43 protein-coding genes and 1 pseudogene (1 of these 44 running past the window's edge) are annotated in these 57,671 nt (G+C 60.4%); 23 read left to right on the top strand and 21 right to left on the bottom strand.

Annotation, left to right across the window (positions count from 1 at the left end; all coding sequences use genetic code 11):
- Window positions 1-104 precede the first annotated feature (104 nt).
- The 10 genes from Enr13x_RS37325 (at window position 105) to Enr13x_RS37280 (ending at window position 15,252) form a co-directional block, all read left to right on the top strand.
- On the top strand, window positions 105-437 hold the full coding sequence (locus Enr13x_RS37325; protein ID WP_145391984.1) for a putative quinol monooxygenase: 333 nt from the start codon (window positions 105-107) through the stop codon (window positions 435-437).
- A gap of 63 nt (window positions 438-500) precedes the next feature.
- Window positions 501-1,385: a YybH family protein gene (locus Enr13x_RS37320; protein ID WP_145391983.1), complete on the top strand. Its 885-nt coding sequence runs from the start codon at window positions 501-503 to the stop codon at window positions 1,383-1,385.
- A 113-nt stretch (window positions 1,386-1,498) separates the two neighbouring features.
- Window positions 1,499-2,899: a hypothetical protein gene (locus Enr13x_RS37315; RefSeq protein ID WP_145391982.1), complete on the top strand. Its 1,401-nt coding sequence runs from the start codon at window positions 1,499-1,501 to the stop codon at window positions 2,897-2,899.
- Between the two features lie 15 nt (window positions 2,900-2,914).
- Window positions 2,915-4,174 (top strand): efflux RND transporter periplasmic adaptor subunit, encoded by a 1,260-nt coding sequence (locus Enr13x_RS37310; RefSeq protein ID WP_145391981.1) that lies wholly within the window; start codon window positions 2,915-2,917, stop codon window positions 4,172-4,174.
- Complete coding sequence (locus tag Enr13x_RS37305; protein WP_145391980.1) at window positions 4,171-7,275, top strand: efflux RND transporter permease subunit; 3,105 nt, start codon at window positions 4,171-4,173, stop codon at window positions 7,273-7,275. The genes Enr13x_RS37310 and Enr13x_RS37305 overlap by 4 nt, the downstream gene beginning before the upstream one ends.
- A 651-nt stretch (window positions 7,276-7,926) precedes the next feature.
- Entirely contained in the window at window positions 7,927-8,361 is a 435-nt protein-coding gene (locus tag Enr13x_RS39285) for a transposase (RefSeq protein ID WP_231744013.1), read from the top strand.
- A 114-nt stretch (window positions 8,362-8,475) separates the two neighbouring features.
- On the top strand, window positions 8,476-10,806 hold the full coding sequence (locus tag Enr13x_RS37295; protein WP_145391978.1) for a transporter substrate-binding protein: 2,331 nt from the start codon (window positions 8,476-8,478) through the stop codon (window positions 10,804-10,806).
- Between the two features lie 542 nt (window positions 10,807-11,348).
- Entirely contained in the window at window positions 11,349-11,636 is a 288-nt protein-coding gene (locus tag Enr13x_RS37290; protein WP_197455660.1) for a hypothetical protein, read from the top strand.
- A gap of 49 nt (window positions 11,637-11,685) precedes the next feature.
- Window positions 11,686-14,166, top strand: coding sequence for a glycogen/starch/alpha-glucan phosphorylase (locus Enr13x_RS37285; protein WP_145391976.1), 2,481 nt, complete (start codon window positions 11,686-11,688; stop codon window positions 14,164-14,166).
- A gap of 72 nt (window positions 14,167-14,238) precedes the next feature.
- A complete protein-coding gene (locus Enr13x_RS37280) occupies window positions 14,239-15,252 on the top strand; it encodes a hypothetical protein (RefSeq protein WP_145391975.1) in 1,014 nt (337 codons plus the stop codon).
- 271 nt (window positions 15,253-15,523) lie between these two features.
- On the opposite strand, the gene Enr13x_RS39280 is transcribed toward Enr13x_RS37280, so the two are convergent.
- Together Enr13x_RS39280 and Enr13x_RS40025 are read right to left on the bottom strand one after the other, a co-directional pair.
- Window positions 15,524-16,087, bottom strand: a complete 564-nt coding sequence (locus tag Enr13x_RS39280) for a patatin-like phospholipase family protein (protein ID WP_231744012.1) — start codon at window positions 16,085-16,087, stop codon at window positions 15,524-15,526.
- 40 nt (window positions 16,088-16,127) lie between these two features.
- Window positions 16,128-16,481: pseudogene (locus tag Enr13x_RS40025) on the bottom strand (cyclic nucleotide-binding domain-containing protein); the annotation flags it as partial.
- A 761-nt stretch (window positions 16,482-17,242) separates the two neighbouring features.
- On the opposite strand from Enr13x_RS40025, the gene Enr13x_RS37265 reads away from it, so the two are divergent.
- Entirely contained in the window at window positions 17,243-18,220 is a 978-nt protein-coding gene (locus tag Enr13x_RS37265; RefSeq protein WP_145391972.1) for a hypothetical protein, read from the top strand.
- A 230-nt stretch (window positions 18,221-18,450) separates the two neighbouring features.
- Here the strand turns inward: Enr13x_RS37265 and clpX are convergent, their stop codons facing one another.
- The 5 genes from clpX to Enr13x_RS37240 form a co-directional block, all read right to left on the bottom strand.
- Window positions 18,451-19,731 carry an ATP-dependent Clp protease ATP-binding subunit ClpX gene (gene clpX, locus Enr13x_RS37260; protein WP_145391971.1) on the bottom strand — a complete coding sequence of 427 codons (1,281 nt, stop codon included), beginning with the start codon at window positions 19,729-19,731 and terminating at the stop codon, window positions 18,451-18,453.
- A 429-nt stretch (window positions 19,732-20,160) separates the two neighbouring features.
- Window positions 20,161-20,439: a hypothetical protein gene (locus tag Enr13x_RS37255; protein WP_145391970.1), complete on the bottom strand. Its 279-nt coding sequence runs from the start codon at window positions 20,437-20,439 to the stop codon at window positions 20,161-20,163.
- A 228-nt stretch (window positions 20,440-20,667) separates the two neighbouring features.
- Entirely contained in the window at window positions 20,668-21,519 is an 852-nt protein-coding gene (locus Enr13x_RS37250) for a sugar phosphate isomerase/epimerase family protein (protein ID WP_145391969.1), read from the bottom strand.
- 1 nt (window position 21,520) lies between these two features.
- Window positions 21,521-22,486, bottom strand: a complete 966-nt coding sequence (locus tag Enr13x_RS37245; protein WP_197455658.1) for a UbiA family prenyltransferase — start codon at window positions 22,484-22,486, stop codon at window positions 21,521-21,523.
- A 4-nt stretch (window positions 22,487-22,490) separates the two neighbouring features.
- Window positions 22,491-23,651 (bottom strand): TlpA disulfide reductase family protein, encoded by a 1,161-nt coding sequence (locus Enr13x_RS37240; protein WP_197455657.1) that lies wholly within the window; start codon window positions 23,649-23,651, stop codon window positions 22,491-22,493.
- A gap of 640 nt (window positions 23,652-24,291) precedes the next feature.
- Here Enr13x_RS37240 and Enr13x_RS37235 point away from each other — a divergent pair.
- The 6 genes from Enr13x_RS37235 to Enr13x_RS37210 all read left to right on the top strand — a co-directional run bounded on the left by Enr13x_RS37235 (window position 24,292) and on the right by Enr13x_RS37210 (window position 32,604).
- Window positions 24,292-25,803, top strand: coding sequence for an outer membrane protein assembly factor BamB family protein (locus tag Enr13x_RS37235; protein WP_145391966.1), 1,512 nt, complete (start codon window positions 24,292-24,294; stop codon window positions 25,801-25,803).
- 163 nt (window positions 25,804-25,966) lie between these two features.
- A complete protein-coding gene (locus Enr13x_RS37230) occupies window positions 25,967-26,581 on the top strand; it encodes a phosphatidylglycerophosphatase and protein-tyrosine phosphatase 1 family protein (RefSeq protein WP_231744011.1) in 615 nt (204 codons plus the stop codon).
- Between the two features lie 275 nt (window positions 26,582-26,856).
- Window positions 26,857-27,999 (top strand): DNA-processing protein DprA, encoded by a 1,143-nt coding sequence (dprA, locus tag Enr13x_RS37225; RefSeq protein WP_145391965.1) that lies wholly within the window; start codon window positions 26,857-26,859, stop codon window positions 27,997-27,999.
- Window positions 28,000-28,178: 179 nt separating this feature from the next.
- Complete coding sequence (locus Enr13x_RS37220; RefSeq protein ID WP_145391964.1) at window positions 28,179-29,885, top strand: DNA-methyltransferase; 1,707 nt, start codon at window positions 28,179-28,181, stop codon at window positions 29,883-29,885.
- Window positions 29,886-29,933: 48 nt separating this feature from the next.
- Entirely contained in the window at window positions 29,934-30,614 is a 681-nt protein-coding gene (locus Enr13x_RS37215; protein WP_145391963.1) for a hypothetical protein, read from the top strand.
- Window positions 30,615-30,750: 136 nt separating this feature from the next.
- Complete coding sequence (locus Enr13x_RS37210) at window positions 30,751-32,604, top strand: hypothetical protein (RefSeq protein WP_145391962.1); 1,854 nt, start codon at window positions 30,751-30,753, stop codon at window positions 32,602-32,604.
- A 338-nt stretch (window positions 32,605-32,942) separates the two neighbouring features.
- On the opposite strand, the gene Enr13x_RS37205 is transcribed toward Enr13x_RS37210, so the two are convergent.
- The 5 genes from Enr13x_RS37205 to smpB all read right to left on the bottom strand — a co-directional run bounded on the left by Enr13x_RS37205 (window position 32,943) and on the right by smpB (window position 38,578).
- Complete coding sequence (locus Enr13x_RS37205) at window positions 32,943-34,160, bottom strand: hypothetical protein (protein ID WP_145391961.1); 1,218 nt, start codon at window positions 34,158-34,160, stop codon at window positions 32,943-32,945.
- Window positions 34,161-34,246: 86 nt separating this feature from the next.
- A complete protein-coding gene (locus tag Enr13x_RS37200; RefSeq protein WP_145391960.1) occupies window positions 34,247-35,608 on the bottom strand; it encodes a TCR/Tet family MFS transporter in 1,362 nt (453 codons plus the stop codon).
- Between the two features lie 110 nt (window positions 35,609-35,718).
- On the bottom strand, window positions 35,719-37,083 hold the full coding sequence (locus Enr13x_RS37195) for an ABC transporter permease (protein ID WP_145391959.1): 1,365 nt from the start codon (window positions 37,081-37,083) through the stop codon (window positions 35,719-35,721).
- A gap of 106 nt (window positions 37,084-37,189) precedes the next feature.
- Window positions 37,190-37,894, bottom strand: a complete 705-nt coding sequence (locus tag Enr13x_RS37190) for an ABC transporter ATP-binding protein (protein ID WP_390621054.1) — start codon at window positions 37,892-37,894, stop codon at window positions 37,190-37,192.
- A gap of 174 nt (window positions 37,895-38,068) precedes the next feature.
- Window positions 38,069-38,578: an SsrA-binding protein SmpB gene (gene smpB, locus Enr13x_RS37185; RefSeq protein WP_145391957.1), complete on the bottom strand. Its 510-nt coding sequence runs from the start codon at window positions 38,576-38,578 to the stop codon at window positions 38,069-38,071.
- Window positions 38,579-38,694: 116 nt separating this feature from the next.
- On the opposite strand from smpB, the gene lipA reads away from it, so the two are divergent.
- The gene (gene lipA, locus Enr13x_RS37180) at window positions 38,695-39,615 is read left to right on the top strand and encodes a lipoyl synthase (RefSeq protein ID WP_145391956.1); all 921 of its coding nucleotides are present in this window, start codon (window positions 38,695-38,697) and stop codon (window positions 39,613-39,615) included.
- Here lipA and Enr13x_RS38720 read toward each other — a convergent pair.
- From Enr13x_RS38720 to Enr13x_RS37145, 7 genes are all read right to left on the bottom strand, one after another.
- Complete coding sequence (locus Enr13x_RS38720) at window positions 39,582-40,043, bottom strand: hypothetical protein (RefSeq protein ID WP_197455656.1); 462 nt, start codon at window positions 40,041-40,043, stop codon at window positions 39,582-39,584. The genes lipA and Enr13x_RS38720 overlap by 34 nt on opposite strands.
- A gap of 32 nt (window positions 40,044-40,075) precedes the next feature.
- Complete coding sequence (locus tag Enr13x_RS37170) at window positions 40,076-41,386, bottom strand: ABC transporter permease (RefSeq protein ID WP_145391955.1); 1,311 nt, start codon at window positions 41,384-41,386, stop codon at window positions 40,076-40,078.
- A complete protein-coding gene (locus tag Enr13x_RS37165) occupies window positions 41,383-42,753 on the bottom strand; it encodes an efflux RND transporter periplasmic adaptor subunit (protein WP_145391954.1) in 1,371 nt (456 codons plus the stop codon). The genes Enr13x_RS37170 and Enr13x_RS37165 overlap by 4 nt, the downstream gene beginning before the upstream one ends.
- A complete protein-coding gene (locus Enr13x_RS37160) occupies window positions 42,746-44,260 on the bottom strand; it encodes an efflux RND transporter periplasmic adaptor subunit (protein WP_145391953.1) in 1,515 nt (504 codons plus the stop codon). The genes Enr13x_RS37165 and Enr13x_RS37160 overlap by 8 nt, the downstream gene beginning before the upstream one ends.
- A gap of 382 nt (window positions 44,261-44,642) precedes the next feature.
- Window positions 44,643-47,321 carry a TolC family protein gene (locus tag Enr13x_RS37155; RefSeq protein ID WP_145391952.1) on the bottom strand — a complete coding sequence of 893 codons (2,679 nt, stop codon included), beginning with the start codon at window positions 47,319-47,321 and terminating at the stop codon, window positions 44,643-44,645.
- A gap of 225 nt (window positions 47,322-47,546) precedes the next feature.
- On the bottom strand, window positions 47,547-48,305 hold the full coding sequence (locus Enr13x_RS38715; RefSeq protein WP_197455655.1) for an NIPSNAP family protein: 759 nt from the start codon (window positions 48,303-48,305) through the stop codon (window positions 47,547-47,549).
- A gap of 764 nt (window positions 48,306-49,069) precedes the next feature.
- On the bottom strand, window positions 49,070-50,422 hold the full coding sequence (locus tag Enr13x_RS37145) for a putative sugar nucleotidyl transferase (protein WP_145391951.1): 1,353 nt from the start codon (window positions 50,420-50,422) through the stop codon (window positions 49,070-49,072).
- Between the two features lie 189 nt (window positions 50,423-50,611).
- Here Enr13x_RS37145 and Enr13x_RS37140 point away from each other — a divergent pair, with 189 nt between their 5' ends.
- From Enr13x_RS37140 to Enr13x_RS37130, 3 genes are all read left to right on the top strand, one after another.
- Window positions 50,612-51,745, top strand: coding sequence for a hypothetical protein (locus Enr13x_RS37140; protein WP_145391950.1), 1,134 nt, complete (start codon window positions 50,612-50,614; stop codon window positions 51,743-51,745).
- Window positions 51,746-52,058: 313 nt separating this feature from the next.
- Window positions 52,059-53,255, top strand: a complete 1,197-nt coding sequence (locus tag Enr13x_RS37135) for an amino acid aminotransferase (RefSeq protein WP_145391949.1) — start codon at window positions 52,059-52,061, stop codon at window positions 53,253-53,255.
- Window positions 53,252-54,055, top strand: a complete 804-nt coding sequence (locus Enr13x_RS37130) for a hydroxypyruvate isomerase family protein (protein WP_145391948.1) — start codon at window positions 53,252-53,254, stop codon at window positions 54,053-54,055. Before Enr13x_RS37135 ends, Enr13x_RS37130 begins: the two co-directional genes overlap by 4 nt.
- A 151-nt stretch (window positions 54,056-54,206) precedes the next feature.
- Here Enr13x_RS37130 and Enr13x_RS37125 read toward each other — a convergent pair whose 3' ends face one another.
- On the bottom strand, window positions 54,207-54,434 hold the full coding sequence (locus Enr13x_RS37125; protein WP_145391947.1) for a hypothetical protein: 228 nt from the start codon (window positions 54,432-54,434) through the stop codon (window positions 54,207-54,209).
- Between the two features lie 251 nt (window positions 54,435-54,685).
- Here Enr13x_RS37125 and Enr13x_RS37120 point away from each other — a divergent pair, with 251 nt between their 5' ends.
- Both Enr13x_RS37120 and Enr13x_RS37115 read left to right on the top strand, forming a co-directional pair.
- Window positions 54,686-55,726 carry a ferrochelatase gene (locus Enr13x_RS37120; RefSeq protein ID WP_145391946.1) on the top strand — a complete coding sequence of 347 codons (1,041 nt, stop codon included), beginning with the start codon at window positions 54,686-54,688 and terminating at the stop codon, window positions 55,724-55,726.
- 232 nt (window positions 55,727-55,958) lie between these two features.
- Entirely contained in the window at window positions 55,959-56,867 is a 909-nt protein-coding gene (locus tag Enr13x_RS37115; RefSeq protein WP_145391945.1) for a tetratricopeptide repeat protein, read from the top strand.
- Between the two features lie 21 nt (window positions 56,868-56,888).
- On the opposite strand, the gene Enr13x_RS37110 is transcribed toward Enr13x_RS37115, so the two are convergent.
- Window positions 56,889-57,671, bottom strand: the end of a protein-coding gene (locus tag Enr13x_RS37110; RefSeq protein ID WP_145391944.1) for a protein kinase domain-containing protein. It continues 4,602 nt past the right edge of the window; 783 of the gene's 5,385 nt are visible here — the last part of the coding sequence; the start codon falls outside the window, past its right edge; it ends in the stop codon at window positions 56,889-56,891.

Below are 57,671 nucleotides of genomic sequence, written 5' to 3'. Positions count from 1 at the left end.
CCCGCAGGGTGCTTCGCATTTTTGGTACCTGACCCCTTTTCCGCGGTACCCTATGAATAGAAGTTGACGAAGCACTAGGGGAATGACGAGGTGAGGTAGATCGCATGATCCAAGCCGTGTTGCGAGTCGTGGCACCACCGAACAAGCGCGCGGAGATCCTGCAGGTCTTCTGCAGCTTGGCCGGTCCGACGGAGGTGGCAAAAGGATGCCGTCTCTGCCGCGTGCTTTGCGATGCGAATGACGAGAATGCGATTCTCTATTGGGCGCAGTGGGAGACACGTGACGACCAGGACGACCACTTGCGGTCCGAACGGTTCCAGCGGCTGTTGCCTTACATTGACATGTCTCGGGAACCGCCCGAAGTCGACGTCAGCACCATGGACGCGATCGGCGGAATTGAGTTGGTTTTGTCTGTGATCCGTGCGCAGCAGCACTAATCGAATCACAGATGTTCATTACCGAAGGTGAGGCGACACGTGAAAAAAATGACTCTTGCACTCATGACAGTGGCCTGGGTTGCCCTGTGCGTGAGACCGGTGGCGGCAGATCAGGCGGCCGACGAAGCGACGATTCGCAAAGAGGTCGCGGCCTACGTCGCGGCCTTCAATCAAGGCGATGCCAAAGCGTTGGCGGCGATGTGGTCGCCCGAGGCGGTGTACACCAATCCGCTTTCGGGAGACCAGGTTGTCGGTCGCGAAGCGATCGCGGAGCAATTCGCCGCGATCTTTAACGAAAACAAAGACATCAAGCTGTCCGCGGTGACGGAATCGATTCAGTTCATCTCGCCCGGCGTTGCGTTGGAAGTGGGCACGGCAACGGTGATGCAACCCGATCAAGAGCCCGAGGAATCAGCCTACACCGCCGTGTACGTCAAGCGTGACGGTTCCTGGCTACTCGACCGCGTGACCGAGGAAGATGTCCCCGTCGTGATCTCGCACCAAGATCGTTTGAAGGACTTGGAGTGGATGATCGGCAGCTGGGTCGATCAAGACGATCAGGCGACCGTCGTCACGACGTGTCAATGGACCAAGAATCGAAACTTCATGGTTCGGATGTTCGCGATGGCGATCGGTGATCGGTTCGAGCATTCGGGGATGCAAATCATCGGTTGGGACCCCGCCGCCGGGCAAATCAAGTCTTGGGTGTTCGATTCCGATGGTGGATTCGGTGAAGGGATTTGGAAACAGAAGGAGAAGACTTGGCACATTCAATCCACCGGCACCCTGCCCGACGGAAGCAAGATGTCCTCTACCAACATCATGACCTACGTGGATGACCATACCTTCACTTGGCAATCGATCAATCGAATTGTCGACGGCGAGCTCTTGCCCAACGTGGATGAAGTCGTGGTGGCCCGAGAAGGAGCGGTAGGAGGATCTAAGTGAGCAGCAACACACAGCACGGACGTCGACAACGGCATGGACGGAAATTCATCGTCAACCGCAAGGGGTTCACGGTGAGATGCAATCGAACAATCGTATCCGGCAAGGGGAATCTAATGAAACATGCATTTCTGTTATTGGCCGTCACCAGTCTGAGCCTGTGGATGACATCCGATGCGCTCGCTCGGGGAGGACGCGGGGGTGGCGGTCGCGGAGGTTTTAGCGGTGGCGGTGGCGCGCGAGGTGGCTTCAGCGGTGGCGGTGGTTTTTCCCGCCCGTCGCCTTCGATCAGCCGGCCGTCTCCCTCGATGAGTCGTCCCGCTTCGCGGCCCTCGATGCCCAGCGTTTCGCGTCCGAGTGTTTCTCGGCCCAGCGTCGGCAGTCGTCCCAGCGTCGGCACACGCCCCAGTACCGGCACACGCCCCGGCGTCGGCACACGCCCCAGTACCGGCACACGACCCGGCGTCGGTACGCGGCCCAGCCAGGGCGATCTCCAAAACTTCTTGAATCTCGGCAGTGCCTCCGGCGCGCGGCCCAGTACGCTGCCGAGCACCCGACCGGGGACACGGCCCGGCGGCTTGCCGTCGAACCGTCCGAGCAACATCGCCAGCGGCATTGCCGGTGGTGTGGCCGGCGGCATTGCCGGCAGCGCGGCGGCCGATTTCCTGCGCGATTCGGGACCGCGACCGAGCACGCTGCCCGCCGACCGCCCCGGGGTTGGCAACCGCCCCGGAGTCGGCGATCGCCCGGGAGTTGGCAACCGGCCGGGAATTGCGGAACGACCCCGGATCGACAATCGCCCCATCGATCGACCGTTGGCAGGCAATCGCCCCGAACGGATTGAAAACCGCGGGGACCGACAGCAGATTCGTTCCGACCGCCGCGACGAGATCCGCGATCAAATGAAAGACACCCCGATTCGCGATTTCTGGTCGGACCATCCGGCGTGGGGCGCCTGGGCGATTACGCGTCCGTACCGCTGGGCGGCTTGGGGTGGGGTGACCGGCTGGGTGAGTTACGGATGGAGCGAACCGATTGAATACAGCTATGGCGAGAACGTCTACTACCAAGAAGGTTCGGTCTACTACGGTGATGAAGTCGTCGCGACCGAGGAAGAGTACGCGGCACAAGCCGAAGCGATCGCGGCCAGCGCGCCGGAGGTTCCGGCCGAAAAGAGTGAGTGGATGCCACTGGGCGTGTTTGCGTTGACACCCGATGGACAGGAATCGGGACCCGAACCCACGCTGTTCCTGCAGATGGTGATCAGCAAAGAAGGGATCATCTCCGGCACGCTGAACAACACCGCCGACAACACCACGCAGACCATCGAAGGTATGGTAGACAAGGAATCCCAGCGATCGGCTTGGAACGTGGTCGACAAGACCCGTCCGATCATGGAAACGGGAATCGTCAACTTGACCAAAGATTCCGCGCCGGCTCTGGTACACTTTGCCGACGGAACGACACAGCAATGGCTGATGGTGCGGATGGATGATCCCCAAGGCCAACAGGAATAGAAGGAGAGCGACCGGATGATCTGGACGAAATCAACACTCCGTGCGGCGATCACCGTCACGGTCATCGCCGCACTTGTGTCCGGGTGTGGCGGTCCGCCGGAGGAGCCTCCGCCGGTTCGTCCGGTGCGGACGGTCAAAGTGGGTGACCTGACCGCGATCGCCGGACGCGAATTTCCGGGTCGCGCGGCGGCGAAAGCGGAGGTGGAGTTGTCATTCCAGGTGTCTGGTCCGCTGATTTCACTGCCCGTCGACGTGGGGACCGAGGTCACCAAAGGCGGTGTGATCGCCGCCATCGATCCTCGGGATTATGAAACGGCACTGGCCAGCAACCAAGCCAACCTGGATCGCGCCAAGGCGAATCTGTTGGCGATGGAGCGTGGTGCCCGTCCGGAAGAGATTGAGCAATTGAAAGCGAGTCTCGCCCAGGCCGAGGCTTCCGCCGAACAAGCCGCCGCCGAGCACGAACGCAATTCCCGATTGATCAAAGACCGGGCGGTGTCACAAACTGATTTTGACATTTCGTTGGCGCGAAAGAAACGAACGATCGCGGAGGTCGAAAGTGCCAAAGAGGCGCTGAACATCGGCATGACCGGGGCTCGGCCGGAAGACATCCAAGCCAAACGCGCGGAGATTCGGGCGTTGGAATCTGCCGTCGCCGCCGCCAAAAATCAGCTCGATGATGCGACATTGACGGCACCGTTTGACGGTGAAATCTCTGTTCGATACGTCGACAATTTCCAGCGAGTCCAAGCCAAGCAACCGATCGTCCGCTTGTTTGACCTGTCGGAAATCGAAGTCACGATTCAGATCCCGGAATCGCTGATCGGTTTGGTGCCGGAAGTGAAGCAGGTCGCTTGCCGATTCGACGCCCATCCCGAGCGTGACTTTTTCGGGACCGTCACGAAGATCGGCCGGGAAGCCTCGCAGATCACGCGGACCTATCCGGTCACGGTTCAGATCGAACAACCCGATGACGTCAAGATTCTGCCCGGGATGGCTGCGATGGTTCGCAATCACAGGGAAGAGGGAGACGAGACGGTGACGGCTGAATTGATCGTGCCGCCCAGTTCGGTGTTCACGGTGGCCGACGATGACAGTCAATCCTATGTCTGGGTCTACGACGAAGGAACCAACAAGGTCACGCGTCGAGCGGTGACCACCGGTGAACTGACCCCCGTGGGTCTCAAGGTGATCGAAGGCATTCAAGTGGGCGAACGAGTCGTCACCTCGGGCGTCAACTCCTTGACCGAAGGTCAGGAGGTCAAGCTGCTGTGAGTTTGGCTGCGATATCGATTGAAAAGCGCGCGATCACCTACTTCGGCATCCTGCTGATTGTCGTCGGCGGCGTCTTCTGTTATTTCCAACTCGGTCAGTTGGAAGACCCCGAGTTCTCCGTCAAGACGGCGGCCATCACGACGACCTATCCTGGCGCCAGCGCCGAACAGGTCGAACTGGAGGTCACCGACCGGATCGAAACGAAGTTGCAGGAGATGGCCGAGGTCAAGGCCGTCTATTCCAACTCACGGCCTGGACTGTCCATCATCAAGGTGGATATCAAGAGCAACTATTGGTCCGAACGCCTGCCACAGGTCTGGGATGTGCTGCGCAAGAAGGTCGCGGACATCGAACCGACACTGCCGCCGGGGGCCGGCAAGCCGAAGGTCGGTGACGACTTCGGATACGTGTTCGGGTTCTTGTTGGCCGTCAGCAGCGACGGTTACAGCTACGCCGAGCTGGAACGCTACGTCAAGGACATGCGAAAGGAGCTGAGCGTCGTCAAAGGGGTCGCGCGCGTCGATTTTTGGGGCGTCCAGCAAAAGCGAATCTACCTCGACGTCTCGTCATCGCAACTTGCCGAATTGAACATCACGCCGGCGCAGTTCATTCAAACCCTGCAATCGCAGAACATGGTCGTCGACGCCGGCAACGTCGATTACCAGACACAGCGGATGCGTGTCACACCGACGGGCGAGTTCGGCACGCCCGAGGAAATCGGCGAACTGGCGATCACGAGCGTAGTCAACGGACAAGATGAGATCATCCGCATCCGCGATTTGGCGACGATCAACGTCGGTTACATCGACCCCCCGACACAGTTGCTGCGGCATAACGGTCGCGAGGCGATCGCGTTGGCGATTGCCCCGGCTGCCGGTGAAAACGTTGTCGAGGTGGGCACGCGCATCGACACTCGGATCAACGAGTTGTTGGCCGAGTTGCCGGTCGGCATCAACATCGAACGCATCTCCTGGCAATCCGATCAGGTCAGCGAATCGATCCGCGCGTTCATGGTCAGCCTGCTCGAAGCGGTGGCGATCGTGCTCGCGCTGCTGGCGTTCACGATGGGGATTCGGCCCGGCATCATCATCGGGATCAGCGGGCTGGTGTTCCCGATTCTGGGCACCTTCATCGTGATGGCGATCATGGGGATCGACCTGCACCGTATTTCACTCGGCGCGATGATCATCGCGATGGGGATGATGGTCGACAACGCAATCGTGGTGACCGACGGCATCATGGTGCGGATCGCCAAAGGCATGGACCGCAAGCAAGCGGCGATCGAAGCGGCCGACGCACCGGCGATCCCGCTGCTGGGCGCGACGATCGTGGCCTGCATGGCGTTTTATCCGATCTTTGCCTCCAGCTACGACACCGGCGAGTATGCCGGCAGCCTGTTCACGGTCGTGGCCATCTCGTTGCTATTGAGCTGGGTGTTTTGCCAGACGATCGGGCCATTGTTGTGCATGGCGATGTTGCCGGACCCCAAGCAGGGACAAGAAACGACCGCCCCGTACCAGGGGACGCTGTATCAGAAATTTCGCAAACTGTTGTCACTGACCATCCGCCATCGCTTTCTGTTCCTGGCCAGCATGGTCGGGTTGTTGGCGGTCAGCGTGTTCGGCTTCCGCTGGGTGCCCCAGCTGTATTTCCCAGACTCCAGTCGATTGCAAGTGATGATCGACTACTGGGCTCCCGAGGGAACGCGGATCCAGCAGACGAGTGCGGATTTGCAGCGGATCGAAGCGTACGTCCAGCAGCACGAGGCGACCACCTCGGTCAGTGCCTTTGTCGGCAAAGGCCCGCCCCGCTTCTACTTGCCGGTCAGTGCCGAAGACCCCTACACCTCCTACGCCCAGATCATCGTCAACACGAAGTCGCTCGACGGCGTCAATGAACTTCTCGCCGATACCGATGCCTGGGTGAAAGAGAACGTCCCCGAGGCGATGGTGCGGGTTCGCAAATACGCGGTCGGCGCGTTTGATGACTGGAAGATCGAAGCACGCTTCAGCGGACCGGCCAACGCCGACCCGGAGACGTTGCGCAGGCTGGCTGAAGAGGGCGCGCAGATCTTGCGAGATACCCCGCTGGCCAAGGAAGTGCGCGTCAATTGGCGTGAGCGTGTCCAGGCATTGTCACCGCAATACAACCAGGAACGGGCGCGTTGGGCAGGCGTGTCGCGCGACGATTTGGCTCGGGTGATGAAGCGCGCCTCCGACGGCGTCGTCGTCGGACAATACCGGCAGGACGACGATTTGATTCCGATCGTGGCGCGGAGTGTCGAATCCGAACGCCAGCGGGCGGCCACTTCGCTGGAAGAACTTCAAGTCACACCGAAGTTGTCGACCCATTCCGTACCCGTTTCACAGGTCATCGACGGCATCGAGGTGCCCTGGGAAGACCCGATCATCTGGCGTTGGGATCGTCGCCGAGCCATTACCGTTCAGTGCTCACCCAACAGCACCACGGCACCGACCCTGCGCAACGCGATCGTCGACAAGTTCGACGCCATTGAGCTTCCGCCGGGCTATCGATTGGACTGGGACGGCGAGTACTGGAGTGCGAAGCAGTCGCAGGAAGCGTTGGCGCCGGGGATCGTCCCTGCCGTCGTCATCATGTTGTTTATTCTGGTCGCATTGTTCAACGGATTTCGCCCCATGCTGATCTGCATCGGAGTGATTCCCTTTGTGATGATCGGCATCACCGGGGGCATGTTGTTGACGCAGACACCATTCGGATTCATCGCATTGTTGGGAGCGATGAGTCTATCGGGCATGATGATCAAGAACGCCGTCGTGCTGCTGGATGAAGTCAACGCCAATCTCGGTAAAGGTCTGACGCCGTACAACGCCGTGGTCGAAGCGGGGGTCTCGCGCTTGAGCCCCGTGGTCAATGCGGCGGGAACCACCGTGCTCGGCGTGTTACCAATGCTGCAAGACGTGTTTTGGGTTGCCTTGGCCGTGACGATTTTTTTCGGTCTGATCGTCGGCACGGGGCTGACGATGGTGATGGTGCCCACGCTCTACGCGACGCTCTACCGGATTCCGTACGACGGCCCTTCCGGGCGGTCGCCAGAACCGCCCGGTTCAGCCGAAGGCTGAACGTAGGACAACCCAGAAGGGATGTCCTACGGAATTGAATGTACGACGGCCCTTCCGGGCGGTCGCCAGAACCGACCGGTTCAGCCGGTGGCTGAATCGGAGGACAACCCGGAAGGGATGTCCTACAGAATGGAACGTACGACGGCCCTTCCGGGCGGTCGCCAGAACCGACCGGTTCAGCCGGAGGCTGAACGGAGGACAACCCGGAAGGGATGTTCTACAGAATTGAACGTACGACGGCCCTTCCGGGCCGTCGCTTGAACCGACCGGTTCAGCCCCCGAGCTATACAGAGCCGACGGCCCAGAAGGGCCGTCGTACAACAATGAAGATCCCGACGGCCTAAAAGCGCTGTCCTACACCGTCGTGCAGCTGAACCGCAGATGACAACGTTCAACCTGTCCGCTCCGTCGCACTTTCGTGGGCTCGATCCCGATCTGCCCATTCGGTTTTATCAACGACACCTTCCACACTGGCGGCAAGACGGGGCGACGTATTTTGTAACCTTCCGACTGGCCGACTCCATCCCCCGGAAGCAACGCGACGACCTTCAAAGATGGCGCGAAATTTGGGAGCAAACAAATCCACAACCACGATCCGAAGCACAGTGGCATGAATTCGCTCGTGAGATTACATGCCGAACCGAGCGTTGGATGGACGAAGGCTATGGTGAGTGCTACCTCCGCGATGCATCCACCGTACAAATGATGTCCGACGCCTTGATGCATTTTCAACAACAACGGTATTTCACCGCATGCTATTGCGTCATGCCCAACCACTGTCATGTGGTCGTCAAGCCGTTGGATGAGTTTGAACTGGAGGACATTCTCCAAAGCTGGAAGGGTTATGTCGGGTTTAAAATCAACAAGCAGCTCGAACGACACGGAGCAATCTGGGCCGAAGAGAGCTACGACCGCATCATTCGCGATGAAGAACATTTGTTTCGCGTTGTCCAATACATCGGAAACAATCCTCGGAAAGCCGGCTTGCCATCAAGCCGATGGCATCGTTGGATCCATCCCGACTGGCAGGCCGAAGGCTGGCGTTTCCAAGAGGTGAGCGCAGGCCCTTCCGGATCAACACACTAAACGTACGTCGCTGCGACGTACGCGACGGCCCGGAAGGGCCGTCGTACTGCACGTCTTGGTACGACGGTCCTGCCGGGCCGTCGCACAACACAGGGCAACCGAATTTAGATCCACATGCCGTCAGACAAGAAACCTCCGCCTGAGACGCCTGAACGGCGCGACGATGTCACGCGAATGCAATTCGGCGAAACCGAAAGCATGTCCGCGATTCCAGGTGATACCGCACCGATCTCACAAGGGAGTCTGCCCGCGGAGAACTGGATCGGCAAGTCGCTGGGCAAATATGAAATCACCGGGATGCTCGGACAGGGAGGCATGGGCGTTGTGCTGCGGGCCCACGACCCGACGCTCGAACGCGACGTGGCGATCAAAATCCTGACCGGGAACTTGGCCGCCAACGCGACCGCCCTGAGCCGCTTTCAGTCGGAAGCCAAGGCCGCGGGAAAACTCAGCCATGCCAACGTCGCGGCAATCTACGAGATCGCCCAAGAAGGTGAATGGAACTATCTGGTCATGGAACTGCTGACCGGCGGCAGCATCGCGGCGGAATTGCAAACCCGCGGCGCCTGCTCTCCGCTCGAAGCGACTCGGATCCTGATCGACGCCTGCCACGGCATCGCGGCCGCTCACGCCGAAGAGTTGATCCACCGCGACATCAAGCCGGCGAATTTGGTGCGAGCGGCCAACGGAGCCGTCAAGTTGACCGACTTCGGACTGGCGAAGTTTTCTTCAACAGGCGGGGCAATGCAACTGACGCAGTCGGGAACGATCCTCGGTACGCCGTACTTCATGAGCCCCGAACAATGTCAGGCGCAACCCGTCGACACCCGCACGGACATCTATTCGCTCGGCGCAACCTACTTCTGCCTGTTGACCGGACGACAACCGTACGATGAATCCGACAGTGTCGTGCAGGTCATGTACGCCCACTGCAACAAGAGCATTCCCGATCCACGTGAGGTTCGTCCGTCGGTCCCACCGGCATGCTCGGCGATTGTCTCCCACGCGATGGCGAAAGATCCGGACGATCGCTATCCGTCCGCCGAGGCGATGCTGCGAGATTTGGAAGCCGTGGCTGCAGCCTTGTCGGGCGAAGCCCGAATCGACCTGCCCAGCCAGTCGGGCATGAGGCGCGCCCCAATCGGACCGTCCAAGCCGTTGCAAACCGATCGCCGGTTGATAGGCGGCATCGTCGCTTTGACCTTGTTCCTCGTGATTGCACTTTCCGTCTGGAGTTTTCTCCCATCCGTTCCCACCCCGATCGCCCCGCAAGGCGAGCCGATCAAGGTGGGTTTGCTGCAGTCCATCAGCGGCACGATGTCCGCCAGCGGAACCAGCGTCATCGATGCCACGCTGCTGGCGATCGACGAAATCAACGAGTCGGGCGGCTTGTTGGGCCGTCCCATCAAAGCGGTTGTCGCCGACGGTCGATCGGACACGCAGAGCTATGCCCGCGAGGCGGAAAGGCTGATTGTCCAGGAGCACGTCTGTACGGTGTTCGGTTGCTGGACCTCGGCGAGTCGCAAGACCGTCAGGCCGATCATCGAAGCGCACGACCACCTGCTGGTCTACCCACTTCAGTACGAAGGGATGGAAGAGTCTCCCAACATCATTTATCTGGGTGCCGCCCCCAACCAGCAGATCATTCCTGCCGTCGCCTGGGCCAGCGAGAGTCTGAACCGAAGACGGTTTTTTCTGGTGGGGTCCGACTACGTTTTCCCACGCACCGCCAGCGAAGTGATCAAAGACCAACTCGAGCAATTGGACGCGGAAGTGGTCGGCGAAAGGTATCTGCCGCTGGGCGGTTCGGAATTCGAACCGGTCGTGCAAGCGATCTTGCAATCCAAGCCGGATCTGATCGTCAATACGCTCAACGGTGATTCCAACGTGGCCTTTTTCCGTGCCATCCGTGCAGCCGGTATCAAGCGAGACGACACGCCCTGTTTGTCGTTCAGCATTGGTGAGCAGGAACTCCGCGGCCTGGACATCGCCTCGGTTGAAGGTGACTACGTCGCTTCGACGTATTTTCAATCCTTGGATACCCCCGCCAACCAGGCCTTTCTAGCGCGGTTCAAGGCCAAACACCCCCATCGCGTGGTTTCCGGCGCGATGGAGAATGGTTACGCGGGCGTCCATTTGTGGGCACAGGCCGTACGTGACGCGGAGAGCATTGAACCCAAGAAAATTCGCCGGGCGATCCGCGGCCAGCACCTCGTCGCTCCGGAAGGCGAAGTCCGCATCGATCCCGAAACGCAACACTGTTTTCAAATTCCAAGAATCGGCCAGATTCAAGACGATGGGCAGATCCGAGTTGTCTGGAGCGCCGACGAACCGATTCGGCCAGACCCCTATCCGCCCAGCCGTACCGCCGAAGATTGGAAAGCCTTTCTTCACGACCTTTACGTCGGTTGGGGCAACGAATGGACGTCGCGGCTAAACGAGTAGACGCCCCGGTATGGCGAGAAAGCTATCGAGAATACCGTACGACGGCCCTTCCGGGCGGTCGCTTGAACCGCACGGTTCAGCCGGAGGCTGAACGGAGGACAACCCGGAAGGGATGTCCTACGGAATTGAATGTACGACGACCCTTCCGGGCGGTCGCCTGAACCGCACGGTTCAGCCGGCGGCTGAACGGAGGACAACCCAGAAGGGATGTCCTACAGAATTGAATGTACGACGGCCCTTCCGGGCGGTCGCCTGAACCGCACGGTTCAGCCGGCGGCTGAACGGAGGACAACCCGGAAGGGATGTCCTACGGAATTGAATGTACGACGGCCCTTCCGGGCGGTCGCTTGAACCGCACGGTTCAGCCGGTGGCTGAACGGGGGACAACCCAGAAGGGATGTCCTACAGAATTGAATGTACGACGGCCCTTCCGGGCGGTCGAGAGCGAAACGCGACGGCCCGGAAGGGCCGTCGTACCATCGACACTAAATGGGAGAAGACGTGACATGACACAAGCCAACATCGTGAGTCGACCTTCACCCTTGGGCGCCACCGTCGTTGACAGGGGTGTCAATTTCAGTCTTTTCTCGCGCACCGCAACCAACGTCAAATTGTTGCTGTTTGATCAGGAACGCCAGCGCATCAGGGTCAACAGAATGTTAGGTGAAGCGAACAATGCGTGTCACGGCGTCAAGTTGAATCAGCCCGACTGGAGCGAATCCTCACACTGCATCGTCTTTGGCGGCGATTCGTATCGCGTGGTCGAACGGTCCGTCGGGATGCTCTATGCCCTGACCGATCATGGGGCCAACGTTCAGACGCCAACTTGATACGCACCTCTCCTTTGTCCCGTTAGTCTCTCTCCAACAAGGCTTTGTCATGTCAAAAACAGTAGACCAACAGATACTCCAACAGTACGAGTGCGGCGCAGCTCGCTTCAGCGACAAAACGGGGCACGAGCATTACCAGCGGCACCTTCTCTTCGACCACGTCGTTTGGCCTGACGAAGCCAGCCAGCGCGAACGCTTCGAAGCGGTGGCCCGCTCCTTGCGTGACCTGCTGGCGCAACGCTGGTTGCTGACCGATCAAACCTATGATCGAGAGAATCCGAAGCGCGTGTATTATCTATCGATGGAGTTCCTGATCGGTCGTGCGCTGACCAACAACATTGTCAACCTGGGCGTCGAGCCGTATGTCCGCGAGGAGCTGCAATCCGACCCGCATCAGGACTGGAAAGAAGTCGTCGAAACGGAACCCGATGCCGGCCTGGGAAACGGCGGTCTGGGGAGGCTGGCAGCCTGTTTCATTGAATCACTGGCCACGCTGCAAATCCCGGCCGTCGGCTACGGTTTACGATATGAATATGGAATCTTTCGTCAGGCGATCGAAAACGGGTATCAAATGGAGCAGCCCGATCATTGGCTGGCACAACCGGATCCTTGGGAAGTCACTCACCCGCGCCAGACCGTTCAGATCCCGATCGCTTGCCGATTCGAATTGCAGGACGGCATGCTCCGAGCAGTCCCCGGTCACGCAACTCATCTGCTGGGCGTTCCCTACGATCGGCCGGTCGTCGGTTACGGCGGCCAGACCATCAACACGCTGCGACTGTGGGGGGCGGCGTCACCGGACCATTTCAACTTTGGCGAATTCAGTTCGGGCGACTTTGTGGGTGCGATCGTGGATCGCGTGCTGGCCGAAACGGTGACGCGTGTCCTGTACCCGGACGACTCGACACAAGCCGGCCAGGCCCTGAGGTTTGTTCAGGAGTACTTCATGGTTTGTTGTTCGCTGGCCGACATCGTGGCGCGGTTCCGACGCACCAACGATGATTGGCGATTGCTACCGGACAAGGTTGCGATCCAGCTGAACGACACGCACCCGGCGATGGCCGTGGCCGAGTTGATGCGGCTTCTGTTGGACGAGGCAAAACTGGGCTGGGACGAGGCCTGGGACCTGACCGTCGGCACGTTGGCCTACACCAATCACACGCTGTTGCCCGAAGCACTGGAAAAATGGCCGGTGCAGTTCTTTGAGCTGGTGTGTCCGCGGCTGCTGGAAATTGTGTACGAAATCAACCGCCGATTCATGACCGACGTGCAGCAACGCTACCCCGGCGATCACCCAAGAGCGTCTCGAATGAGTCTGATCGAGGAATCCGGTGGGCGGCAGATTCGGATGGCCAACCTCGCGATTGTGGGCTCCCACAGCACCAATGGTGTCGCTCAAATTCATTCCGATCTGCTCCGCACACGCGTGGTCGCCGATTTTGCCGAAATGTTCCCCGAGCGGTTCAACAACAAGACCAACGGTGTGACCCCGCGGCGCTGGCTGCTGGCAGCCAACCGCGACCTGGCAGGCTTGATCAGCGAGTCGATCGGCGACACCTGGATCACCGATCTCGGTGAATTGCGGCGTTTGCTCCCGTTGACCGATGACGAGTCGTTCCGAAGCCGATTCCGTCAAACGAAACGGGCCGCCAAAGAACGATTCGCCGATTGGCTGAAATCGACCACCGGACAGATCGTTGACCCGGACACGATCTTCGATAGTCAGATCAAGCGGATCCACGAATACAAGCGGCAACTCCTGAATATTCTGCACGTGATCGTGCTGTACGATCGGCTGCGCACCGACCCATCGATCACACTGCCGCCACGGACGTTTTTCTTTGCCGGGAAAGCAGCTCCGGCGTATCGGTTGGCGAAATTGATCATCAAGTTGATCAACAATGTCGGTCGGGTGATCGATGAAGATCCGGTTTCGAGGGGACGCATCAAGGTCGTGTTCGTGCCGAATTACAACGTTTCCGTCGCCGAGCGGCTGATCCCCGCCACCGACGTTTCCGAACAAATCTCGACGGCCGGCTATGAAGCCAGTGGCACCGGGAACATGAAGTTTATGATGAACGGCGCGCTGACCATCGGCACACGCGATGGAGCGACGATCGAAATGGCCGAAGAGGCGGGCGAGGAGCACTTCTTCCTGTTCGGATTGAATGCCGAACAAGTCGCCAGCAGCCGCCGGTGGTACAGCCCCCGCTGGCACTACGAGAATGAGCCGGAAACGCGCGCCGCACTCGACCTGATCTTCAACGATTACTTCAGTCGCGATGAACCGGGAATCTTCAACCCGATTCGCGAGTCGCTGCTCGATCATGGAGACTACTTCATGCACCTGGCCGACCTGACGTCCTATGCAGACACCCAACAGAAACTGGGGACACTTTACGCTGATTCAGACGCCTGGGTGCGCAAGGCAGTCGTCAACGTGGCGTGCGCCGGAAAGTTTTCCAGCGACCGAACGATTGCCGAGTACGCGGCTGAAATCTGGAATGCCCTGCCGTGTCCGATACGATAGGATGAGTCTGGGGCGTGACCGGCCTGATTGCGACGTTGCGGATTCGATTGACCCTTCTCCTTGAGTGATCCCATGTGCCCTGAAATCGTGCTCCACGTCGAACCCGGGGTCGTGAAAGACTGGAGTGCTTTCTGTCGCGAGAATCCGCCCCATTCGATTGCATTGGATGGCTACGTACACGGTCCGCCCGCGTATGATCCCAACGGGCCCCATGCGAACTTTGATCACCATTGCGGCGTGAACCGCTTGGCGACCCGAAGCACAACCGGTCAGGTGTTGGTCGCCATCCTGGTGGGCCTGTTGGACAAATTCTCGGCACGCGGCACCACACCGACGCATGTCTTTGTCAACGATTGCGACCAGGACGTCTGCATGGCCTACTGGATGCTGACCCATTCCGATCAGGTGAGAAATCTACGCATCGAAATGGAGCTCTCGCAACTGATCCTGATCGAAGACCTGATGGACGCGACGGCCGGCGCCATTCCCGTCGATCCGGATCGATCGATCATTCGAAAACTGACCTGGGCGTTCGAATTGTATGATCAGGCTCGATTGTCGAACGCGTTGGGACAGATGAACGGCGATGAAATGCGCTGCCTGATCGAAGAGACGTCGGCGAGGATCTCGCGGATCGCGCTTTCCCAAGGCCAGGAAAGCGAACTGTGCGGAAGCTACGACGTGTTGGGAGGCGGACAGGGATGGCAAATGATTCGCGAGTACGGTCAATACGCGCGGACCAAATTATTTGCCAAAGGTGTGCGCGCCTTTGTGGCGCTGCAGGAGTTGCCGACGGGGCGCTACGCCTACACGGTGGGCCGGATGTCGCCCTTTGTACGATTCCCGCTCGATCGCATCTTCTCGACGCTCAATGGACTGGAAGGCAGCACCGCCGATCACGAGCAATGGGGAGGTAGCGATACGATCGGGGGTTCACCCAGACGATGCGGCAGCCGACTAACCCCTCGAGAAGTCGAACAGGCGATCGAGCAAATCATGTGCGACCGCCCAGAAGGGCCGTTGAGCAAAACGTACGACGGCCCTTCCGGGCCGTCGCCTGAACCGCACGGTTCAGCCGGTGGCTGAATGGAGGACAACCCAGAAGGGATGTCCTACAGAAATGAACGTACGACGGCCCTTCCGGGCCGTCGGAACCAAACAACCCAACCCAGAAAGCGAGTTAGAAGAACGAGCCCGACGTGCGTGGGAGGCCGTCGTACCGACGGCGACGACCGCCCAGAAGGGCCGTCGTACATTTGAAGGCACGTACCGACGGCGACGACCGCCCAGAAGGGCCGTCGTACAGGTTATGACCGTACGATGGCCCTTCCGGGCCGTCGCGCAGCGTTGCGGGTGATCACTGAAACAACTGTGGATCGAGTTTGGCGAGCATCGCTTTGAGCCGATGAATCGATTCCTTGATGGCGGATTCGCCGATCACGGACATTTCGTCGGCACGCGTGAATTCGGAGAGATCGAACGAAGTGACGTCGGGGGCGATGACGAGATCAGCCGGCTGGACCCCGACGTCATTCATGCTGTGACCTTGAATCATGTATTGCCGCATCAGGACCTTCAACGAGGGGAACAATCCGCCCACCGCCAACGAGCGTTTGTCGCGAATCGACATGAAGTCTTTTTCCAAACTGGCAGTCACGGTCGATGCGATGACAAAATTACAGCCTTGGTCGAAGAGTGCATTGGCCGGAACATTGTTGAGCAATCCGCCATCGACCACCGCTTGTCCCTGTTTCACGATCGGCAAGGCCAAGGGAGGCAGATTGATACTCTCCAAGATATTGTGCGTCGCATCGCCCGACTTCCGCTCCAGCATCGAACCTTCGACCAAATCCACGGCGATCGTCGTCATGGGAATGACCAGTTGCTCCATGCGGAGATGATTCAGGTACCTGCGCAGCATCGAATCGAACTGATTGAAGCGTATGATGCTGTGTGGTCAGACGCAGCAATTCTTCCAGCGTAAAGTGAAGGACCGTCGTCGGCTCGATCGCAGAGACCTGCAAGTGTGAGCATTCCGGCAAGACGACCGAAAAGAGCCCCAGCACCGAACCGCGACCAAACCGTTCGCAATGAATCTGTTTGTCGAGACGGTCAAACAGCAACCCTTCCAGGCTGCCTTCGATGACGAAGTAGACGTTCGTGATTTCAGCGTCGACCGCGATCACCTCGTCGCCCGGCTTGAATCGCGTTGTTTCAGCGGCTGCCGCGATGTCCTCAATCACGTCGTGCGAGAGTTGCCGGGCCCAGTCGAGTCGCTGCAGCTCAATACAAAGCCGATGCCGGTCGAGAGTCATGGCAGTCCCTTCGGGAGCAGGTTACATAAGAGTCGCAAAATACCGTCGGTAGCCCGGAGATGATTCCGGCGACGCAACGCACCAACACGACGTGAAGACTCGAATGGAAGACAAGAAACGAGAGCTACCTGCAAACAGCTTGGATACAGGAATCTCCCGCAAGGTGCAAGTCGCTTCTGATCAGCGACAGATCGTCCACGAAAAGGGGGGCATTAGTAAAACGGTATTCAGCCACCGTTGGTGTTTAGCCTTTGGGCGATTCCCTTTCCCTGCTACGCAGCGAAAGGGGCGGCTAAAGAGACCGTCCAGCTTAGGAGCGATGCAAAACGCGACGAATCCTCATGATTTCTTCGATTGAGTGTGAGGTGTTCAGCGGACCGATGTACGACGTCCTTTCTAGGTCGTCGTCGGGAGTCCAGCGGACGACGGTCCGGAAGGGCCATCGTACTCGAGAAACCGGTCGTCCTAAGCTGGACGGTCTCTAAAGCCTGCACACCAACGCTTATGCCCGTTCCATTCGTACCTGACCCCTCTCCAAGTTTAAGAGCTGACGATGCTAGGAAAGAATCTGGGAATTGCCGCCGAACGCGCACACGTCCTACATTCGTTGGCGTTGAAGAAAAACTCGATGACGAGCGACACCGCTTCCGATAACGCTTCGTGTGGGAACGTTGTGTTGGACCGCATGCCCACGTCTTCTTCGACATCTCCCATTGGACCGGCACGGATGCCGCCACGCTTCATCAAGCGGGTCACCCGTTTTGCCACCCTCTCGAGTCTACCTGTTCATCCTGGCTTTGACGCAACTGATCTGCGCGTCGGGATGCATGGTCACGCGGGTCAAGTGGTTCGAGCCGAATTACGTCGATCCCGTTCCCGCACGATGGTTCTCCGCGGGGCAACAGCGCGATGCCGCCAAGCACCTGTACGCCGAGCACCTGTACGCCAAGGCCGTGGAGCATGAACAACATGGTCACGCTTCTTGCGTTGATTGGTTTTTCCAAGTCGCATTGGCCACCTGTGCCCATGATCGCCAATCATGCCAATCCTGTTTCCAACGTGATCTGCACAAGTCGGCACTGATGAAGCTGGTGGTCACGGGCCAACGGTTCAACCGATTGGACCCCCAGAGCGGATTGCAGATCGTTCGCGACGGTCATGCGGAACGGATACCGATCTCGTATCACGGATTTGTATGGAAAGCTGCTGATTTTCAGTTTTTGACCCCCGTCGGTGAATACCGAACCAATGCGGTTCGGAATTTGCACCGAAGATCGGGGGTGGGAGTCCCCTTGGTCGTCTCGAGGTGCGGCCGAATCGACGGATCCTTTCTGCCGGACCGATCCGTCTTTGCCGCAACCTTGCGGATGGGCTGTGCCGGCAATTCAGTTGGCGGGCAGCGGGATTGCCCGACGCCCTGCCGTCTTGAAATGTACGATCCGCTGCGGGTGGATCAGGCGGCGACGACCGACGGCCCGCAGATCATCGCGAAAGACCTTTCGGCGCCGATGGCTTACCGGCTTCGCGACCAGCGACGAACCATTCTGAACGACTTTATCGATCCCGACGCGGCCCGTGGCGAGAACCGGTTGTATCTGACCGAGCCTTATCAGCCCGGCAAGATACCGATCGTCTTCATTCACGGACTGTTGTCGGACCCTTTCACCTGGGTCGAAATGGTGAACGAACCCGTCATTGCAGCCTCACACCGAAGCGGCTCCGGCGGTCGTAACGGCTGAATTAGCGCTGCCACTTTAAGCGACGTGCAGCGATGTGCAGCGATGTGCAGCAACGTGCCCCTGACTCGTCGTCGTTGTCATCCATTGCGGGGCGAGGTTCATGGTTGTTGGTGGATCGGACGCATCGCCGCCAACGTCGCCAACGAAAAAACGCCGATGGCGGGGGGAGGCCATCGGCGTTTTGAAACGGAAGTGATTCGCGATCAGGACGTCGCTCTGGAGGGTCGCCGTTAGGCGCTTTTGGTGGTCGGCATCTGGAACAGCTTTTGCTTTCCGGCCACCACTTCCTCGTCGATCGTGTACACCTTGCCTTCTTCCTGCTCGGGCAATTCGTACATGATGTCCAACATCACTTCCTCCAGAATCCCTCGCAACCCTCGGGCTCCGACGCCTTTGTTGAGGGCCTTGCGGGCGATCTGGTGCAGCGCTCCATCGGTAAAGTTGAGTTCACAGTTTTCCATTTTGAACAGGGCTTCGAACTGTTTGGTCAGCGCGTTCTTGGGTTCACGCAAGACCTGGACCAAGCCTTCTTCATCCAGCTCTTGCAGGTAACTGACGACGGGCAACCGGCCGACCAATTCGGGGATCAGCCCGAACTGCATCACGTCTTCGACTTGAATCTCGGCGACCAATTCGCTGTGCGTCTGTTCGTTCAGTCGTCCGGCGCCTTCGCCGAAGCCGAGGGTTTTGTGCCCCAATCGGTCTCGAATGATGTCTTCGATCCCGACGAAGGTCCCGCCGACGATGAACAGGATGTTGCTGGTGTCCAGCTGGATGTACTGCTGTTCGGGGTGCTTGCGTCCGCCTTGGGGCGGCACGTTGGCGACGGTGCCTTCGAGCATCTTGAGCAGACTTTGCTGGACGCCTTCGCCGGACACGTCGCGGGTGATCGAGACGTTGCCGCCGGTTTTGCCGATCTTGTCGACCTCGTCGATGTACAAGATGCCTCGCTGCGCCGCTTCGACGTCAAAGTCGGCCGCGTGCAGCAGTTTCAGCAACAGGTTTTCGACGTCTTCACCGACGTAACCGGCTTCGGTCAACGTCGTCGCATCGCCGATGGCGAAGGGGACATCCAACATCCGAGCCAGCGAGCGGGCCAGCAGCGTTTTACCGCTGCCGGTCGGTCCGACCAACAGAATGTTGCTCTTTTCGATTTCGACATCGCTGGACCCTTCCCAATCACTGGTCAAGCGTTTGTAGTGATTGTGAACGGCGACGGCCAACACGCGTTTGGCGGACCCTTGTCCGATGACATATTCGTCGAGGTGTTCGACGATCTTGCGCGGCGACGGGATATCGCTGAACAACTGCTTGCTCGGACCACGACGACGCTCTTCCTGTTCCAAAATCGATTGGCACAGGTCAATGCATTCGGCGCAGATGTACACGTCGCCTGGCCCTTCGACCAATGGACCGACGTCACGATAGCTCTTTCGACAGAACGAACAGAAGGCGTTCTTCTTGTTCGACGAGCTACTGCGCGTGGTGCTGTTGTTATCCTTGACGGGCATAAACGACTCCTTATTTGCTCTAACCGACTCGTCCGAAGATCGACCACGCAGGGAGTGTTGCGGCAGCCGGCCGAAGCCGGGGCACCGCAACGCTACGTATCCAGTCGACCCGTCGGGACGCGCCGATTGAAAGCTTCAAACGGTTCGGCCCACAGCCCAGGCATTTCTTTTGCGTCATTGCTGGGAAGACGATGAGTGATCGAGCGATCGGTCATCGACTTCCGAGCGGGAGGTGAGTTAAAAGAGTCGTCCGTAACGAATGCCTGAACCCTGGTTGGTAAACTTAGTGGGTAAATGGTTTCCGAAGCCGATTGCCCAGGGAAAGATGGGAGGGCCAACTGCGGAAAAGGTGGCATCCTGCACGTCAGAACAAATTGATTCGTCAATGAATCAATGGAAGGTTCACTCCGACGAAGGTGATCTCAATCGTTACGATCGGGCGCCGTCGTCGGCGCCCGGTCGTTTCTCTGGAGCGTCCCCTTCGTCGGTTCGGTGGGATGCTGCCTGTATTGTTCGGAATTCCTCCTCGCTGATGTCACCTTTCAAACGCATTTCTTCGAAGTTTAAAAGGCCACTGGAGGTCGTATCCCGGTCTCCATTGGTGTAGTCGCGCAACCTTGCCACGAGGAAAAATGCGGCGGCAGACACGATGATCAAAATCAGCAGTGCAAGACCAGCCTTCACGGCCGGATCACTCAATACGTCCATCACCATCGTCTCGTCTCTACCTGACCGCCCGCTCGCCCCGGCGTCGCCAGCCGCTATCGGCTGGCGGCATCCGCCTTCAGGGGGCAATTTCATGATACGACTGTCCAACCAACGTGGTCCAGCAGATTCGCCCTCGTGAAACACTTTTTTCGTGTTTCACGGGGTTTAAGTCAATATCGATCGTTGAAATCCAGTGGGGCGATTCGTGGAAGCCTTTCCCACTTGGTTCTACGGCAGATTCAACAGCGCGAGCGCCTCCCGCGCCGCCAGCAACCCCAACCGCCCGTGGCCGCAACAGCGAAAAATCGCCGGGCCGCCGTAGCCGCTCTCGGTCATCACCTCCCAGACCCGCCCCAAATCGATGTCGCCGTGGCCGAACCGCTGGTCACAGCCGCGTTCCAAGTCCGGTTCGCACAAGTACACACAGCTGAGCCGATGCTGTAGCCGTGCCAATCGCGCCCCGATCGGAAACTCTCCGCCCAACAACATCTCGCCGACATCGGCCGCCAGCCCCAACGGCGCCTCGGTTCCGATCCATTGCCCGAAACGCTCGAAATGGGCCACCGTCGCGATTGCATGCTCGGACACCGGCCGCAACGCCAGGTTCACCCCCAGGGACGCGGCCAGCTGGACCAAGGGGGCGATCGCACCGGCCAACCGCTCCAGAATCTGTTCGCCATGGTCCTCCGCCACCGACGGACTGCCGCCGCGCGGGCACACGCGGCCTGTGGAAAACGTGATCGCGACCGCACCCATGTCCGACGTCCCTTCGATCCAGCGGCGGATGGCCGCAGCGGCCGAATCTCGGATCGCCGCATCCTGACTGGCCAACGAAAACGAATCGATGCACTCCGGGTCATCGTAAAACGGCGCATCAAGATCAATCACGATCGAAACGCCGTGCTCCTTGGCCGTCGCAGCCAGCTCCGCCGATGCCGAGTCAAACCACGGCGTGTCCAAATCCCAGCCGCCTCGGCGGGGCCGGATCGCCACGGCACCGAACCCCAGTTCCGCCAGCTTCGCAATCAACGTCACCGGATGGTGAAACTGCAAACTGCTGCAATGGAACCCCGGCGTCATCTCAGGTCACCCGCAAACGTGTCGCGAGCAACAGCGCCGGCACCACGAGCGCAAACACGGTCACACCCCAGACGGGGCCGGCCCCCAAAAATGCGAAGGCCGCCGACAGCGGAATGATCGTCAGGATGCTGATGCGGATCAGATTTCCGATCACCGCCGGTTCGGGTTGCAACTGAGCACGCAACCCGCGCAGCGCGATCGGCAGGAAGATCAGCCCGATCAACATCCCGAACTGGCTGGTTGATGGAATCGCCCAGCCGATCCGCGTCTGGGCCGTGGCGAAACCTGGCGCGACTGCCAACATCACCCCGCCGATCATCATCACGACGAATCCGGTCCTCAGGTTGACCCGATGCCCACCGATCGCCTCGTCGCGGGCCACCGTGGTGATTCCCATCACGTAGACGCCGAATCCCAACGCGATGGCCAGCACGTAGCGCGGCACCACGGGGACTCCCTCGGTGATCTCCAACAGCGGAGAAGCACCCAAGAGAAAACTGAGCACGCGGCAGCCACCCATCGCCGCCGGCGCGATCGGCGTCGGTTTCAAGGGCCCGTCATACGCCACGATCAAACCGGCCAGGGCCACCGCGATCGCCGCCGGCAACCAGGTCGTGGCATGACCGGCCGCTGGGACAAACCCCGACGCCGCGGCCAACAATACGCCCAGGATCAAACATCCCCAACCGGCGGACTTGGCGGCAGAGACCGAAATCGCGCCGCTGGCGATCGGACGCGACTTCCGCTCCGCCTTGTCTTTCTCTAGATCAAACACATCGTTGAGGATCATCCCCGCCCAATACAGCGCGACCCCGGCGGCGAGCACCAGGGCGAACCGGGCGGCCGGTAACGGACCGCCACCGACGAGCAGAAACGCAGCCCCGACGTCGGCCAAGACCGTGAACACGTTGGGCAGACGAACGAGCTGCATCCAGGCGACGAGCGGACGAGGTGAATCAACAGTCAACGATTCACTCTTCCGTTGCCGGTTGGGCCGCATCCTCTGCACCGCCTGCGGACTTCTCTTCGGCGTTCGACTTCAAATCGTCCAACAACAGGGTCATGCGTTGTTTTTGGCTTCTGGAAACGCCATCGGCAAGCTCGACTCCCTGCTCGGCAGCCTTGATCGCTTCGTCCCACCGCTGATCGACCGCATGCAGGCGTGCGATCAATTCCAGGATCGCGACCTTGCCGTCGTCTTCGACGTTTTCCATCTCTGTGGCCAGCGCTGCAACGACTTCCTCGCCCAGCGGCCCAATTTTGCCACCGTTCTGAACGATGTTGTAAAGCGTCATCGCGTGGCGGAACAACGCTTGCGGGTTGCCTTGGGTCGCCTTTCGCTCTTCACGATAGAACGCATAGTCGGCTTCGGTGGCTTTGCCGGCCATGAAGTTGAACTGCGGCTGCACGACGCGTTGCACGGTGGTCAAGCGTTCTTTCAGTTCCGCGTCGCTGGCCTGGGCGATTTGATCGGCCAGCATGGTGCTGGCGTCTTCAAAGCGTCCACGACCGGCCAGCTGGTCCAAGCCTTGCAGGATTTCTTGGAACTTTTGCTCACGCTCCATGTCCGCTTTGAACGCCTCGCGATCCCAGCTGTCATCCAGAACCGCGGTCAACGGCTCGTCGAGTTCTCCCGGGTGACCGATCCACTCGACGACGCCTTGCTTGCCGACGATGAAGGACGTGGGGATGCCGTTCTGGCCGGCCGCTTCCATGTAATCGCGTTGGGTGGATCCGTCGGGATCGGTCGTCAGCGTGTAGGCGGCGGTGACCTCGGCAAAGGATGCTTTTTGGCCCGGATAGGGTTTTGCCAGCAAAGCTTCGACTTCATCGACCGTCTCATCCGAGACGCTGATGATCTGGACGCCGTCGTTGCGATGCTTGGTTTGCAATTCGGACAAGTGCGGCATGCTGGCGATACAGGGACCACACCACGTCGCCCAAAACTCAACCACGTAGACCTTGCCGTCTTCGAATTGAGTGACACGGGTGTCGTCTTCGTGGAAATAATGCTCGATATCCAATGCGGGAGCCTTCGACCCGATCCCCAGCGAGGGCTCGGCTTCGGCAGGTCGCAGCGTCAAAGCGGCGACGACTGCACAGCAAACGGCAAACAGGGCAATACGTTTCATCAGTGATTTCTTGATGGAGGTGGGGGGAGTTCGGGTGGGGGACGCCGCTTCGACGCCGCGGATCGGGGGTTGGGATTCCGTCTTGTTCATGGCCCCAACATTCTACGAACCGCAGCATCAGCGGCGGAGTCCAATTCACGATCCTTTCAATGGTTTTTGATCGCCGACGGCCGACGCAACGGAGTCCGCGACCCACCGGGGTCTGTCCCCGGAGGTTTGGCCGGCTGTCCCCGGACGGGGTGGGGTCTGTCCCCGGGGTTTGCTGTCCGCGGGGTTTGCTGGGGTTTGACCGGCAGAGAGAAAACCCACGGATGGCAGGGCGAACCCACGGATTTCTTGCTGCTCCCCATCCGCGGGTTCGCACTGCTATCGGTGGGCTTGTTTAGACAGCATTCCCCCCTGGGGTCTGTCCCCGGACGCATTCCCACCGGGGTCTGTCCCTGGGGTTGGTTTCCCCCTGGGGTCTGTCCCCGGAGGCTGGGGAGGTTGACGTGGGACGAACGTCGTCAGATGGCACGCCGGCCCGAAACGGCCCCTCCGACGAAAATGCGAAACTCCATCAGCTTGCCGGGGTTAGAAGCGCAACCGCGCGCTGCGGCCTTCTCGTTTTCAGCCCTTGTCCCCCTGGAGTTTTCTCGTGATGACCGATCAACCCTGCCACCAACGTGGGTGGACATTACGGCAGCATTTCCTTTCGGCCGCCGTTGTGACGGGAAGCCTGGTTGCCGCCGCTGCGGGGACGACCGCCGCGGATTGGACCCGATTTTTGGGTCCGGGGGGCAATTCCATCAGTTCCGATTCGGCACAGATCCCCGAAACCTGGAGCGACACCGAGAACGTCAAATGGAAAGTCAGCCTGCCCGGCCAAGGGGTGTCCAGCCCAATCGTCGTTGCCGGAAAAGTCTTTGCGACCAGCTACTCGGGATACGGAACCGGCGGTGAAGACGAACAGATCCAGGACTTGAAGCGACATTTGTCGTGCTACGACGCGGTGACCGGCGAGGCGTTGTGGAGCAAGGCGATTGACGCGGTGCAGCCCGAGGATCCGTACAGCGGGATGGGGGTGCCGGCTCACGGCTACGCCAGCCATACGCCGACCAGCGATGGCAAACGCGTGTTCGCGTTCTTCGGAAAAAGCGGGGTGATCGCGTTTGACCTGGACGGCAACGAGATCTGGCGAAAGAGCGTCGGGACGGGCAGCGGTCAACAGCGTTGGGGTTCGGCATCGAGCCCGATCGTCTATCGGTCCGATTCACAGAGCTTGGTGATCGTCAACGCATCGGACGAAAGCGAAACCCTGTTCGCCTTCGACGCCGCGACGGGAGACGAGGTTTGGAAAACACCGGCGGGCGATTTGGCCAGCACCTGGAGCACCCCGAATCTGGTCCAAGCCGGCGACCGAACCGATCTGGTGATCACCGTCCCGGGTGAAGTCTGGGGGCTGAATCCGGAAACCGGCAAACTGCGCTGGTACTCGCGTGGCACGACCGACAACACCGCCTCGGCCAGCCCGATCGTGGTCGACGACGTCGTGATCGCGGTGGGAGGTCGCAGCGGCGATGCGGTCGCCGTCAAAGCGGGCGGCAAGGGCGACGTCAACGGCTCCCATGTCGTCTGGGATGCGAACATCCCCGGACGTTTCGCCACGCCCATCGCCCACGACGGCCACCTCTACGTTTTCAATAGCGGCGTGCTGTCCTGTTACGACGCAACGACGGGCGAGCGGGTCAACCAGCGACGACTGTCGGCCAGCCGCGGCGGTGGTGGTGGCGGCGGTGGACGCCCCGGCGGCCCGGGTGGTGATCGCGGCCCGGGTGGTGATCGCGGCCCAGGTGGTGATCGCGGTCCAGGCGCCGATCGTGGGCAGGGTGATCGAGGCCGCGGCGGATTCGGCGGACGGCCCGGTGGCGGTGGCCGCGGCGGGTTCGGCGATCGACGCGGCCAGGAGTACGCGACGCCGGTGTTGGCCGACGGCAAGATTTACGTCGTCGCACCCGGCGGGGAAGTCTATGTCGTCAACGCCACGCCAGAGATGGAATTGCGGCACACCAACACGCTGAGCGACGACTCGGGCTTTTCCGGTTCCCCGGCGGTCAGCGAGGGCCGGCTTTATCTGCGTAGCGGGTCGGCGCTGTACTGCATCGCCGAGTGATTGGTTCAAGAAGGATCGAGCGGAAAATCAGTGTCGGATCGGCGTGGTGGCGGCCATGAAAGCGTCAAAACGCGGTGCTGGCGATTATCGTTTTCCGTTTGATGCGGTAGGATAGACGCTCGGGCTGCTCCATTGCATCATACCACCACCCTGCATCGTCACCTTGTTTGCTCGACTCTACGCTCGCACCGTGTTTTGGCCGACACTCGCCTGGAATTTCCTTCTCGCGCGGGTGTTGCGTCGTCGTCATTGGTGGAGCCGAATCGATAGCCACGTGATCGTCGGCGCCTACCCGTTCGCCGCCGACGTGGCGTCGTTGCGAGGCGAAGGCGTCCGCGCGGTGGTCAACACGTGCGAAGAGTACAAGGGGCCGATCCTCCAGTATGAGCAACACGGCATTGAGCAGTTGCACATCCCCACGACCGACTTCACCCACCCTCGCCTGGCCGACGTCGAAGCCGCCGTGGAGTTTATCCAGAAGTACAAACTGCAACACGACACCGTTTACATTCACTGCAAGGCGGGCCGCGCCCGCAGCGCGACGATCGCCCTGTGCTGGTTGATCAAGTACCGCGGCATGACGGCCGAGCAGGCCCAAGCGCACCTGTTGGCCGCGCGCCCCCACATCAATCCCAGACTGACCAGCCGCCCGGTCGTCCAACAGTTCCAGGCCTCACTCAAGGCCGCGGAAAGCGAAGCAGGTCTTTTCCCCGCAATTGAAGAGCCCCTGGGTGCCGGCAGCCCCCCGGACATCGAAAAACCCGATATCCTGTTGTAGAGACCATCCAGCTTAGGAAAGACGCGAAACGCAACAGAGACCAACGATCTCGTCGATTGAGTGTAATGCGGTCAGCGGATCGCTGTACGACGTCCTTTCTAGGTCGTCGAGAAGAGTTCTCCCCGCGACGGCCCGGAAGGGCCATCGTACGTGCGAGAAGCGGTCGCCTAAAGCCGGACGGTCCCTGTCGACGCATCTGAATCTTGCGACGGACGCGGCTGACCCGCCCCGCCCGCTACCCGCTTCTCCACTCTCTCGACTGAGTCCACGCTGCCATGGACGGACCCGACACCACCTCGGCGGAGCATCGCGGGCTCGATGACGAAACGGTCAGCACGCTGCGACTGGCGATGCTGCCGGGAATCGGACCGCGAACGCTGACCGCACTGATCGACTGCTTCGGCTCGCCGGGGCGCGTGTTGGCCGCCGAAGCGAGCCGACTGGCGGCGGTCCCGGGGGTGGGCCCCAAGTTGATTCACACGATCCGCACCGCGTCGGACCATGTGGACACGGACTCGATCCTGCGGTGGTGCCAGACCCACGACTGCGATTTACTTTGCCAGGGTCGCGACGGTTACCCGCGGCCGCTGGAAGACCTGCACGACGCGCCACCGATTTTGTTTGCCCACGGAACGATGACCCGGGCAGACGAACTGGCCGTCGCGATCGTGGGCACCCGCCACGCCACGGCCTACGGCACCCGCCAAGCCGATCGCCTCGCCTATGGGCTCGCCAAAGCGGGGGTGACGGTGGTCAGCGGACTGGCCCGTGGGATCGATGCGGCGGCACACGAAGGGGCGTTGTCGGCGGGCGGCAGAACGATCGCGGTCCTGGGTGGGGGCCTGGGACAGATTTACCCGCCCGAGCACGTTGGTTTGGCTGACGCAATCGCCGCCGACGGTGCCGTGATCAGCGAATACCCGCCGTACGCCAAACCTCGCGGCGGCATGTTCCCCCAGCGGAATCGAATCATCGCCGCCCTGGCCCTGGCGACGCTGGTCATCGAGGCCCCCGATCGCAGCGGGTCGTTGATCACCGCGCGACAGGCCGGCGAATTAGGGCGGGACGTCTTGGCGCTGCCCGGCCCGGTCACCAGTCGCGCCTCCCGCGGGACCAACCAGCTGATCCGCGACGGCGCGACGCTGGTCCAAACCGTCGACGACATCCTGGAATCACTCGGCCCGATGGCTCGCAGCGTCAGCACCGAGGACGGGCATGAAGTGCGAAATCCGGCCGAATTGAAGCTCAACGAGGTGGAACGCACGGTGCTCGAATCGATCGACGCCTCCAGCACCCTGATCGACCAGGTGATCGCCCGCAGCGGATTGCCGGCCCACCAGGTGATGGCGACGATCAGCGTGCTGGAAATCCGCCATCTGATCCGCCGCCAAAGCGGACACTACGTCTGCCGGATTTAACGTGGCGTAAGCTTCCAGCTTGCGACGTGGCAGTGGTGAGACTCCGCGGCGTGGCCGCGTGGGTCGCAAGCTGGAAGCTTACGCCACTTGGAGGCTTAGGTCACTGGCGCGATCGGCTCTGAAATCGTAGACTTGGCGTGGCGCTGTCCGTGACCGATTGCCACCATCCTTGGAAACTCATGCCCGAGACCACCACCGCAACGCTCTCCGCCAATCAAATCCATCAAGGCGATTGCATCGAAAAACTGGCCCAGATCCGACAGGGCACGATCGATCTTGTCTTCGCCGACCCGCCCTTCAACATCGGCTACAGCTACGACGTCTACGACGACCAGCAGTCGCACACCGATTACTTGAACTTTTGCCGCGACTGGATCAGCGGTGTTCACCAGGCGCTCAAACCGGACGGATCGTTCTGGTTGGCGATCGGTGACGAATACGCCGCGGAACTGAAATTGCTGTCCCAGGAAATCGGGTTCTCGTGCCGGTCCTGGATCGTCTGGTACTACACCTTTGGCGTGAATTGTGTCCGCGGGTTTAGTCGCTCGCACACCCATCTGTTCCACTTCGTCAAAGACCCCGAACAGTTCACGTTCAACGGCGACAACCCGACGGTGCGAGTTCCCTCGGCCCGGCAACTGGTGTATGCCGACGCGCGGGCCAACACCCGGGGACGGCTGCCCGACAACACCTGGATCTTGCGTCCCCAAGATGCGCCCCAGTTAGGATTCAGTCCCTCGCACGACACCTGGTACTTCGCCCGCGTTGCCGGGACCTTCAAAGAGCGCGAGGGTTTTCATGGGTGTCAAATGCCCGAACAGTTGCTCGGTCGAATCATCCGGGTTTCCAGCAACCCCGGCGACCTCGTGCTGGACCCCTTCGGCGGCAGCGGCACGACGCTGGTGGTCGCCAAAAAGCTGGGGCGTCAATTCATGGGAATTGAACTCTCCGAAGACTACGCCACTCGGATCAAAGAACGATTGTCGGCATGCGGCGCGGGCGATCCACTGGACGGGCCGGCCGATCCGATCAACAGTGCGCCGACGACGTCCAAGGGAAAACAACGCACGAAGTTTCGCAACGGACGTCCGGTGATTCCACTGGACGAAAAAAACGAACGCGTCATCCAAGCCGCCTTCGAGGACGTTTCGAAAGCGCATAGCGCCGAGGAACTGCTGTTCGATCCGATCCGCAATGCACTGTTCGTTCGCTACTGCAAAGACGCCAAACTGCTCGGTGACGCGCGGACCTGGAACGAGTTTCTGTTGCAGCTCTCGCGCGAAGAACGACTGGTCGGTGAAGGCAAACACAAGAAGGTTTCGCTCAAGACCCTCCTGCCGTGCTGCGACGCCGCCGAAATCGCGTTTCAAATGCTTTCGGTCGACTACGCCATGAACTTGGAACAGATCCTTTGCACGCCCGATGCGGCCGCCGAGTTCGATCAAATCGCCCAAGCGTTCGGCGACGGCCATTCCTTGATCGACGCCCGCGCGGCCATCTGGCACTTCCGACGCATCGCGACCAACGACAAAATCACCCGAGCGGCCAAGAAACGCGCCGTCGAGTTTTCGAAGCAGGACGCCCCCGCCGCTCAAGCCATCGAGGCCTTTCTCGAAAACGGTGGCGACGAACCGGTCGCCGGCGTGTATGCGATCTCCGACCCCGACTCGGTTTTGTTTATCGGCCAGACGACCGATATCGCCGCGCGACTGAAACAGATCCGCGTCAGTGAAGGATGGAACAAATTTGAACCGACCGAAGTTCAGGTTTGGCCGATCGACGATGTCAAAGAGGCGTTGGTGTATCGCTGTTTGTTGGTCACGCGGTATAAACCATGGCTGAACGCCCATTTCTTGCATCAACCGATCGCGACTACACTCTTCTAATATTCCGACGCCCTACCTGCAGTTGACTTCCGCAACCGCTTTCCAGCCATGTCTTCTCAGCGCGAGCAGCAGATTCCCCTCGAGATCACCCGCGGCATGCTGGTGGTGATGGTCGTCGTCATGGGCATCGCCTGGTTCGGTGCCAGCGGCGATCGGCCGAGCGGTCGCGACGTCCGGTGGCGGGGCGACGGCTTCGGAGCCTGGACCACGCCCGACATCCTGCCGATCCAGGGCAAGCCGGTGGAGTCTCAAGCGCTGGGGCTGCGGATCGGCGCGGCCGAGGGTTTTCTTTTTTTTCTGTTGGACCATCCCGGTGACGGGCAGGGTCCCTCGACGATTTCGTTCATCAATCGCAATGCGTCGATCCTGGGGCAGATCAAGACCTTTGATCCCTCCGCGTCGACCTGGCCGCCCACCGCGGCCGATTTCCCGCCCTCGGTCCATTTAGACATGGGCGACGAAGACGCGACCGAACCGGCGGTCCTGCGGGTCGGGGCGAGCGATGATTTTCAGCTGCAGGTGCAAACGATCCTTTACCAGAACGCCACGATCGACTGGGCGTCGCCGCGCAAAAGCTCCGCCTGGCCGCTGCGGGTCCACATCGGCAAATGCGCCTTAGGTCATCGGACGCTGCTCGTTTCGGTCTACGAAATGGATGCCCAAACACCATCACCGGACTACCAGCAGGGACCGATCGCCGTGCTCGCCGGGGCACTGGCTCCGCTGTAACGCGTTTTGCCGACGATCGGAGGGCGTTTTTTTGCCCAACTCGCCCAACTCCACCTGCAAATCCTTCGCCCTTTCACTATCTTCGCGTTTGTATCGCACTTCCCGACCGCCGGTCCACCGTCAACTTGGATGTAACATGACACGACCAAGCCTTCGCGTTCTTGCTTCGCTCGGCCTGTGGGTCGTCGCGCTGCTGAACGCCTCGCCTGCTCAAACGCTCTCCGAACAGATTGCCGATGCGGCACGGCAGTCGGCCCAGCGGCTGGATCCGAGCCGAATCGCCAGCCCGGATGCCAGCGGCGCCGAATTCCAAGCGGCGATCGATCAGCTGCGGGGTCATCTCGCCAAAACCGCAACCGGTGCCAACGCCCAGGCCTGGATCGACTACCTGGAAATCGAACCCGCCCTCCAGGCCATGCGGTCCGAAGCCAGCGATGTCGAACTGGCGAGCAAAGCAATCCGAATCTCGCAGAAGGCCACCGGAATCCATCCGGGGCTTGAGGTTCCGGCGGTCCGCCGCGTCCGCAGCACCGCCCAGCAATTCGGCAACGCGCTGCGGTTTCGCCGCAAAGAGAGAACGACCACCTTGCTGGCACAACTGCTCAGCCGCACCGCCGACCAGTGGACCGAGATCAGCGGCAACCCGTCGCCGGACCAGATCGCGACGTTGCGGTTGTTGTTGGAGTTGCTTGAGCGGACCGATCAATCCGTCGCCCTGGTCGATCGCACCCAAGACCTGTTCTCCTCGACCAATCTTCATCTGACGATCGATGAATCGTTGATCCAGCGGGCCGCCAATCGCAGAGTCGATGAATCTTCGGCGGTGCGAGAGTGCATTCTCGGCACGCGGATCGTCGGCAACGCGTTCTTGACCGGCGACGTGACCACCACGCTGTTGCCCTCGGTCGGCAGCATTCGCATGCAGATCGCGCTCAACGGAACCGTCACCACGGCCAACCGGGGATACAACGGCCCGGTCCGGCTGAGGACGTCCGGTTATGGACAGGTGTACGCATCGCGACAGCTGCAGATCCGTGAATCGGGCATCCAGTTCGAACCGGTCGTCGTCTCGGGATCGATCAACAATCGCATCAATTCGATTGAGCATCCGCTGCGATTGGTCCGACGAATCGCCAAGAAAAAAGCCGCTCAGCAAAAGCCGCTCGCCGATCGAATTGCCCATCGCAAATTCATCACGCGGATGACCGAGGAATTCACGAAGGAAACCGACGCCGCCATTCCCCAGCCGACCCGCGATCTTGCCGCCGAGGCGGAAGCGTACCTGCAGCGTCTGGATCTGGCCGAACCGACCCGCACCCTCGGCTCGACCGATCACTCGATCTACTTGCTGGCAACGATCCGCAAGAACAACCAGCTCGCCGCGCCGACGCCGCCGCCGGCGATCACCCAGACCAACGACGCGACGGTCCAAATCCACGAATCCCTGATCGACAACACCGTCGGCGCGCTGCTGGCCGGCCGCACGATGACGCGTAGCGAATTGCAGCAATTGGCCAGCAAAACAAAACGCGGCGCTGAAATCCAGGCCGCTGCGGAAGGCGATGAAGAAGAACCCGAATTCGAGATCGACTTTCACGACAGCCGGCCGATCATCTTTGAAGCACGCGACGGAAAACTCCGGATCGGCATCCAGGGGACACGCTTCGCGCAAGGGTCTCGCGAACTGAAACGGTTGCTGGAAATCGTTGCGGTCTATCAACCGATCACCGGCCAGTCGGGCGAAGTCGTGCTGCAACGCGTCGGCGAAACCCAAATCAATTTCCCCGGCACCAAACGTTTGAGTGTCGCGCAAGCCGGTTTGCGGGGATCGATCAAGAAAGGATTCGCCAAAGCGTTCCCGGAAACCTTGATGGACCGGCCCTGGATCATCCCGTCCGACGTCAACGTGCCGGGGCTCCAAGGCCTGAATTTCCGGCCCCGCAGCTTCGACGCCCGAGACGGCTGGCTGACCCTCGGCGTCAGCTCCTGATAGCGAGTGGCGTCAGCTTCCAGCTTGCGAAATCGGTAACACCCCGCTCGTTCCCAGGCTCCGCCTTGGAACGCGATGCCGGTGTGGCTCCTGCCACACGCGCGATCCACGGCCGACAGGCGGGCGCCTCTGAAGCAAGGTGTTCCCAGGCGGAGCGCGGGAACAAGGCGCGGTTCGCGGGCTGTCGATTCAGTGGGATTGGTCGAGGCAATGGTGAGACGCTGGCCGTAAGGCCTCGGGCGGGCGTCTGGATGCCCGGCCGCTTACGCGTCGCGGCTCACTCACGAAACCGACAGCCCGCTCGCGCCGTTCCGCTCTTTCCAATGGGTGACCCATCCCTAAATCTCTTCGTCCACAAAGATCACATGACGAAAGTAGTTCTGTGACTCGAAGCTCGCACCGAGGGCGCCGATGAGCAATCCGACCGAGCCGCTGAATCCGGCCATTTGCACATAGTCCGCAAACGACACGTCGCGACCGGTCAGCTGCGACGACGCCGCCCAGCTGGCGATCAGGGGAGCGTCGAAGAGAAACAGACCGACGATCGCTCCGAGCAAAAACAACGCCAACCAGGTGACCGCCATCCCCATCAACACGATCCCGAACGCCGACGCTGCGGTGACGACCGATTGCTCGCTTCTCGTCTGGCTGCGACGGATCAACAACTGTTGACGCGTGATCACGTACACGGTGGTCGCGAGCAGCGCAAACAGACCGAGTCCATAAACGCGAGCCGACGACTGTGACAGCGCCAAATCCCATGCCTCGGCGGTCATCAGCAGAACGGCAACCGTCGAGACCGAGGCCAAGGTGAGTCGGCTGAGTCGGCGGGGGAACTGCCAGGCTCTCGCGGCCCAGATCGCTTGGACGATTTCGCGGCGGTTGATCCAGGCCGCCCGCGCGGCAAACATCAAATTGCCCATCGCCCGACCCGAACCTTCTTCCAAACGTTGATCGGCAACTTCCGCCAACGCATCGGCCTGGCGCGCCGTCTGGTCGTCGTCCACCACGGCCATCGCATCCAGGTCCTTTGCCGTGGCGGGATGATAGAGCAGATGATCCGGGCGGTCGTCACGCGATAAACCGAGCAGGTGCGCCAGCGAGTGCTGCATCAACCGCGACACGCGCAAGGCGATCTGGTCGATCCGTGCCTGCGTCGAAAGGTCCACGCCGGCCGCTTGCGGATCGACCAACGACACCGAGATGACGGCCGCATCCAGCGGGCGGCTGAGCGCGGCGAAACAGAAGGAGGAGTAAATGCCGATCAATTCGGACGCCGTGATCACGAACACAAAATCCCAGTGTTTTGCATCGCGGTCTTCGGTGGCTTGCTGCAACAAGACACTCGGCTCCACCCGGCTGCCGGCGGACAGTTCGGGCCGCCGCACCGTGAAAAACTGAAACAGAAAGGCCGGAAAGCGTTGTTGCAATTCACGTTGTGTCGTCAAGACCGCTTGCCGCATGGCTTCACGGTCGATCTCGTCGAGCGGCCCTGCGACAACGATCCCGATCTCGATTGGCGTCGATGTCGCGGCGGGAAGTTGTTCAAGCGGCATACCCAAAAACCTCCGAGTGGCAGACGAAAATTGGCGCGACCCAACGCGTGAAAAAAGCGAAACTTACCCAGTCCCCCAAAAAGGTGTCAGACACCTTTTTCCGGCGTGTCTCGACCCACGGTTTCGGGGTACTTTCGAAACACGGCGATGGCCAAAAAGAAGGCGACAAAAATCAGAATGCCGCCCAGTAAAAACGGCGCGCCGGCGAACTGGAACGGCGCGACGTCGCTGGTGAAGTAGCCGAACAGTCCGCTGGTGAATACGATCGGCGCCGCGATGCTGGTCAATCCTTGCAGCGACGTCAGCGCCCCTTGCACTTCGCCTTGTTCGGTTTCATCGACGGTCTTGGTGACCAAACTTTGGATGGTCGGTCCGGCCAATCCGCCCAGTGCACCGACCACCGCGATCACCGGTAACATCCAGGCGGCGGTGGCAAAGGCATAGCCCAAGAACGAGACCGCGGAGATCACCGTCGCGGCCAACAACACGTTGCGTTCGCCGAATCGTTTGACGATCGGTCGCACCAAACCGCCCTGCACGATGATCGCCAAAATTCCCACCCAGCCCAAGAACACCCCGACCGTCATCGCGGTCCAGTCGAAGCGAAATTCGGAAAACAGGACGAACACATTTTCCAACCCGCGTTGGGCAAACGCCTTGAGTAAAAACACGACCGCCAACGCCGCGACCAGGGGATAGCGTCGCAGCGTTCCGACGGCGCCCAACGGCCGCGCGTTCTTGAGTGAAAACGCCCTGCGTTTCTCCGGCGGCAACGATTCCGGCAAGATGAAGTAGCCGTACAACCAGTTCACCAATGCCAGACCCGCGGTGACAAAGAAAGGGACGCGAATGTCGATCGCGTCACCGAGCACACCGCCGAGCGGCGGCCCGAACGTGAACCCGAGTCCGAACGCCGCACCGACGAGCCCGAAGTTGCGGGCCCGCGTGTCATCGTTGGAGATGTCGGCGATGTAGGCGTTGCCGACGGTGAAGCTGGCGCCGAAGACGCCCGAGATCAGGCGGGCCAGAAACAACAACCACAAACTATTGGCGAAGCCTTGAATCATGAAGTCGACGCCCAAGCCGAACAGCGCCACCAACAGAATCGGACGCCGCCCGAATCGATCCGAAAGCCCGCCCAAGATCGGCGCAAAGAAGAACTGCATCGTTGCGTACGAGGCCACGATGAATCCGTAATACAGCGACGCGCCCGACTCATCCAATCCCGACAGTTCTTGCACCAGCGCGGGCAACACCGGGATCACGATTCCGATGCCCAAGATGTCGATGAACAGCGTCACCCAGATGAACAGCATCCCGGGCTGACGCCGCTTCGGCGGGTCAACCGGTCCGCCGTCTTGGGGCGGGGGTGAAGACGGCGGGGTGGAGGCGGGGTCGGAAGCGATCGCATCGTCGCCGGACGTTTCGTTCGGCTCTGGCTGATTCATGGAGTTTTTAGGGGAGGGTGGTCAGACTGTCGTCGCACGGCTCGGCTCGGCTCGATCGACTCGGCCGGCGGCGATCTGCTCGGCCACGCATGCTAATTGCTGCGTCACCGTTACGCGGCCAGATTCGTACCGACGTCGGTCCGATAGGCACTCGCCGCGGGCAGGATCCCCGCCAGCGCGGCCAGAATCAGAACGAGCGGGAAAATGTACCACTCATAGGCGCTGGTCGTTAGTATCCCGACCTGGACCCCCGTGCGATCCTCGATCAGGCCGCTGCACGCCCAGATCGACGCGTGTGCCAAGAACCATCCGGTCGTCGCCCCGATCAACGCCACCAAAAAACTCTCCAACAAGATCACTCCGGTCACCGTCCCGCGGCGTGCCCCCAAGGCCCGCATCACCGCGATGTCGCGGCGCCGGTCGTTCATCGAGTTGTAGATCGCCACCAGCACGCCGACCGCCGCCACCACACAGGTGATCAGGGTGATCACCAACAGTGCCGTCAGCAGGGGGCCGATGATGGCGTTCATCAATTTGGCGATTTCACCGACCGGCGCGGCCGCCTGACTCCGCAGACTCTCATTGACTTGATTCTCCAGCACCACGCCCATCATCGGCATCCCGGTGCGAACCAGAATCGAGGTGACTTCGCGCTCGGGAATTGTCAAGGGCATGTACCCGTCGGGATCCTCGGGCGCTTCGCTGGGCGGGACGATGGTCTCTTCACCGGTCAGCGGCTTGGCGTGGTTTTCTTGCAGATAAAAGCCTTCCATGTTCACGAACGCCGCACGATCGTTGGGAGTGCCGGTCGGCGCCAGAATTCCGACGACCGTGAACTTCTTGCCGTGCCCCTTGCCTTCGGGATCGCCGTGGGTCGAACTGAACTGATCACCGACGGACAAATTCAGGTGCCCCGCGACGCGTGATCCGAGCACGGCTTCGTAATACCCGTACTCCTGGGAGTACGACAGGAGCGCGCGGCCGTCGCGCATCGCAAAGGGTTCTTCCAACGTCGGACCGTGCCGCAGTTTTTCGAAGAAGTCCGGCGTGGTGCCGACGACGCGAAAATCGCCCAGGTAATCACCCAGCGCCAATGGGATGGCATAACCGCCACCGATCAGCGGCGCGTAGACTCCGTCACGCTCGCCGAGTGCCGGGTCGCCGCCGTACTTGCGAACCATTTCCGCCCGCGTGGCCGCGTCAAAGAACTCCATGTATTCGGTGTAGGGAAGATTTTCGATCGGCTGGCTCAGGTAATAAACGCTGTTGAGCGTCAACTGCAACGCGCTGCCTTTGGGACCGACGACCAGGTTGTAACCGACTTGTGCATTGCGCGAAAACGCTTCGGTCACGATCCCGAACACCGCCAACACCATCACCACCAACGCCACGCCGAGGGCCAGCGAGATCGTCGTCAAAATGCTGGAAAGCGATCGATAGCAGAAGTTACGCCAGGCAATTCGGAGCAGCCACATGGTCAGGTTCTTCAGGGGATGGCAGTGTGTGAGTCGGTCGGATCAGCCGCAGCAATTGATCAGCCGCAGCAATTGATCAGCCGCAGCAATTGATCAGCCGCAGCAATTAAAGGGTCTGAAAAATGCGGTTCAACTTGTCCAGGTGTTCGACGCGTTCAAACCGCTTGGTCACCTCCATCGAGTGCGTGACCATCATCAGCGCGATGTTCTCATCTCGACAGGAACCGATGATCAAATCCAACACCGTATCACTGCTGGCCGGGTCGACGTTGGCGGTCGGTTCGTCGGCCAACAGCAGCTTCGGTTTTCCGGCCAACGCCCGTGCGATCGCCACCCGCTGTTGCTGCCCGACGGAGAGTTGATTCGGTCGATAGGTCGCTCGATCGGCCAAGCCGACTTTGTCTAGCAGATCGTAGGCCCGCTCGGTGTCGATCGCGCGGTTGCCGAACGCCATGCCCAACTGGATGTTTTCGATCGCCGAGAACGCGGGCAACAGATTGAAGGTTTGAAAGACATAGCCGACGGTCGCGGCCCGACATCGATCGCGGCCCTGTTCGGACAACCGGGTCAACTCGATGCCGGCAACGCGAATGCTGCCCGAGTCGGGCGTCAGCAATCCGGCGATCAGATGCAACAGCGTGGTCTTGCCGCCGCCGCTTTGCCCGATCAACGCCATCTGCTCGCCGGCGCGAATCGTCAGATCGGGGATGTCCAGCACGGTCAGTTTGCCACCGCCGGGCTGGTCAAACGTTTTGATCACGTCGGTGATCTTCAGCACATCGGATGATTTCGAAGCGGTTGGTTCGGTCACGGTTGGATCGGTGTGGTGAGGATCAAGTGGGGTAAGCTTCCCGCTTGCCATGCAGCAGTGGGGTAAGCTTCCAGCTTGCCAGGCAGCAGAGCTGGATTGACAGGCTGGAAGCCTGTCCCACGGTGACAGGCTGGAAGCCTGTCCAGGGTGGCAAGCTGGAAGCTTACCCCACGCTCAGCCGCGTCCTCGCATGGCTCGCTGCAAGCCGCGGTCGGAGTCTCGTTTTTTGAGTGTCTCTCGTTTGTCGTGAAGTTTCTTGCCCTTGACCAGCCCCATCACACATTTGGCCAAGCCCCGCTCGTTGAAATAAACTCTCAGCGGGATCAGCGTCAGGCCCCGCTCGTGGGCCCGGCCGGCAAATTTGTCGAACTCGCGGGCGTGAATCAGCAATTTGCGGGGGCGGCGTGGGTCGTGGTTCCACATCCCCGCGTTGTTGTAATGGGCGATGTCCGCGCCGATCAGCCACAGTTCGCGGTCTTTGACGCGGATGTGGGCTTCGTCGAGCGACAATTTGCCCTCCCGCATCGATTTGACTTCGCTGCCCATCAGCATCAATCCACACTCGATCGAGTCTAAAATCTCGTAACGATGGCGGGCTTTGCGGTTTTCCGAGACCATCGTGAAGCCCGAGTCGGATTTCTTGTTCGCCGCTGCACCTTTCTTTTTTGATTTTTTCTTGGCCATGGTGGGGGGATTGTATCCGGACTCGAGACGATAGCCATTGCCCTTCAGACAGACTCACTACAATACGGACCCCGAAAGGGTTCACTTCGTCCACGCGTCTCTCCCCCCGTCCGTCCATGGCCTTTCGATTACCCGTCGTCGCAGATCCTGAAATTCCCGCCGGTACCGCACTCAGCGGCAGCGGCCGCTTGCCGCGCTGGCTGAAGCGGCCCATCCCCAAGAGCAACGCGAACCATATGACCGAGGGGCTGTTGGAGGAGTTGAAACTGGAAACGGTTTGCGACAACGCCAAATGCCCCAATCGGATGGAGTGTTACAGCCAGCAAACCGCGACCTTCATGATTTTGGGGAACGTTTGCACGCGGCCGTGTGGATTCTGCGCGGTCCACCGAGGACGTCCGCCGGAATTGCCCGAATCGGACGAGCCCGACCGCGTCGCCGAAGCGGCCGCCCGTCTGGGGCTGAAACATGTCGTCATCACCAGCGTCACGCGGGACGACCTCCCCGACGGGGGTGCCGACCACTTCTATCGCTGCGTCGTCGCCGTCCGCGAGCGCTGTGGTGCGACGACCGAAGTCCTGACGCCGGATTTCGTCGCCTGCAAAGACGCCTTGGAACGGGTGATCCAGGCCAAGCCGACCGTGTTCAACCACAACATGGAAACGGTTCCGCGACTGTACCGCCGCGTGCGTGGCCCCAAGAGCGATTACCGTTGGACGTTGGGCATGATGCGAAAGGTGAAGGAATACGACGCCGACGTCAAAACCAAGAGCGGCTTGATGCTGGGGCTCGGCGAAGAACGCGGCGAATTGCTGGACGCCCTGGCCGACCTGCGCGACTACGACGTCGACTTCCTGACGCTCGGCCAGTATTTGCAGCCCGGTGAAAAATACCTGCCCGTGGTGCGTTACGTGCCACCGGAAGAGTTCGAAGAACTGGGCGAGATCGCCAAGAGCATGGGGTTCAAAAAAGTCGCCAGCGGCCCCTTCGTCCGCAGCAGCTATCACGCCCGCGACATGGCCGAAACCGACGTCTGACGCTCGAACGACGATCGGGAACAAGGCAGACGTTGCCATGGAGCCCGCAGATCGTCGCACTTCAACGGGTTCTCGTACCAGACCACGTTGTTGCTGCCGCGTCCGGCGTTGAGTAGATCTGCGTCGCCATCGCCGTCCGTGTCGACTGATCGTAGGTCGTAACTCTGCTGGCCGGTGTCGACGGTGTGCTGGGCAAAAGTTCCGAGTCCGTCGTTGTCGATGTCCGATCGCAGCAGGCAGTGAATCCCGGTGATCTCGTTGTCGATCGGTCGGGCCGTCCATGGACCTTGCGTCGCCGTCGCCGTGTTGCAGTGCCCCTGTTCGGTGACCACATGCTTGTTCCAAAGGCCGAGATCCGCGGCGAACGAAAACGTTGTCGTGGTGGTGACAAACAAGGTCGCCAGAAGTAGCGGAATGAATGGGGGCATGGGTGTCATGTCTTGTGCGCTGTTCTCGAGCATCATTCGTGTCGCAGGGCTTCGATCGGGTTCATCATGGCGGCTCGGCGGGCGGGATAGAGCCCAAAAATCAGACCGGTTCCCAGCGAGATGAACAACGACAATCCGATCGACCAGGGGGCGATTCTGGGTTCGAGCGTATAAATGATCGGCGGCAAGGCATCGGGAGAAATCGCGGTCACCGCGGCGCGAATGCCGCGAAACAGCGGGCCGCACATCAGCCCGCACAACACGCCCAACAATCCGCCGGTACCGGTCAGCACCAATGTTTCGGTCAAGAATTGTTGAATGATGTCCCGGCGTTTGGCGCCGATCGCGCGTCGAATTCCGATTTCGCGCGTCCGCTCAGTCACCGTGGCCAACATGATATTCATGATCCCGATGCCGCCGACCAGCAGCGAGATTCCGGCGATGATCACCAACAGGATATTGAACATCGCGCGGGTCCGTGCGGCTTGGGCCAGCAACTCTTTGGGGACGACCACCGCGTAGTCTTCGGTCTTGTGAAACTTCTTGAGCAGCGATTCGATGATCGCCGCCGTTTCGTCCACGTTGTCGACATCATTGACGCTGACCGTGATCTGACTCAGCTCGACGATCTCACCGGTGAACTGCTGTCCGGAGCTGCGGGTCAACACCCGATCGCCGATGCGGTCGCGAAACGTCTGCAGCGGGATGTAGGCGTCCAAGTTGTAGTCGCGGGCATCCAAGCTTCCGCCGATCGCCGCCGAGGCGGTCCGCGGTTTGGTTTGGCCGATCACGATGTAAAACTCGCTGCCGACCCAAATCGATTTGCCCAGCGGGTTTTGGTGCCGAAACAAACGCGTCGCGGTCTGGTCGGCCAGCACGACGACTTTCTTGCCGCGATCACGCGGGGTCAGCCACCGTCCCCTGGCGATTTCCAGTTGGTTCATCTGCAAGTGTTCTTCGCTGCAGCCGACCAGTTTGCTGTCGGCCGAACGGTTTTCCACCCGCAGTTCCATTCTGGTCTCGCGCATCGGAATCGCGTCACGGATCCCTGGAATGGTGGCGACGATTCGCTCGTGGTCTTTTCTCAGCAGACCAAATTTTTTGACCCGGCTGTTCGCGTTGTCTTGGGAAGAATTCGGTTCGACCGATCGGACGATGATGTTCTTGGCACCCAGTTCCAGGATTTGCTCTTGGGCGCGATGGCTGACCCCTTCGCCCATCGCGACCAACCAGATCACCGTGGTGGTTCCGATGAAGATCCCCAACGCCGCCAAGCCGGCGCGCATTTTCTGCAGCAGCAGACTTTTGACGCCGGTCGTGATCGTGCGCAACAGGGCATTCATGGCTTCGTCTCGTCGATCGTGCGGAGCGCGGCCTGTTGAGCCTGGTCGACAAACGACAACGGATTGAGCACGACTTCCTCGCCTTCGCGGAGTCCGTCTTGGACGATGATGAAGACATCGTTGCTGTCGCCGAGCGTGATCTCGCGGCGCTGCGGTTTGCCGTTGACCATCACCCAGCACAGTGTTTCGGTTTCGGTCTCGAGAACGGCCGAGACGGGAATGGTCAGCACGTCTTGGTAGTCCGCCATCACGACTTCGACTTCCGCGCTCATGCCCGGCTTCAGCCCTTCGATCGATGGCAACTGGATGATGCAGTCGTACTTGACGATGTTGCCGGTCCACCAACCCGTCGGCTGCGCCACCGAAGCGATCGAATAAACGGTTGCGTCCATCGCCAGTTCGGGCAAACTCACCGCGGCGTGCATGCCGGGCTCGATGCGGTCCACGACAGATTCATGGATACCGATTTTGACTTGCATTTTGGACAAGTTGGGCATCAGCATCAGGACCTGGTCTTTGTGCACCGTTGCGCCTTCGGCGATGTCCGGAGAATTTTTCCAGGCGGCCGCCGAGGGATAGATCACCAGACCCTTTTTCTCCGCCTTGACGACGCAGTGCTCGAATTCTTCGAGTGCTTGATCGCGTCGGTTGGCATCCAGGACGGCACGTTCGACGTTGGCCGCGTGTGTCGCCTTGATCGATTTTAAATTGCCGTTGAGCGTTTCCAGTTCCATCTGTTTGGTATACGTTTTCAACACATCGATGCGTGTCTTCGTGGCGTTTAAGTTCAACTCCGCTTGGGTCAATGAGAATTCTTTTTGTTCGACATCCAATTCGCTCACGTAGCCTCGTTCGGACATCCGTTTGGAGTGCGCCAACATGTTCTTCGCCGTCCGCAGATTGGACTCGGCGACGGCCAGGTCTTTCTCAAGCGTCAACAACTCCGAAACATAGCGTCCTTCGAGATACTCGTTGATCGCGAGAGTCGCGCGGGCCACCTCGGCTTTGGAGTACTCGGCACCGCTCTGGGACCAGTGGGCGTACTTGGTCCGTTCGTTGATGGCGTCTTCGATCTCCAGCGTGTCCAGCCGCACCAGCACGTCGCCCTGTTGGACTTGCGTGCCGTTTTCGATCACCCAAATGACCGTGTTTTGGCCGCGGACTTTGCATTTGATTTCGGTGTTTTCGGAACTCTCCAGAACACCTTGTTCGGTCACCGTGACCTTCATGCCCCCGCGGGACACGGTGTGTGTCAGCTTGGGGCCGCTGTCATCGGTCGATGACGCCGAGATCATCAGGCTGCCGGCGGTGCCGAGAATCGCGAGAAACAGCACGGTAAAGATGCCGCGTGTGATCCACTTAGACATGCGGATCTCCTTGGACGCTCATCCGGTCTTCGCCGGGCTCCCTGTCGTCAAAGCGTTGCCGTGCCTCGCCCTCTGCTTCGTCGACGAATTGCAGCGGATTGAGCACCACCTCGTCGCCTTCGTTTAATCCCGACCGGACGATGATGAACACTTCATTGCTGTCGCCTAGCATCACGACACGACGCTGGAATCCGGTCGGAGTCCGAACCCAACACAGCGATTCGTCTTCGGTTTCGACCACCGCGGAAACGGGAACGGTCAGCACATCCTGGTGCGTTGCCATGATGACTTCGACTTCGGCCGTCATGCCCGGCTTGAGTCCCGCCACCGACGGCAGGTCAACGATCGTGTCGTACTTGACGACGTTGCCCGTCCACCACCCGGCGGGCGCGGCGACGGTGGCGACCGATTTGACGCTTCCTTCGACCGTCAGTTCGGGCAGACTGACCGTCGCCGACAAGCCTTTCTCAATGCGATCGATCAGCGATTCGTGGATGGCCACCTTGACCTGCATTTGCATCAGATCGGGCATCAACAACAACACCTGATCCTTGCGAACCGTCTTGCCTTCGGCGATGTCCGGTGTCTCTTTCCATTGTTCCGAGGGAGGGTAAATCACCAATCCCGTTCGCCCGGCGGTGATCACGCATTCGTCCAACTCTCGGATCGCCCGGTCGCGACGTCCTTCATCCATCGCCAACCCGGCTTCGTCGGCGAGCAATTTGGATTTTTGCGCCCGGAGTTGACCTTGGAGTGTTTCCAGTTGCATCTCCTTGGTGTACTTATCGAGCACCATGACCGCGGTTTCGCGAACCCCCAGTTCCAACTCGGCCTGTTTGACCGTGAACCGGTTGCCTTCCACTTCCAACTCGCTGACGTAACCGCGTCGAAACATGTCTTCGCTGTGGCCGAGCATTTTCTGCGCGGTTTCCAAGTTGGACTGCGCGATTTTTAATTGCTGCTGCAGCCCCTGGCGCTGCGTCTTGTAGGATCCTTCCAGATACGCATCGATCGCGATTTCGGCTTTGGCCACATCGGCCTTGGTCCGTTCATAGGTGGCTCGGGCCATGTGCGCGTCGGTCGTGTGTTTTCCGATCGCGTCCTCGATGCGTTTGGTGTCCAAACGCACCAGCTCGTCACCCGGCTGGACCACCGTGCCGCCTTCGACGACCCAAATGATCGTGCTGAAGCCCCGGATCTGGCATTTGATTTCCGTGTTGTTGCTGCTTTCGAGCGTGCCTTGCTCGGTGACCGAGACGACCAAGTCGCTGCGCGAGACGGTGTGGGTCAAGTGTGGGCCGTCGACCGGCGCGAGCGGCAGCCCCGGCAAGACGACCGTTCCGCCGATCAGAATGCCCAGGAAGGACAGGAGCAGGATGATCCGCAACATCCAGCGTTTTTGTCGCGTCGGCTTGGTTGCGGTGGCGAGCGACGATCCGGTCGCGTCGCCGTCAACCGGTTCGGGCGACGACGTGCGGCGGGCTGGAGGGGAGTCGAGCGACATCATCGGGAGGAGTCTGGTGCCGGAGGGAGACAGGCCCCGTTCGGGTAACGCTGTGAAGCATTTTTTAGCGGTAGGGCGCGAGCCCTCCGGTGTTTTGGCAAAGAGGAAGAACCGGAGGGCTCGCGCCCTGCCGCTAAAACCTCAAGAAACACAGGGGGAAAATGCTTCACAGCGTCAGCCGTTCGGGTGGCGATCGATGCGCGAAGGGGGTACCTATCGTAAACCGATTCGAGGCCTGATAAGACCATCAACCAACAAGAAACGTGGACAAAAAGCCGCTGGGATTTGCAACAACGCAAACGATCCCCCCGGTTTGCTGCAGGCGTGGGGTGGGCGTCCGGCCCGTCAGATCGTGGCCCAAACGTCCATCGAAGCTGCACCGGGCTCACTCGACCGCTTCGATCAGTCCTTCTGCGGAAAGCTGTGCCGCATCGATTAGCGCTTGACTGATTGGCGGTGGCAACGGTTCAAATTCCGTCGTGTCGAGTTCCAACCGGGGGACTTCACCGGGCAGCGGCGATGCGACTCTGCGGCCTTCCAGATCCAGTTCCATCACGCCCAATTCCCGCGCCAGGCGTAGCTTCGCCGCGTAATAGCTCAGCCACGCCGTCAAGAACGAATTCTGGGTATCGCGCAGCGCCGACTGGGCCGACAACAGGTTGATCGCCGCGGTGGGTCCGAACGGCGCCGAACGCTGGCCGGGTTGCGGTGGCGGGACCGGAGCGTAAAGCGCCGATCCGGTCACGTCGACGCGGCGAATCGCAATCGCAACGGCGCGACGCTGGATTTCCAGGTTGGTTCTCAGCTGCTCGATCTCGCGGAGCAGAACACGTAGCCCTAAATGCAACGAGTCGTGCGATTGAATCAAGGCGCGGCGGCTGCGCTGGTAGTTGATCAGCGATTCACGATACTGATTGCGTTCCAACAGACGCGTCAGTGGCGCGTCGAAACGCAGGCCGACCGCGGCGCTGCCGGTCGAACCACGAAAGCTGAGCGGATTGTTGCGATCGGTCTGGACCGATCCGCTGGCGCTGAAATCCAACACCGACTGCAGCGCGTCGGCGGCAATTTGGATCTGCCGCCAGTCGTCGACCAAGGCCGCCCGCCCGTTCATGAAGTCCAAACGATTTTGAAGCGCGATCTGAAACGCTTGCTCGGTCTCCAAGGCGATCGTGTCGACGCTGACCGCTTCCAATCGGGCCCGTGCTTGGACGAGGATGGAGCCTTGGATTAGCCGCAGCATCTTGCGAAGCAGGATCACGGTGCGGTCGATCTCGCTGGTCGCATCCGCTGACGGATTGACCAACTCGGCGATCGTTGAGTCGCTGTCGGGGGAGTCGCTGTCGGGCCCATCCGCGACGGGCGCCGCATCATCTTCATCCTCATCCAAGCGGAGCGAGAGTTCGTCCGGATCGGGCAGCCGCGGCAAGCCTGCTTTCATCCGTTCCACTTCGACTTCGATGCGTTCCAGCTGGACCAGCAAGTCGGCGTAGCCGGTGTCCAGTTCGGCGATCTCGCGGTCGAAGGCTTCCTTGGCCGCCTCGTCCATTGCGCGGCGGCGAAGCGGGATCGAATCCTTGGTCAACGTTATATCGTCGGCCACGTTGCCCAGGTTTTGGCGAAGCGGTTGGACGAGTTCATAGACGTCACCACGGAGCGACTCGATGGCCGCCGGATCGGGGTCCTGGCCCAGTTCGCTCGGCCGCGTTTGAAGTTCGGCGATGGTGTCTTGAATGGCGGTCGCCGCGCGATCGACCAGTTGAAATTGGTGGATCAGATCGTCATTCAAATCGACCGACAAGTCGGGTGGCAATCCGAGCGTGAAGGCTTTGTATTGGTCAAGTGATCTCAAAAAATCGTTTCGGCTTTGCAGCAAACTGGCCCGATCGCGTTCGACGTTCTGCCGGAATTGGTCGACTTGGACCAGATCGATCAGCCCCGCGACGAGCAACGCTTCCAACTGGGCGAGCGTTCGGATTTGCAAATTCAAGTTGTCTTCGGCGTTGCGGATTTGTTGCAACTGTCGCAACAAACCGACGTAACCACCGAGCTGTGCCTGGCCGCCGAACACTTGCAGGCTGGTGCCGCGCCCGGTTCGCTGGGGACCGACAACGCCCAATTCACCGATGGCAACTTGCGTGTAAAAGCCCTGTCGAAATTGCGCATAGGATCGCAGATTGGCCAACAACGTCCGCTCGACTTGCGTCAGGCCTTCGAGCCCGATGTCGCGGCCCGCGCCGCGCAACAGGGGCTGCAGAAACGTGAAGTTCAAGAGCGAGGCGGAAAGCCCGGCGTCCGGCCCGGTGAATTCAAAAACGAAGGAGTTGGCAAATCCGGTCAGTAGGGTTCCCGCGGTCGCGAATTGCCGGCGAGTTTCCAACGCACGCCGCTGTCCGGTCGTGCCGATCGCCAGCACGTTGCTCTGCGTTTCTGCGATTGGTGGAGCAATCACCCAGCGGCTCCCGTCGTGCGCCAGTCGCGCAGGGGTGATCAAACCGTTGTGGCTGTAACCGATGTCATATCCGCCAAAGAACTGGGTGTCCAATTCGAATCGCTCGCGGGTGACGTCCAACGACGACAAGTAGAGTGTCTCGAGCTGCGATTGATGATTCGGCGAATGGACGTAGGCCAGACGCAGTGCGGAATCGATGTCCAGCATGACCGCGCCGTCGTCAGCGAGTTCGACGTACTCGCCCAGCAACGCCTGCCATGCGGGGTTCTCCAGCCCCGCGCGGATCCCGCCGTCGTACCAATGCTGCCAACCTTTCTTGCCGTCGACGCATCGCATGTACTGCTGCGAGGCGGGATCGTCGATCGGGATCGGTGGACAGTCCGGATCGTAGACGTCGGCGTAGCGGCTCCGCGGATCCGGCTCGATGTCGTACTTCACCGTGCTCCACCGCGGGTCGCCGTTGCGCTGGGCGATCGCGTTGTACGCTTCCTGGTCAGCCGCCAAACGGTACTTGGAGCGGCTGCAACCGACGCTGAGATTGCCGAACGTGACGATGCACGCTAGCAATAAGATCGGGGCTCGATTCGCGTGTTTGCAAGTGGGATCTCGCATTGTCCCCGACCGTGTGACTCGTCCGGAGGCACATCGCTGGAGTCCGATTCGACACCACCCGGGTCCACCTGGAGCCTCCTATAGTGGCATATCGAAGCCCCGGCGCGATCATCTTGAGCGGGTTTATCGTCAAAGCCGTTAATCCTGGGGAATTTACGCGCGTCTCCTGCAGCCGCAGAGCAGGACTTTCCCGGGCATGATCGGATCGTGCGTCGCGACGCGGGTTTATTGGATCGGCGAGTAATCCGTGGCCTTCATGTAGATCGATTCGGGCTTTTGAGCCAAGCCACCGACACCTGATTCGCGGGCGGCTTTCTTCCACGCCGGATCCGACCCAAAGGCCTTCCAGGATTGCTTGGCCGCGTCCGCGCTTTCGTGCTCGATGATGTAGATCAACGTATCGTTCGAATCGGGCTCGTCGGTCGGATGCCAGTAGGCGACCGATTTGATGCCATGCTTGGCAAACAGATCGATGGTGTGATCGCGGAACCGGGCATCGAGTTTGCCGAGAGTGCCTTCACGGGCCTTGTAGATCCGCAGCTCGAATACGTCGTCTTCATCGCCGGCGGCGTTTTCGTACTCGGGCGAGTAGTCGGTCGCCTCCATGTAGACCGATTCGGGCGGTTTGGCCAATCGTCCGACGCCGGATTCCGCGGCGGCTTTCTTCCACTCCGGATCGGCGATGAATGCTTTCCAGGACTCGGCGGCGGCTTCACGACTGGCGTGCTTGATCACGTAGATCAGCGTATCCTTGGAAGCTTCTTCGTCGGTGGGCACCCAGTAGCCGATCGATTCGATGCCGTGCTTCTTGAACAACCGCATCGTGTGGTCGCGGAACCGAGCATTGAGCGCATCGAGTTTGCCTTCGGCGGCCTTGTAGGTCCGCAGTTCATAAACGTCGGCTCGTGCGTCGGGTGTCACGATCAGCGTGGCGGCAAGCCAACCGAACGCAATGGCAAACATCAAAGATCGAGAGAACGTCATGGTGTGATCCAGGAGGGGGAAACGGACAGGACGGGGGACCAAGAATACCAGATCAATCCCCGCCAGGCGCCGACGCCCCTTCCGGGCCGCTGCCGCTGCGGGGTCTGTCCCCGTGCCGCTGCGAGATCGACTCGGGGTCTGTCCCCGGGTCGGACGCTCCGGGGGTCTGTCCCCGGTGGATGCCGCCAGGACTTGCCGCCGCGGGGTCTGTCCCCATCAGAGCCCGCATCCCGAATGGGATGCTAGCAACGTAGCCGGCGGTCGAGCGAAGCGAACACCGCCGGACCCGAGAAACGCCACACCACACGACCCCGAACGGGGTCGCACCGCTGTCAGCACCCCTCGACGGCGCTACCCCCCATTTCGGTCCTGTCTTCATTTACCCGGGGTCTGTCCCCGTTCACCTGGGGTCTGTCCCCGTTCACCCTGGGGTCTGTCCCCGGGGAGACGGTGGGGGATTGGGTGTTGTCGATGGGATGGCGCGGGGCGGTGTCGTTTCGACGGCAGCGGGTCGAAATGATGACGCGCAGGTTGGGTGAGGTTCGCAAATTGCGGTGTTTTCCTGTTTGGCATTCAGCGTGCGTCCCACCTATCACGTATGTAATTCCATCCCCCCTGTTCACGGAGACCTTCGCATGCTGATTCGCCTGTTCGCGCTTCCGGTCGCCTTGCTCGCCCTGGCCCTCTTCTTGGCGAATTTCAGTGCCCTGCATCCGGTCACCGGCGGCTAGTGCTTTTCCGCTCGCGTCGGCTTGCTCGATCCACTAAAACCCGTCGTGGTCGGCGCGATCGCGCTCGGCGATCGTCAACTTGTACATGTCCTGGATCAGCTGGATATCGCATTCCCGCTGCTCGACCTTTCGACGCGAGAACATGCGTTGTTGGGTGTTGACCATGACTTCGGCCGGCAGCAACGATTGCTGTCCGAACAGCCGGGCGTAATTGACAAAACTGGGGACGTTTGACGTCGCGAACCCGTACAGCATGCTGCACACGCCGATGACCTTGCCGGTAAAGATACTGGTGTTAATTGCCGTCTTGCTGTAGTCGCCCATGATGCAGCCGAGGAACTGCATGCCGGTGGCGATCTTTTCGTTGCCGTACTCGATATTAATTTTGCCGTACGTGTTCTTAAGGTCACTGTTGCAGGTCCCGGCCCCCAGGTTGATCCAGCTGCCTAAATAGCTGTGGCCGAGAAACCCGTGGTGTTGCTTGTTCGTGTACGGCTCGATGACCGAGGCTTCGACTTCACCACCGATCTTGACGGTGTGACCGAGCGAGACGCCGTCTTTGAGCGCCGCGTGTTCGATGATGCGTGTCCCGCGTCCGGCGTAGACCGGTCCGGACAACAAACAGAACGGTCCGACTTTGACGTTCTCGTCCAACAGGATCGGGCCATCTTTGGTATCGACGGCGGCATACTGTCCGATCGAGACGCCGTCGGCGACGAACACCCCATCGGCCGTTTCGGTGTATCCACCGCGTGCGAGTCGCCACTGCATGGCCGTCGGCATTTCTGTCATGTGCCAGGCGACGACTTCGTGGGGCCAACCGAACGCCGGCAGGTCGTCCGGGCTGATCGGAAGCGAATCGGTGGGCAGATCGGCGGTGAGTTCCAAGAGTTGTTTGACCACTCCGTCGTCGCTGGGTTTCTCCAGGTCGCCGACGGCTTTGCGAGCCGCTTTCTGAAACGGCGAAGCGGGCTCCTCCACCATGTCGGCCGGGCTCGGCGGCAGCGAATCGAGCAGCGACGATTCCTTCGCCGTCAGACGAGCGGCCAAGATCGCACCGCTTCGATCGCAGCGGATCACACCGGCAACGGTTGCCGCACAGAGTGACTTGAGGGCCGCCAGGGTGTCGACGCGTGGGACCAATCGCGCGTTGACCAACAGAACCTCTTCGCCCCGGACCGAGTCCCGCGAGGGAGCGGAAAGGTTGGATTCCAGCGATTGAATCGGCGCCAAGTAGTTGCGAATGGAAACGGTCAGGTCGCCCGGCAACAGCCTCAACCAATCGACCAACTGATAGCTCGCACACGTGATCGCATAGGCGGGCCGGGCGAGGGTGATCGGCTGGAGCTGGCTGACGGATTCGTCTTCGAAACAGATCAGTTTCATGGCTTCGTTGCTTGGCAGTGCGATGGTTCGGCGTAGCGTTGGGGTTGTAGCGGTCGCGCAGTGTACCCGAACCGTTGACGTCTTCCGAAGAGGATTTGGACGGTCAACGCGGCGTGAAAACCGGAATCGACATCGGCACGGGCTAGGGTTTCTTACCTTGCAAACAACTCGATGTTCTCTTGATTGCCGATGTGTCGACCTGATGCCCGTTTCTTGTGGCTGTTCACCCTCACGCTGACGGCGTTGATCACCGGCCGGGTCCAATCCCAAACGCCGGCGTCGACACAGACAGAACCACGGGTCGAATTCGAAGCACTGGTCGCGGGTTTGGCCGCGGATTCCTTCGCCACGCGCGGACGTTCGGAAACGCGACTGATCGACTTGGCGATTCACAGCGAATCGTCGGCAGATCAAATCAAAGCCCTGCTTCGCGCCAATCCGTTCCCGCCCCCGGACTTGGAGCTTTATCTTTCCAAGCAGCGCTTGTTAAATCGTTTGGAGATGCGGGAGCGCGAGATCCTGATGGAGCGATTCCTCTACGACGCTTCGTTCGACGGGCGCGAGCTGGCCGGATGGGAACAGTTTCGTGATTCCGCCGGGGGTGGTCATGACGCTCGATTGGTTTTCGCCTCAGCCGTCCAAGATCGCCCCGAGATCGGCCGCTTGCTGGCGGGAGTCGCGACCGATGCGAATTGCTGGTCAGAGATCGAGACCCTCGATCGACACGACATTGCGTCTTGGTCCGTCGTGCTTTCGTTGGCGTCGGCTCGCAAGCGGAAGACGGCCGACGGGGCGACGCTACGACTGGTCGCACACCTCAGCAATCCCGGCAGCGGCCCCGAGGCGCTGCGTGATCACGAAAGCCGTGTCCTGTCGCGACTGGTCGGCAGTTTTTTGACCGAAACGCCGATCGATTTGCGTGACCGATTGGTGATCGGGTTGCGTTACGATTGCGACCGGATCGTCGAATCGGATTGCCGGCGGGCGTTGAACGATCCGACCGAATCGCCGTCGCGGATTGTGACCGCACTGTTGGCCGCGTCGGAGCTAAACTTTGCGGCAGCGGAAATCGACACCTGGATCACGAGTTTTTCCGCAGACACGCGGGTCAGCCACGTTTGGCGATCGATGGTGCCGCCCAAGACGACTCACCGAACCCAGGTCCGCGACGTCGCGCTGGCCCTGGCGCTGCATCGCCAGGGGATCGATCCTCGCACCCGTGGCTTCGGTGCGTTGGTCGCCGATCCGATCCTGGTCTTTCGCCCCTACAGCTTGGGGTTTGAATCCGAAACAGCGCGGCAGCGGGCCCACGCCCATCGCTAAAGAGTCCGCGAGCCAGAGTCAAAGCAAGAGAGCTGAGGGCAAACGCCGCACTCGGTTCTCGTTTCATTCCGGTCGCCCGTGGTGCGGCTCAGACTCCGCCGAGTGGGGGCCTCAACCGGTCGAGAAATCGTTGCGGCCGTCTTGCGCCGACGAAACGTCACCGGCAGAGGGCGCGTCGGCGACGGACCTGAACCAAAAGGCCGCGCCCTGGGTCGGGGACAGGATAGCCGAATTGCCGCTGTTGCACTACGATTCGCGGGCATTGGCAACGTCCATTTCCAGCCCAGGCCTAGCCCACGCGCGAGCCACCATCATGAGTCATCGTTTTTCCGTCATTCAGACCGCCCCCCCGGATGCGATTCTGGGACTCACCGAAGCTTTCAACGCGGACCCGAATCCCGACAAGATGAACTTGTCAGTCGGGGTCTACAAGGACGAAAACGGGCAGACACCGATCCTGAAATCGGTCAAAGCGGCGGAGCAAAAGATCTTGGACAGCGAAGCGACCAAGGGCTACCTGTCGATCGATGGTTTGCCGGAGTACCGCGCCGATGTTCGGAATCTGGTGTTCGGAGAGACGCTGGCGGCCGATCGCGTGGCGGTGCTGCAGACGCCCGGCGGCACCGGGGCGCTGCGAGTCGCCGCGGATTTCATGCGGACCCAATTGCCGAAGGCACGAATTTGGATGCCCAATCCCACCTGGGCCAATCATCCGGCGATTTTCGCCGCGGCGGGTTTATCGTCGGAAACCTATCGCTACCTGGGTGATGATCGCACGTCGTTGGATCTGGACGGCATGCTCGCTGCACTCAACGACAACGCCAAACCCGGCGACGCGATCCTGCTGCACGGTTGTTGTCACAACCCGACCGGCATCGACCCGACCGCCGAGGATTGGAAACAGATCGCGTCGGTGATCGCCGAAAAGAATCTGTTGCCACTGATCGACTTCGCCTACCAGGGTTTCGGCGACGGGATCGAACAAGACGCCGTCGGTTTGCGAACGGTATTGGAACATGTCGACGAAGCGATCGTGTGCACGTCGTTCTCCAAGAACTTCGGTTTGTACAGCGAGCGGGTCGGCGCGGTTTCGCTGGTCGCGGCCGATGTCGAGCAGTGCACCGCGGCACTCAGTCAGCTGAAACGGGTGGTGCGCACCAATTACAGCAATCCGCCGAGACACGGTGGTGCGATCGTGGCCACGATTTTGGCCGACGAGCAGTTGACCCGACTGTGGAAGGAAGAACTGGAAACGATGCGTTTGCGGATCACCAGACTTCGCGAACAATTCGTCGAAACCATGAAGTCGACCGGCTCGGGCCACGACTTCTCCTTCTTGCTTCGCCAGAAAGGCATGTTTTCCTACAGCGGGCTCAGCCCGATGCAGGTCGACGAGCTGAAAAGCAAGCACGGCATCTACATCGTCGGCAGCGGTCGGATCAACGTTGCCGGCATGAGTGAAACCAAAATGAACTCCTTCTGCGAAGCGGTCGCTTCGGTCATGTCATGAGCAGTGAAGCCACACCCTCCACCCCCGCACCCTCCACCCTTCGTCCCTCGGTTTGCATCGACGCCGTTTTTGAAGGCGTTGCGCCGCGCGATGCGATCGCCCGCGTCAAAGCCTGCGGAATCGACGCCTTCGAATTCTGGGGCTGGTGGGACAAAGACCTCGCGGAGATCGAAGAGGCTGTGGCGGAGCACCAGATGAGAATCGCCGCTTGCTGCACCAAGTTCATCAGTCTGGTCGACCCGGCGAGTCGCTCCGCCTATCTGGACGGGCTCGGCGAATCGATCGAAGCGGCCAAGCGGCTCGGATGCCCGACCTTGATTTCTCAGGTCGGCGACTTTCGGCCCGACGCCGGCAACGAAGCACAACACGATTGCCTGGTCGAAGGTCTGCGCGAAGCGGCACCGATGCTGGAACAATCCGGCATCACGCTGGTCTTCGAACCGCTGAACGATCTGATCGACCACGTCGGTTACTATCTGGTGCGAAGCGAGCAGGCGTTTGCGATCGTCGACCAGGTGGCCAGCGAAAACGTGAAGGTTGTCTTCGACATCTATCACCAGCAGATCAGCGAAGGCAATGTGATTCGCAATGCGACCGCCAACATCGGTCGGATCGGTCATTTCCATGCCGCCGGGAATCCGGGCCGAAATGAGTTGACGCGGGGCGAGTTGAATTATGGCGAGATCTTTCGCGCCATCGGAGAAACGGATTACGACGGCTTCGTCGGACTGGAGTACTGGCCGCTCGAAGAAATCGGAGCCGGGTTAAAAGAGGCGGCGAGTCTCATTCTGGGGCGCTGACCGCGATCGCGCTGCGTCCGATCGCATCGGAACCTTTTCGGCCGCGCTGAGTGATGATTGAGCGGTTTCACGTCAGCCGCTCGCCTTAATGATCCCCTGCAGAAGGATCAGCGACGCGATCCACTCACCAAAATTGACCCGCTGCGGGGCACTAGCTCGCGGTGAACGAGCCCATTCCGGGGACCGTTGGGAACTTCAGTGAACCCGATTTGCTGAAATTCCGCGGCCTGCGGCCAGGGTTGTCGGGGCTGAAAGAGGCTCGGCTCGCGTATCGAGAGAGGTTTCTCATCAGTTTCACTTCTCTCATATCGAGACGTTCATCAATGATTGCGACGCGGATGGACATCACCACCAGCACGAAACTGACGATGAAGATCATAGCTATCAAAGTCCAAAACATACCGTCACCTCTGTCTGATTCGTAAAGCACGAAAGCAATTTGGGTTGTGGTGCATTTTTCATACCAATGACGCGACAACCATTTCGAGAAATGGCGATTCAGCCATCGTCCCGCGATCGCTTCGTCGGACCGCGGTCGAGTTGACCGAAGTGCCCCCACTGCCATGCGGATTGACGATCAGCGAGAATGACCCGCCGGTTTCATTTCGCATCCGAGAACTCATCCCATCGATGTCCGACCCAGACTTGCCCTACGATTCGTTCCTGTTGGTTTCCTTCGGCGGCCCAGAAGGCCCCGAGGACGTGATGCCGTTCTTGGAAAACGTGCTGCGGGGAAAAAATGTGCCACGCGAGCGCATGTTGGAGGTTGCCGAGCACTACAAAAGTTTTGGCGGCGTCAGCCCGATCAACGAGCAGAACCGCCAGCTGCTGGCGGCGATCAAGGCCGAGTTTGAATCCAACGGGATTGATTTGCCGGTTTACTGGGGCAATCGGAATTGGCATCCACTGTTCCCCGACACCTTGCGGCAGATGAAGGCCGACGGGTGCAAACGGGCGATTGCATTTTTCACCAGCATGTTCAGCTGTTACAGCGGTTGCCGTCAGTACCGCGAAAACATTCTTGCCGCGCAAGAGGAGGTCGGCGAGGGAGCCCCGTTGGTGGAAAAAGTGCGGATGGGATTCAATCATCCGGACTTCATCGCAACGATGGCGAGCAGTGTTCGCCGATCGCTGGCCGAGCTTGAATCCGAACCGGCCGCGGCGACGGTGCTGTTCACCGCCCACAGCATCCCGATGGGGATGGCGGACAACTGCGACTACGTCAAGCAACTCCATGAAGCGTCGCGATTGGTCGCCGAGGCGGTCGGGGTCGACACGTGGCGGTTGGTGTACCAGAGCCGCAGCGGCCCGCCGCAGCAGCCGTGGCTGGAGCCGGATGTGTGTGACACGATCGCCGAGATGGATGATGCGGACAAGCTGAAGAACCTCGTGATCGTGCCGATCGGGTTTGTCAGCGATCACATGGAAGTGCTGTACGACTTGGATGACGAAGCGGCGACGCTGTGCCGAGAACGTGGCATCAAGATGAGCCGTGCCGCAACACCGGGCATCAGTGCTGGTTTCGTCAGCATGATTCGCAAACTGGTGGAAGAGCGAATTGGGATTCGCCAGCAGAAAGACGCGGCAGGAACCTTGGGGCCCTGGCACGATGTCTGTCCATCCGATTGTTGCCTCTACACGCCTCGCCGGCCCCCGCCGCGGGCCAGCTAGAGCTTTGAGCCGCGGAAAAGGGGTCAGGCCTCTTTGATGCCTCAAGGGCAGATCCCCTAACAAAGAGGCCTGACCCCTTTGTTGATCTTGACCCCTTTGTTGATCTCAGAGACGCTCTTGACTCGATTTCCACTTATTGCGTATCGCGTCAGGGATGACAGTTCATTGCGTTCGTTCACTCGCCCGTTGCGCCTTCCTGGTTGCGTGTTTCACGTCGCTGGGTGGTTGTCGCATGGGAGCCCCGATACACGTTTGGTCGCCGCCGACGCTGCGTTCCACGGTCGGCCATTCGGTGATGGTCCCCAAGATTGTCGGCCCCCAGGAATTGGCCACGCCGATTCATGAAAAACTACTGCTGGCCGCACCTGCCGACGCGGGTCGTTCCACCCGCTTGGTATCCGCCGAATCGATCAACGCATCGACGCCGGGCTTTGATCAAGGCGTCTCGCTGGTGTCTTACAACGCCGACGACGAAAGCGATCTGGCGCTGGCCAAGAAGGCTCAGCAAGGACACATCGACTTCATTTTGCGCGGCGAGATTTTGCCGGACCGGCGTCCCCGATCGATCACCGAAGCGGGCAATCGGCTGACCGTTTCCTGGCGTTTGATGCCGGTCAGCGCTGACGTCCAGGCGCCGACCGAAGGCCGGCCATTGGGCAAACCGGTCGTGGTGGAATTGGAATCCGCGCTCGAGCGATACCCCGATTTGGCGTTGGCCGCCGACAAGGATGTGGCGTTGCAATCGGCGCTCGTTCGCGAGACGTTGCCGCTGATCACTCCGGCGGTCGTGCGGGAACGTGTGCAGTTGGAAATCCCCTACTTGCTGCCCGGCACGCAAGCCATTCGACGCGGCAACGCCTTGGCGGTCGCCGGCCGATGGGGGCAGGCGGAAGCGATCTGGCAAGAGGTTTACCAGCGATATCCGTTTTCATCCGTTGCGGTGCACAATTTGGCGATCGCGGCGGTGGCCAAACAAGAGTTTGGACTGGCCAGATCGTTGGCCAGTCGAGCTGTTCGGATGAAGCCGACGAAGCTACACCAGCAAACCTTGGTCTGGGTCGAGCGGGCGCAGCGTGCCTACCACGAGGCCTTTCAGTTGCCCGATCCGCCGGAAGGCTGGTCGGTCACGCGGACACGTTGAGCGAGGGTGCCGCGCGGCTGGTTACTCAAGCGTCGGCCGAATCGTTCTGGCGATTCGGAATCCCATGTAGACCCAACGTGAATCGGCGCCGTGAAGATTGCGTTGGGAGGCGCGTGCGTCACCGGGTTGGTACAGCATCGCGCCGCCGCGCGTGATCATCCTCGTGCGGCCCTCTACGTCGAACCATTCATTGCCGGGATCAGACGCCGGTGCGAGCGATTGCCGCGGGTAGGCGAGACTTTGGGAGTGGCACCATTCCATCACGTTGCCCAACATGTCGAACAGCCCGTAGTCGTTGGGCAACAAGCGGGCGACGGGCTGGGTCCGGAATTCGGAATTGCTGACCGTCCAGGCATGGTCATCGAGTCGCTTCGGGTCAAAGCCGAACCAACGGTTGCGATCGACGCCGCCGCGGCAGGCAGATTCCCATTCCGCTTCGGTTGCCAGCCGATAACCGATTCGATCCACCGATCCCGCCGAGACGACCATGCCCGGCTTGATCGCATCGATTTCGGGATAACACATCTCGTCTTCGGGAATGCCTTCTTGCTCACTCAACCAGCGACAATACTTTGCCGCGTCATACCAGGTCACATTGATCGCGGGACTGTCTACCGATCGGGCATAGTCTTCCGGATAGTCAAAATCGTTGCGAAACGCCAGGAACTGCTCGACGGTCACTTCGGTGGCTCCGATCGCATAGTCATGGTCGATCACAAACGCCGTCCGCGGCTCTTTCTGTCCGTCACGCCCCGGTTCATTGCCATACGAACCGAGCCAAACGGTTGCTGCCGGTCGAACGAC

Origin of the sequence: Stieleria neptunia (genome assembly GCF_007754155.1) — a bacterium.
Lineage (GTDB): Bacteria > Planctomycetota > Planctomycetia > Pirellulales > Pirellulaceae > Stieleria > Stieleria neptunia.
Note: the sequence above shows the minus strand (reverse complement) of the source record. Positions and strands in the feature narration are given on the sequence as shown.

Excerpts from the sequence above, each read along its gene's own strand:
- Enr13x_RS37250 (WP_145391969.1), bottom strand. The coding sequence starts at position 21,519 with ATGACGCCGGGGTTCCATTGCAGCAGTTTGCAGTTTCACCATCCGGTG.
- clpX (WP_145391971.1), bottom strand. The coding sequence starts at position 19,731 with ATGCCCGTCAAGGATAACAACAGCACCACGCGCAGTAGCTCGTCGAAC.
- Enr13x_RS37170 (WP_145391955.1), bottom strand. The coding sequence starts at position 41,386 with ATGAATGCCCTGTTGCGCACGATCACGACCGGCGTCAAAAGTCTGCTG.
- Enr13x_RS37200 (WP_145391960.1), bottom strand. The coding sequence starts at position 35,608 with ATGAATCAGCCAGAGCCGAACGAAACGTCCGGCGACGATGCGATCGCT.
- Enr13x_RS37145 (WP_145391951.1), bottom strand. The coding sequence starts at position 50,422 with ATGAAACTGATCTGTTTCGAAGACGAATCCGTCAGCCAGCTCCAGCCG.
- Enr13x_RS37155 (WP_145391952.1), bottom strand. The coding sequence starts at position 47,321 with ATGCGAGATCCCACTTGCAAACACGCGAATCGAGCCCCGATCTTATTG.
- Enr13x_RS37135 (WP_145391949.1), top strand. The coding sequence starts at position 52,059 with ATGAGTCATCGTTTTTCCGTCATTCAGACCGCCCCCCCGGATGCGATT.
- Enr13x_RS37140 (WP_145391950.1), top strand. The coding sequence starts at position 50,612 with ATGTGTCGACCTGATGCCCGTTTCTTGTGGCTGTTCACCCTCACGCTG.
- Enr13x_RS37315 (WP_145391982.1), top strand. The coding sequence starts at position 1,499 with ATGAAACATGCATTTCTGTTATTGGCCGTCACCAGTCTGAGCCTGTGG.
- lipA (WP_145391956.1), top strand. The coding sequence starts at position 38,695 with ATGGCCTTTCGATTACCCGTCGTCGCAGATCCTGAAATTCCCGCCGGT.
- Enr13x_RS37235 (WP_145391966.1), top strand. The coding sequence starts at position 24,292 with ATGACCGATCAACCCTGCCACCAACGTGGGTGGACATTACGGCAGCAT.
- Enr13x_RS37210 (WP_145391962.1), top strand. The coding sequence starts at position 30,751 with ATGACACGACCAAGCCTTCGCGTTCTTGCTTCGCTCGGCCTGTGGGTC.
- Enr13x_RS39280 (WP_231744012.1), bottom strand. The coding sequence starts at position 16,087 with ATGCTGCGCAGGTACCTGAATCATCTCCGCATGGAGCAACTGGTCATT.
- smpB (WP_145391957.1), bottom strand. The coding sequence starts at position 38,578 with ATGGCCAAGAAAAAATCAAAAAAGAAAGGTGCAGCGGCGAACAAGAAA.
- Enr13x_RS37255 (WP_145391970.1), bottom strand. The coding sequence starts at position 20,439 with ATGGACGTATTGAGTGATCCGGCCGTGAAGGCTGGTCTTGCACTGCTG.
- Enr13x_RS37115 (WP_145391945.1), top strand. The coding sequence starts at position 55,959 with ATGGGAGCCCCGATACACGTTTGGTCGCCGCCGACGCTGCGTTCCACG.
- Enr13x_RS37320 (WP_145391983.1), top strand. The coding sequence starts at position 501 with ATGACAGTGGCCTGGGTTGCCCTGTGCGTGAGACCGGTGGCGGCAGAT.
- Enr13x_RS37220 (WP_145391964.1), top strand. The coding sequence starts at position 28,179 with ATGCCCGAGACCACCACCGCAACGCTCTCCGCCAATCAAATCCATCAA.
- Enr13x_RS37205 (WP_145391961.1), bottom strand. The coding sequence starts at position 34,160 with ATGCCGCTTGAACAACTTCCCGCCGCGACATCGACGCCAATCGAGATC.
- Enr13x_RS37120 (WP_145391946.1), top strand. The coding sequence starts at position 54,686 with ATGTCCGACCCAGACTTGCCCTACGATTCGTTCCTGTTGGTTTCCTTC.
- Enr13x_RS37310 (WP_145391981.1), top strand. The coding sequence starts at position 2,915 with ATGATCTGGACGAAATCAACACTCCGTGCGGCGATCACCGTCACGGTC.
- Enr13x_RS37240 (WP_197455657.1), bottom strand. The coding sequence starts at position 23,651 with ATGAAACGTATTGCCCTGTTTGCCGTTTGCTGTGCAGTCGTCGCCGCT.
- Enr13x_RS37285 (WP_145391976.1), top strand. The coding sequence starts at position 11,686 with ATGTCAAAAACAGTAGACCAACAGATACTCCAACAGTACGAGTGCGGC.
- Enr13x_RS38715 (WP_197455655.1), bottom strand. The coding sequence starts at position 48,305 with ATGACGTTCTCTCGATCTTTGATGTTTGCCATTGCGTTCGGTTGGCTT.
- Enr13x_RS37195 (WP_145391959.1), bottom strand. The coding sequence starts at position 37,083 with ATGTGGCTGCTCCGAATTGCCTGGCGTAACTTCTGCTATCGATCGCTT.
- Enr13x_RS37125 (WP_145391947.1), bottom strand. The coding sequence starts at position 54,434 with ATGATCTTCATCGTCAGTTTCGTGCTGGTGGTGATGTCCATCCGCGTC.
- Enr13x_RS37325 (WP_145391984.1), top strand. The coding sequence starts at position 105 with ATGATCCAAGCCGTGTTGCGAGTCGTGGCACCACCGAACAAGCGCGCG.
- dprA (WP_145391965.1), top strand. The coding sequence starts at position 26,857 with ATGGACGGACCCGACACCACCTCGGCGGAGCATCGCGGGCTCGATGAC.
- Enr13x_RS37160 (WP_145391953.1), bottom strand. The coding sequence starts at position 44,260 with ATGATGTCGCTCGACTCCCCTCCAGCCCGCCGCACGTCGTCGCCCGAA.
- Enr13x_RS39285 (WP_231744013.1), top strand. The coding sequence starts at position 7,927 with ATGGACGAAGGCTATGGTGAGTGCTACCTCCGCGATGCATCCACCGTA.
- Enr13x_RS38720 (WP_197455656.1), bottom strand. The coding sequence starts at position 40,043 with ATGCCCCCATTCATTCCGCTACTTCTGGCGACCTTGTTTGTCACCACC.
- Enr13x_RS37215 (WP_145391963.1), top strand. The coding sequence starts at position 29,934 with ATGTCTTCTCAGCGCGAGCAGCAGATTCCCCTCGAGATCACCCGCGGC.
- Enr13x_RS37280 (WP_145391975.1), top strand. The coding sequence starts at position 14,239 with ATGTGCCCTGAAATCGTGCTCCACGTCGAACCCGGGGTCGTGAAAGAC.
- Enr13x_RS37165 (WP_145391954.1), bottom strand. The coding sequence starts at position 42,753 with ATGTCTAAGTGGATCACACGCGGCATCTTTACCGTGCTGTTTCTCGCG.
- Enr13x_RS37295 (WP_145391978.1), top strand. The coding sequence starts at position 8,476 with ATGCCGTCAGACAAGAAACCTCCGCCTGAGACGCCTGAACGGCGCGAC.
- Enr13x_RS37130 (WP_145391948.1), top strand. The coding sequence starts at position 53,252 with ATGAGCAGTGAAGCCACACCCTCCACCCCCGCACCCTCCACCCTTCGT.